Source organism: Mycobacterium sp. IDUB_21 (genome assembly GCF_055419425.1).
Genome location: NZ_JBVAXQ010000018.1, coordinates 1 through 55,477, shown reverse-complemented (window position 1 = coordinate 55,477; position 55,477 = coordinate 1). Strand labels below are relative to the sequence as shown.

Below are 55,477 nucleotides of genomic sequence, written 5' to 3'. Positions count from 1 at the left end.
GCGACGATCGTGGCGGCCTCGCCACGGGCCAGCGCCGCCGTCGCAATGACGATCAGCACGACCCCGATGACCACCGCGACGTCCTCGGTCCCGCCGGCCTGAATGGTCTCGTTGAGCAGCAGCACACCCAGCGCACTGGCCACCAGAGGTTTGGCCACGACCATCGTCGGCATCGAGGCGGTCAGCGCGCCGGCCCGAAATGCCGACTGCTGGAAGATCATCCCGGCCAGCGTCGCCACCAGCCAGGGCTCCAGCGCGGGCGAGGCCAGCACCGCGTCGAAACCGTCGGCCTTGAGCACCTCGACGAGCACCTTGGTCAGCAACGCGAACACCGCCAGCGAAGTACCGGCCACCACCGCCAGCAGCACCGCGGCCGCCGGCCGGCCCTTGAACCGCCGGGCCATCAGCACGCAGCCCACCAGCGCCGCCGACAACACCACCGACACCGTGATCCAGATGCCGGCCGGCGCGTGCTGTTTGCCCTCGGTCGGGTCGCCGACGATCACCACCACCGCCAGCGCCGCGGCCAGCAGGACGGCCCACATCCACTCCCAGTTGGTCACCCGGCGGTGGGTCAACCAGGCATACATCGGCAGTGCGAACAGCAGCGCGGTCACCTGCAAGCCGGTCACCAGCATCACCGAGCCCACCGCCAGCGCCACCGCCTGTAGGGCGTAGTTGGCCACCGCCGCGGCGCCGCCGCCCCACCACCGCGGGTCACGCAGCGACAGCCAGAACAACTGCAGGTGGCCGACCTGCTGGTCGGTGATCTCCTGGGCGGACCGCTGGCGGATCACGTCACCGATCGCGGACGCCAGCGCAGCACATAGCGCGAGCAGCGCCGCGATGACATTCCCTGTCGACATGTCCCTCCCTCAACCGGCGCAAGACTACCCGCCGACGGTGTGGCAACCGATCGCCGCTACACCGTGGTGGCAGCCGGATCGTCTTCGACGACCGCCTCGCCACGCGACAGCACCGCGACGGCGACGACCAACACGACCAGCGACAAGGCCAGGACAAACCCACCACTGCGGCCGGGCCGCACCATCTCACCGAGCAGCACCATTCCCAGCGCCGCAGCCACCGTCGGCTCCAGCACCGTCATCGTCGGCAATGAGGCGGTCAGTGCCCCGGCGCGAAACGACGACTGCTGGAACACGGTACCGGCCAGTGCCAGCGCCGCCCACGCGTACAGCTCCGGGGAGGCCAGCAGCGGCCGCAGTCCGTGGCCGATCAACTCGACGACGCCCTTGGTCAGAACCGCGACGACCCCCCAAGAGACCGCCGAAGCCGCCGCGAGCAGCACCGCCTCAGCCCGCCCCGTCCAGACACGTGCCCCTACCACGCACAGCAATACCGCCGGCCCCAGTACTGCGATCACCCAGATCCAGGTGTCGAACGAGGCGCGGGCATGCCCTGCGGTGGGATTACCGACGGTGATTATCACCGTCTGGGCGGCGACCAGCAGTGCCGCCCACAACCAGACCGACCGGCCCAGCCTCCGGCCGGCCTGCCGCGCGCTGATCGGCAAGGCGAACAGCAACGAGGTCACCAGCAGCGACTCGACCAGCAGCACCGAGCCCAGGCCGAGCGCGGCAGCCTGCAGAACGAAACCCACCGCGGCCACCAGGCTGCCCATCCACCAGCGCCGGTCGGCCAGCAATCGGGCGAACAGCGCGAGGTGACCGATCGACTCGTCGGCGACCCGGTGCGCAATGCGCTGGTGAATCACGTCACTGATCGCGATGAACAGCGCGGCGCCGATTGCGAGCAAGACGACGACGGTCTCTTTCGCCACTGGCAGTCTCCTCCAAGCCTGCGGTATCCCAGTAACACCCACCGGCGATCGAACAGGCTACCGCCGAGCTCATGCGGCGGTCCCAGTTTCGCCTCTCCTCCGTCGAGCCTCGCTGAACCGCCGAGTCGGCGGCACAGCGTGGCGGGTACCTGCTTGAATACGCTTGGATACTTCTAGGCAGATCGAAGGCGCCGCGGTGCGCGGCAGATGCGCGGGTTGACCGCGAAGGGTTAGGTGACGACAGGGATGACCATCGACAGCGGTTCCTCCGCCCCCTCTCCACGCCCGGGTCCGCGACCGGGGCCCCGTCCCGGTCCTAAACCGGGCGCCCGACCCGGCCCGTTGATCGCCGGGCCCCCGACCGTCGATCCGCATCGCTTCGGGCGGGTCGACGACGACGGGACGGTGTGGCTGGTCACTTCGGCCGGCGAGCGGCAGATCGGCTCTTGGCAGGCCGGGGACCCCGAGGCCGCGTTCGCGCACTTCGGGCGGCGGTTCGACGACCTGAGCACCGAAGTCACCCTGCTCGAGGAGCGGCTGGCCTCCGGAAGCGGCGACGCGCGCAAGATCAAGTCGTCCGCGGCGGCGTTGGCCGAGTCGTTGCCGACGGCGAATGTGCTCGGTGATCTCGATGCGCTGGCGGCACGCATCGCCGCGGTCAGCGAGCGTGCCGGCGCCGTCGCTGCGGAGAATCGGGCACAGCGCGATGAGCAGCGGGCCGCTGCGACCGCCCGCAAGGAGGCGCTGGCCGCGGAGGCCGAAGAGTTGGCCACGAACTCGACGCAGTGGAAGACCGCCGGCGACCGGTTGCGCGCCATCCTCGAGGAGTGGCGCACGATCACCGGCCTGGACCGCAAGGCCGACGACGCGCTGTGGAAGCGCTACGCCGCGGCCCGGGACGGCTTCAACCGGCGGCGCGGGTCGCACTTCGCCGACCTGGACCGAGGCCGGGCTGGGGCGCGCGAAGACAAGGAACGGTTGTGCAAACGGGCTGAAGAGCTGGCCGGCTCCACCGACTGGGCCGCCACCAGTGCCGCTTTCCGGGAGTTGCTCACCACGTGGAAGGCCGCCGGGCGGGCGACCAAGGATGTCGACGAGGCACTGTGGCAGCGGTTCAAAGCCGCCCAGGACAAGTTCTTCAGCGCCCGCAACGCCGTCAACGCCGAACGCGACGCCGAGCTGGTGGCCAATGCCACGGCGAAGGAGGCACTACTCGCCGAGGCGGAGCGGATCGATCCGGCCAACCAGAATGCCGCGCGCGCCGCGCTGCGGTCGATCGTCACCAAGTGGGACGCCCTCGGCAAGGCGCCGCGGGAGCGCTCCGCCGACCTTGAGCGGCGGCTGCGGGCGGTGGAGAAGAAGGTGCGTGACGCCGGCGCCGCCGCCGACGCGGCCGGAGTGGACCCGGAAGCCGAGGCCCGCGCCGCCCAGTTCCGCACTCGCGCCGAGCAATTCGAACGCCAGGCACAGAAGGCGGAGACTGCCGGGCGGGAAAAGGACGCCGCTGAGGCCCGCGCCAGCGCCGAACAGTGGCGGCAATGGGCCCAAGCCGCCGAGCAGGCGCTCAACAGGCGCTGACTCAGGCCGTCGGCGGGTCTTTCGGGGCTTCCGGGTTCTCGGGATCGTCCAGTAGGCCCAGGGTCTGACGCTGCGCGGTGCTGCGGCGGCGCTGCTCTTCGGCGGCCAACTGCACCGCGGTGCGCGACCACACCAGCCGCGCCCAATGAAACGTCAGCACCATCACGGTGATCCAGGCCAGGATCAGCCCGATGCCCGGACCCGGCAGCCCCAGCGCCACGGTCTGCCGGGACCACACGGCCAACAAACCGGCCGCACTGGCCACCGCCGAACCCGCCAGCGCCACCCAGGCGACCGCCCAGCGTCGGGTCAGCAGGGCCAGCATCGAGAACCCGACCGCGAACACCAACGCCAGCCACATGAACAGCCGCGAAGGCAGTGTCACGAGCGCTTCGTCGGCGCCGTTTGCGGCGAACAGCACATCCCAGCCGCGCACGGCTCCGGTATGCGGCAGCAGAAACGACGCCAGCAGCACGAAGACACCGATCGAGACGACCAAACCCCTACCGCCGGGGTCGATTTCACTGGCAACGCGCCGCTCCGCAGCTTCGATATCGGCCCGGTAGGCCTCGAAGTCGCCCTGATTGCCCGCGTGACCGCTCACCGCGCCGCCCCCGGCATCTTCGGCATACCCAGCCCGACACCGGGCCCCGGGCCGGCGTGGATGTCACCAGCCCTGGTGCGCCGATGACTCAGCAGGGCCCCGTCGGCCAGCAGGTGGTGCGGCGCCGCGCCGGTCACCGTCGTGGTCACCACGTCACCAGGACGCACCTGCGCCGGCCCCGGAGCGAAATGCACCAGCCGGCCGTCGCGGGCCCGACCGCTCATCCGTGCGGTCTGTGCGTCCTTGCGACCCTCCCCGACCGCGACGAGCAACTCGACGGTACGGCCGATCTGCGCCCGGTTCTCTTCCCATGAGATCTCCTCCTGGAGGTCCACCAGGCGGTCGTAGCGTTCCTGGACAACCGCTTTGGGCAGCTGGTCGGGCAACTCTGCGGCCGGCGTGCCGGGACGCTTGGAGTATTGGAAGGTGAACGCAGCGGAGAATCGCGACGCGGCCACCACATCGAGGGTGTCTTGGAAGTCGCGTTCGGTCTCGCCCGGGAATCCGACGATCAGGTCGGTGGTGATCGCCGCGTCCGGGATGGCCGTCCGGACCCGGTCGAGGATGCCCAGGTAGCGCTCGGCCCGGTAGGAGCGGCGCATCGCCCGCAGGACTACGTCCGACCCGGATTGCAGCGGCATGTGCAGTGTGGGACAGACGTTCGGGGTCTGCGCCATCGCCTCGATGACGTCGTCGGTGAACTCGGCCGGGTGTGGGGAGGTGAATCGGACCCGCTCCAGACCGTCGATCTCCCCGCAGGCCCGCAGCAGCGAGGCGAAGGCGCCGCGGTCACGCGGCACCGCCGGGTCGGCGAACGAGACGCCGTAGGCGTTGACATTCTGGCCCAACAGCGTCACCTCGAGAACGCCCTGGCCGGCCAGTGCGGCGACTTCGGCGAGGATGTCGTCGGGGCTGCGGTCGACCTCGCGGCCCCGCAGCGACGGGACGATGCAGAAGGTGCAGCTGTTGTTGCAGCCAACCGAGATGGAAACCCAGGCCGCATAGGCCGATTCCCGCGCGGCCGGCAACGACGACGGGAACTCCCGCAGCGACTCGACGATCTCGACCTGGGCTTGCCGGTTGTGCCGGGCCCGCTCGAGCAGCACCGGCAGCGAGCCCAGGTTGTGGGTGCCGAACACGACGTCCACCCACGGCGCCCGGCTCAGCACGCCGTCCTTGTCCTTTTGGGCCAGGCAGCCGCCGACGGCGATCTGCATGTCCGGGTTGCTGCGCTTGTTGGGCGCCAGGTGGCTCAGGTTGCCGTACAGCTTGTTGTCGGCGTTCTCCCGCACCGCGCAGGTGTTGAACACCACCAGGTCGGCGTCGGCGCCCGCGGTGGCGCGGCGGTAACCGGCCTGTTCCAACATGCCGGCGATGCGTTCGGAGTCGTGAACATTCATCTGGCACCCGTAGGTGCGCACCTCGTAGGTACGGACCTGGTCGGAAATCACCGGCGAACTCACCCGGACTATGGTACGGCGACCTGCGACGGTGAGATCGATCGGATTGACCGACGCTTATGGTGCCACCACTGTTCGGTCCTGGGTAGGGTCGGATGCCATGACCAGCGGCGGGCCGGATCCCGTGCCGATGATCGCCATCCGGGCCGTCAACAAGTACTTCGGCGACCTGCATGTGCTCTGCGATATCAATCTCGATGTCGCCCGTGGCGAGGTGGTGGCGATCCTCGGGCCGTCGGGCTCCGGCAAGTCCACCCTGTGCCGGACCATCAACCGACTCGAAACCGTCGACTCGGGCACCATCACCGTCGACGGCGAGCCGCTGCCGGCCGAGGGCGCGTCGCTTGCCCGGCTGCGGGCACAGGTCGGAATGGTGTTCCAGGCGTTCAACCTGTTTCCGCACAAGACCATCCTCGACAACGTCACACTGGCACCGATGAAGGTGCACAAGACCCCGCGGGCGCAGGCGCAGCGGACGGCGATGGCACTGTTGGAACGGGTCGGGGTGGCCGATCAGGCCGGCAAACACCCCGCCCAGTTGTCCGGCGGGCAGCAGCAACGGGTGGCGATCGCCCGCTCGCTGGCGATGAACCCCAAGGTGATGCTGTTCGATGAGCCGACCAGTGCGCTGGACCCGGAGATGATCAGCGAAGTGCTGGCGGTGATGAGTTCGCTGGCCGACGACGGGATGACCATGGTGGTGGTGACCCATGAGATGGGTTTCGCCCGTCGCGCTGCCGATCGGGTGGTGTTCATGGCCGATGGGGCGATCGTGGAGGTTGCCCCGCCGGCGGACTTCTTCGGCGACCCGAAGTCCGCGCGGGCCAAAGACTTCCTCGCCAAGGTCCTCGACCACTGAACGGCCGGTAGATGGGGAGCCACCGCATGGCGATGACGACCGCGCTGCCGCTGCAGGTGCGCGGTCGGGTGCGCGCCGTGTTCGCGCTGGCGGTGTTGCTGGCACTATCGGCATGCACCCCCGATGACACCGGCAAGATCACCATCGGTGTCAAGTTCGACCAGCCCGGGTTGAGTGTCAAAAGACCCGACGGCACTTTCGGCGGGTTCGATGTCGACGTGGCCCGCTACGTCGCTGCGCGGCTGGGCTATCCGGCTGCGCGCATCGCCTGGCTCGAAGCCCCGTCCGGCCAACGCGAGATGCTGCTGCGCAACGGCCAGGTCGATTACGTGGTCGCCACCTATTCGATCACCGATTCTCGGCGGGAAAAGGTCGACTTCGCCGGCCCCTACCTGCTTGCCGGCCAATCCCTGCTGGTGCGGGCCGACAACAGCGACATCACCGGCACGGCGTCGCTGCAGCATCACAAGAAGCTGTGTTCGGTGTCCGGATCCACTCCCGCCCAACGGATCAAAGACCGCTATCCGGGGGTGCAGCTGCAGCGCTACGACACCTACTCCGCGTGCGTGGAGGCGCTGCGCAACAGTGCGATCGACGCCGTGACCACCGATGACGTGATCCTGGCCGGGTATGCCGCTCAAAGCCCCGGTGCCTTCAAGCTGGTCGGTGAGCCGTTCTCCACCGAGAAGTACGGAATCGGAGTCCGCAAGGGCAACGACGGTCTGCGAAGGCGGATCAACGACGCGATCGAGCAGATGGAACGCGACGGCTCCTGGCGGGCGGCGTTCGTCAACAACTTCGGCGCCGCCGGATTCGCGGTACCCGACCCGCCGCCGATCGAACAATGATGTTCACCGAGTATCGGGGCCAGATCGTCGAGGCGTTCACCGTCACAGTCGAGTTGGCGGTGCTGTCGGGGGCTATCGCACTGATGCTGGGCACCGGCCTGGCCGCGATGCGGCTTTCTCCGGTTCCGGCGCTGCGATGGCTCGGCGCCGGCTACGTCCACCTGGTGCGCAACACCCCGCTGACTTTGCTGTTGCTGCTGTGCTCGTTCGGCCTGGCCCAGACGATGGGGGTGACACTGTCCGACCCGCATTCGCCGACGTCCATTGACGACAGCAACTTCCGGCTCGCGGTACTCGGATTGAGCGCGTACACCGCGTCGTTCGTGTGCGAGGCGGTGCGTTCCGGGGTCAACACGGTGGGAATCGGGCAGGCCGAGGCCGCCCGGTCACTTGGGTTGAGCTTCGTTCAGAATCTGCGGATCGTGTTGCTGCCGCAGGCTTTTCGGGCGGTGATCATTCCGCTGGGTTCGGTGCTGATCGCGCTGACGAAGAACACCACGCTGGCCTCAGCGATCGGAGTCGCCGAAGCGGCGCTGCTGATGAAGTCGATGACCGAGAACACCGCGGCACTGATTGCGGTCGGCGCTGTCTTCGCGGCCGGTTTCGTCGTGCTCACCCTGCCGTTGGGCCTGCTGTTCGGGTATCTGGGTCGACGCTGGACGGTGGCGCGATGACGCCGGCGACGGTGGTCTTCGATGCACCCGGCCCGCGAGCCCGCGCGCGGCACCGCGCGATGTCGGTGGCGACTGTGCTGGCCGCGGCGTTGCTGGGCTGGGTGGTGTATTCGCGGCTGTCCGCCAAGGGTCAGCTGGTCGCGGAGAAGTGGACACCGTTTCTGACCGCCGACCTGTGGCGGACCTACGTGCTGCCCGGGGTGGCGGGCACCCTGACCGCAGCTGCCTGGTCTATCGGGCTTGCGCTGATCCTGGGGGTCGGCCTGGGTGTCGGCCGGCTGTCGGGGATCAGGCCGCTGCGCTGGAGTTGTGCGGTGGCGGTGGAGTTCTTCCGGGCGATCCCGGTGCTGATCATGATGATCTTCGCCTACTTCGTCTACGGCGTGCTCAACGCGTTCCCGCCGCAGCAGATCGCCCTGGCCGGGGTGGTCACCGGTCTGACGCTCTACAACGGCGCCGTCATCGCCGAGATCGTGCGGGCCGGCGTACACGCCCTGCCCGGTGGGCAGTCCGAGGCGGCCGCCGCGCTGGGGTTGAGCTGGGGCAGCTCGATGCGGTTGGTGCTGCTGCCGCAGGCCGTCACCGCCATGTTGCCGGTGCTGGTGTCGCAGCTGGTGGTGGTGCTCAAGGACACCGCGATCGGCTATCAGATCACCTTTGTGGAGATGGTGCGCCAGGGCACGGTGGTGGGCTCGCAATACAGCAATTACGTGCCCGCGCTGTTGGTGATCGCGGCGCTGATGATCACCGGAAACCTGGTGCTGTCGTCCGGCGCCATCGCGTTGGAGCGCCGACTGCGCAAGTCCCGTCAGACCCCGCTGGAGGCGGCCACGATCGAACCGGAGGGCACCCCGGGAGCCCGGGTCGTTTAGGCACTGCGCAGGCGTGGTCCGGCGTCTAGAGTCGGACTCGACAGCCAGCGACAGGAGACTCCCATGGCCATCACTCCCCGGGACGCGTTCAACGCAGCCCGCGATATCGCCACCCACGCCGTCGAAAAGGCTTCCGACATCGTCGAGGACGCCGGCGACATCATCCGCGGCGACGTCTCCGGCGGCGTCAGCGCCATCGTCCAGGACTCCATGGAGATCGCCACCCACGCCGTCGAGCGGACCAAGGAAGTCTTCACCGACAAGGACGAGGTCGACGAGATCGAGGACGTCTGAGCCTCAGACCCGGCGGCGCTCCCGTTCGGCGGCCAACTCGGTGCTGACCACGTCGTAGGCCATCGACGGGCTGTAGCCGCGCCGCGCCAGCATCGCCACCAGCCGGCGGGTGACCCGTAGATCGTCCTCGCCGAGGGTTTCCCGCCGCAGTTTGCCCTGGACCAGCTGTTCAGCCCGGACGCGCTCGGCGCCCGCATCGATACCGGCCAGCGCCCCGGCGATCACGTCGTCGGCGACGCCCTTGGTGCGCAGCTCGGCGGCCAGCACCTTGCGGCCCTTGCCCGCGCGTTCCCGCCGGGACCGCACCCACTGCTCGGCGAAATCGGCGTCGTCGATCAGGCCGGCGGTGGCCAGCCGGTCGAGCACCCGGTCACTGACGTCGTCGGGGTAACCCCGCTTGGTCAGCTGATCGGCGAGCTCGGCGCGGGTGCGGGCCCGCGCGGTGAGCAGGCGAAGGCACAGTGACTTCGCCTGCTCCTCGCGTTTGGCTGGATCAACCTCGGCGGGCTCAGAAGTCGACGGGAGCGGGCAGGACGTCATCAGCCAAGCCATCGGTCAGCACGGCGCCGATGCCGAGCTTCTCTTTGATCTTCTTCTCGATCTCGTTGGCCACGTCGGCGTTCTCCAGCAGGTAGTTACGGGCGTTCTCCTTGCCCTGCCCGAGCTGCTCACCGTCGTAGGTGAACCAGGAGCCGGACTTGCGGATGAAGCCCTGGTCCACACCCATGTCGATCAGCGAGCCCTCGCGGCTGATGCCCCGGCCATACAGGATGTCGAACTCAGCCTGTTTGAACGGTGGGCTGACCTTGTTCTTGACCACCTTGACCCGGGTACGGTTACCGACCGCGTCGGTGCCGTCCTTGAGTGTCTCGATCCGACGAACGTCCAGACGAACCGACGAGTAGAACTTCAAAGCCTTTCCGCCCGTGGTCGTTTCGGGAGAACCGAACATCACACCGATTTTCTCCCGCAACTGGTTGATGAAGATCGCGGTGGTGCCCGAATTGCTCAGCGCGCCGGTCATCTTCCGCAGCGCCTGGCTCATCAACCGGGCCTGCAGACCGACGTGGCTGTCCCCCATCTCGCCCTCGATCTCGGCGCGCGGCACCAGCGCGGCCACCGAGTCGATGACCAGGATGTCCAGCGCGCCGGAGCGGATCAGCGTGTCGGCGATCTCCAGCGCCTGCTCACCGGTGTCGGGCTGGGACACCAGTAGCGCATCGGTGTCCACGCCGAGTTTCTGGGCGTAGTCGGGGTCCAGCGCGTGTTCGGCGTCGATGAACGCCGCAATCCCGCCGGCGGCCTGGGCGTTGGCCACCGCGTGCAGCGCCACGGTGGTCTTACCCGAGGATTCCGGGCCGTAGATCTCCACGACCCGGCCCCGGGGCAGGCCGCCGATGCCCAGCGCCACATCGAGGGCGATCGAGCCGGTCGGGATGACAGAGATCGGCTGGCGCACCTCGTCCCCGAGGCGCATCACCGAGCCTTTGCCGTAATTCTTGTCGATCTGGGCCATCGCCAGTTCGAGTGCTTTCTCGCGATCGGGGGCTTGCGCCATGATGCCTCTCCTGTGGTTCGGTGTTCGGTTGACCGGTTCTCGGTCGGTTGGCCGTCACGCTAGCGACGGGCTCCGACAAACCGGCGAACTCTCACCACAGTAGGCGAACGGGTGTTCGAATCAAGTCAGCCACGCGGCGTGTCGGCGTGTGGAGACTTTCGGCGGCGTACAGGCCCCGGCTAGGCCACCCGAATCACGTGCGCGGAAGCCCCGATGGTGGTGTCGTCGCCGCCCATCATGGTGCGCATGAACTCCTCCTGCTCGCGACGCCCGCGCATCGCGGCATGGTCCAGTCCACCGGGCAGGACCAGCGCCGCAAGGCTGCGGGCGAGGTTCACCGGCATCCGCAGCAGCGGATACCACGGCAGCACGAATGCCGGCAGGCCCAACTTGCGCATCGTGCGCGGCCCCAAGAAGCCGGCGGTCACCGACAGGTGCTGAGACCGGGCGATACGACGCCGCACGCCGGTCATGGCGGAGTAGTGCCATTCCAGCGGATCATCGGCCATCGGGGCGGCCAGCTGCTTGGTCGACTCGTCGGGCTCGGAGAGCGCACCGAGGGTTTGGTAGAGGATGCGGACGCCGTCGCGGAAGCTGCGCGGCAGCCAATCCTCGCGGATGCCCATCAGCCAGCCGACGTAGCGGGTCATGTGCGCGATGTCGTCGAGTTCGCTCGGAGACAGCACGATTCCCAGTCCCAACCCGGCGGCCGGTGGCGCGATCAGCGCTCCCACCAGGGTGGCGGCCATGTCGGTCTGATTGACCGGCAAGCCCCATTCGTCGCCGCGCCAGTCCGGCAGGGCGGCCACGTGCCGACGCACGTACTCATGGATCAGCCGGACCCGGATGGTGGCCTGATAGCCGGCGCCGAGCGGTTCCAATCCCCCCTCACCGTTGACGTCCAGCGCCCATTGCAGCGTCTCGGCGAACCGCTTGTTCGAGCCCTTCTCCAGCACACCGGTGCGCAGCAGGGTCTTGTTGAACGAGGAGAACTGGTAGCCGCCCAGAAAGGACACGTCACGGGCGATGTAGGTGCCATCGGCACCGCCTCGGCGCAACGCCCGCTGGCCCCGGCGCACCCGGTCCATCTCGACCCAGTCCGGGATCGGCTCGACCTCACCGAAGAACTCGCGCAGCGGTTCCGGCGCGTCCGGCACCGCGGCCAGCCCCTCGGTGAGTATCCGTTCGAAGATCGCCCGCGGCTCCTTGGTCCCGGTACTCGACATCCACTCGACCAGGCGCCGCATCGGCTCGTCACCGACGGTCAGATCCTCGCCGATCTGACGCCACCGCTCCGGTGTGGGCTTGGCGATCGCCATCGCCCCGGCCAGCATCCGGATGCTGGCCGGAATCGTGCCGGGCGAATCCGGATGGCGGGTCGGAATGTCGGCTACGGGCGAAGTCATCGATAAGCCTCCGGCATTGCTTTGGATAACATCTGTGTTCCAAATGTAGGTCGCGCGTAGGGTGATGTCAATGAAACGCCCGGGTGTGGTGCGCGACTACGGCGGAATCAGCGCGGTCGACCGCCGCGCCGACCGCCGTGGCAAGCTGCTGGCCGCCGGCCGCGGGATCTGGGGCGAATCGGGAATCGGCGAGGTCACCGTCCGCGGCGTCTGCGCGGCCGCGGGGTTGATCCCGCGCTACTTCTACGAGCAGTTTCCAAACCGTGACGCGCTGCTGTTCGCCGTCTCCGACGACGTCCGCGACCAGCTTCTCGAGGCGATGATCACCGCCGGCGTCGGTGACCCAGGCACGCTCACCGACAAACTGCGGTCCGCGTTGACGGCCTTCCTGGACCTGATCGCCGTCGACCCGTACATCCATCGCATCGCCACCAGCGACCTGTCCGCCGTCCCCGGGCTCAGCGAGCACCGCGCTCGCATCCTGGACCTGATCACCGACGCGATCGTCGAGCACGCACCCGGTGTCCTCGACGGCGAAATTCCCGCGCCTGCCGATTTACGCCGCGGCGCCTTGTTCATCGTCGGCGGCGTCAACCAGATCATCGAAGCCTGGCTCGACAACCCCACCGAGACCCCGGCCGAGTTGGCCGCCAGCTGCTCGGACCTCTCCGTCGCCCTGGTCCGCAGCATCGTGGGACCGCGCGATCACTCTCACCACTGATCGCGCGGCACGTCGAAGTCCGCGCACAGCGCCCACCACACATCGCGGGGGTCCACCCCGTCCTCGATCGCCTGTTCAGCGGTGCGCCCGCCCACCGCGGCCAGCACGTGATCGGCCAGCACCGTGGCACCGTAGGCCGCACCGAAACGCAGCGCGACCCGCTCGCGAAATTCGGTCAGGCGCACGCGTCCCAACCTACTCAGCGCACGACAGTGCCTCGCGACACACCTGCACCGGATCGGCCACGTCGGCGGCCCCGTCGGCGGCCCGTCGGGCGGCGTCGCGGTAGCCCGGCGACGCCAGCACGGCGCTCACCGCCTCGGTCAGCGCCGCCGGAGTCAGCGGTCGGATCAGCCGTCCACTGCCTTGGCGCACAATGCGGTTGGCGATCTCCCATTGGTCGCCACCGCCGGGCACCACCACCAGCGGCAGCCCGGCCAGCAGGGATTTGGCCACCATGCCGTGCCCGCCGCCGCAGATGACCAGATCGGCGCGGGTCAGCAGTTCGTCCTGGCGGCCCAGCCCGGCAACGGCCCACGCCGGCAGCGTCAACTCGGGGCCGTTCAGCCGCGACACCGCGACCCGAGCGCCCGCCGGCAGCCCCACGCCGGGAACCAGGTGCTCCAATACCAGCTCGGCCAGCCCGGCAGCCCCGGTCGACGCCGTGGACGGAGCCACCACCACCAGTGGCCCGGAGCCCGGCGGCACCGCCAGCAGCTCCTCGGTGGGCTCGAAGTGCAACGGCCCGACGACGACCGCCTCCGCGGGCCAGTCCGGCCGCGGCACCTCGAGAGCCGGAAGCGTGGCGATCAGGCGCCGCAGCGGCCCGGGGTCGCGGTCCGGCAGACCGATGCCCGCCCGGGCCTCGGCGCGCTGCCGCAGACCGGACCGCACCGACCGTGCGGTCAGGGACCGCATCACCGTGTCCCGCAACCGGCCCCGCACCCCGGCGCCGGGCGCCAACCCGCTGCCGATCGGCGGCAGTCCCTTCGAAGGCAGGTACAGCGGATGCGGGCTGAGTTCGACCCACGGGATGCCGAGCAGTTCGGCGGCCATTCCCCCGCAGGCGGTGATGACATCGGAGACCACCAGGTCCGGCGCCAGCGCCCGCAGCTGGTCGCGGTTCTGCCGCGCCATGCGCGCCGCCCGCTGGTGCAGCTTGGTTCCGGCGTCCCCGTCGTCGTCGGTGGCGGTGGGATCCAGTCCGATCAACTCCGCGGCGTCGACCCCGGCGGCGCGCGCGGTGTCCAGCCACTGCACCCCGGTCAACAGTGTCGGTGTGTCCCCGGCCGCGACGAAGCGTCGGCACAACGCGATCGCAGGGAAAGCGTGACCGGGGTCGGGCCCGGCGACCACCACGATGCGCATCGGCCTACCGTGCCACAGCGCTGCGGGCCTAGGCTGACAGGTATGACCGAACCGAGTGTCCAGCAGACCGCCGTCGACAACATCCGAGCCGTGGAGTCCTTCCTCGACGCCCTCGCCGACGACGATCTCGACACGGCGGCCGCGGTCCTCGCCGAGGACGTGGTGTACCAGAACGTCGGGCTGCCGACCATCTACGGCCGCAGCGCCACCATCGGGGTGTTCCGCCGGATGGCCGGCCGGATGGCCTTCGATGTGAAGATCCACCGCATCGCCGCCGACGGGGCGGCGGTGCTCACCGAGCGCACCGATGTGCTGACCTTTGGCCCGCTGCGACTGCAGTTCTGGGTGTGCGGAGTGTTCGAGGTGCACAACGGGCGTATCACGTTGTGGCGCGACTACTTCGACTTCCTGGACATGTTCAAGGCGACACTGCGGGCGGTGGCGGCGACCGTCTTCCCCGCGCTGCGCCCGACGTTGTAGACCGCTTGCAGACCACGATGAACGCGCGCCGTCGCCCCAACCCGATCCAATACATCCGGTACTGCTACGGACGCCCCCTGCCCCCTTCGCTGCGGGATTGGGTGCGCAACGACATGGCTGGACCCGGTGCAACCGTTCGGATAATCATGCGCGCCGTCGTGCCGACGACGTTGATCCTGATCCCGTTCTGGTTTCTGCCGACAGACTTCATGACTCATGTGTCGATGACGTTTCCGATCTGGTTCATGGCGATCCTGTTCTCGCACGCCCTCAACAAGGTATGGCGCAAACACATGCTGCGCATGCACGGTCTCGACCCGGAACTCGCCGACGAGCTCACCCGAGCGCGCGACGCCCACATTCACCGGGACTACATCGAACGCTACGGACCGCGGCCCGAGTCGGTCGATCAGCGCAGCGACGACATCTAGGCCCGGGGCAGTTGGGCGAGTTCGTCGAACGCCTGCGCCCAACCCAGCATGCGGTCGGTCGCGTCGGTCAGTTCCTCGCGGTAGCGCTGCTGGGACATCGGCGAGTTCATCGGATCACCGGAACGTGTCGACGTCCCATCGTTCGCCGAAGCCACCAGTTGCGCTGCGGCGGTAACCATTTCGTTGTATTGACGAACACCGGCACTCAACTGGGCGGTGAACGCGTTGATCGTCGGCACCAGGTACTCCCGAGACTGCGCGCTGTGTTGCACGGCGCGCTCCATCGACACCACCTCGGCGGCGGTGGCCGCCATCGTCGACGCCGCACCGTTGATCGCCGCAGTCAGTTCGGTGATCTCGCCGGTGGGCAGCAGCCGGCCGCGTTCCAGCACGCCCAGCAGTGACAACATGCCGCGCTCGGAGGCGCCCAGCGCATACATCGCCGGTCGCGCCGCCGAGCCGGGCGGCGGCAGGCGACGGGCGGTGACGGTCCGCGCGGCGGGCAGCGGAACCGAACGCAACCAGCGGAACCGCAGCAGCAACAACGTCGCCGGGGCGGCCGCTCCGGCGGCGATCAGCCCGGTGATCAGTAGCACCCACACGGGTGTGGCCCACGATGCCAGTAAGGCCGTCACCAGCATCCAGAACCCGCATGCGGCACCGAAGAACAGGCCCAGACGCAGCGCCCACCGGCGCTTGCGCAGCAGCCTGGCCCGTGGGTCGGCGATCGCACCCAGCTTGTCGGCGAGGATGTCGACAGCCTCGCTGGCACGGTCGACGCCGCGCTGAAGCAGGGCGCGCCGGGTGCGGCCTCCGACTCTCACGGCCACCTGCTACCGGCCCAGCGGATTCTCGGGGTTGGGGTCGGCACCCGACTGCGGCGCCGCCGGGGTGACCGGCGCCGTCGCACCTCCGGCCGGCAGGGACTCGCCGCGCATCGACGCACGGATCTGCTCCAACCGGGAGTGGCCGGCCATCTGCACGCCGGCCTGTTCCACTTCGATCATCCGGCCCTGCACCGAGCCCTGCGCCAGCTCGGCGGCGCCGATCGCATTGGCGTAGCGCCGTTCGATCTTGTCGCGCACCTCGTCGAGGCTGGGGGTGGTACCGGGCGCGGCGATCTCACTCATCGACCGCAGCGACGCGCTCACCTGCTCCTGCATCTTGGCCTGTTCGAGCTGGCTGAGCAGCTTGGTGCGCTCGGCGACCTTCTGCTGCAACATCATCGCGTTCTGCTCGACGGCCTTCTTGGCCTGCACCGCCGCCGACAGCGCCTGGTCATGCAGGGTCTTGAGGTCTTCCACGTTCTGTTCGGCGGTGACCAGTTGAGCCGCGAACGCCTCGGCGGCGTTGTTGTACTCGGTGGCTTTGGCGCTGTCGCCGGCCGCAGTGGCCTGGTCGGCCAGGGTCAGTGCCTGGCGCACGTTGACCTGAAGCTTCTCGATGTCGGCCAGCTGCCGGTTCAGCCGCATCTCGAGCTGACGCTGGTTGCCGATCACCTGGGCGGCCTGCTGGGTCAGTGCCTGGTGCTGACGCTGCGCCTCTTCGATCGCCTGCTGGATCTGCACCTTGGGATCGGCGTGCTCATCGATTTTCGCGTTGAACAGCGCCATCACGTACTTCCACGCCTTGACGAACGGGTTGGCCATCAGTCAGCTCCGTCTGGTTGTTTCGATGTTGTCAGCTCTGCCGCTTACCGCTGATCAACTTATCGGTTCGGCGGTTGGCGGGTGCGGCTTCAGCCTGCGTTTCGCCCCATCATGCCGAACCGGGCTGTCACGCCGAGGCCATCGCCCGCGGCGGCGGGATGACGACCTTGGTTCCGGCATCGATGCGGGTGAGTCCCCGGTTCCGGGCGGTCCGCTCGCGCTCGATCCGCTCGGCCCGCGCCAGCCGGCTGCCGGCATCGAAGAGCACCGCAGACAACGGGACCTGCAACGCCACGCAGATCGCGTTGAGCAACTCGCTGGAGGCCTCCTTGCGGCCCCGCTCGACCTCCGAGAGGTAGCCCAGGCTGACCCGCGCCGAGTCCGACACCTCACGCAGCGTGCGACCCTGCGCCGTCCGGGCCTGGCGCAACACCTCGCCGACCGACTCCCGCAGCAATGCCGTCATCGTGTACTCCCCCTTAGGGCCAACCTGGAAAACCGACAGTCACCAAGGTCAACGCGCACGACGCCCATTCGGGTTCCCGGATCGGCGGTTTCATTCAACTCCGGTCGCGAAGGTCGGCGACCGCCGACCGCACGTAATCCACGCCGGTCACCACCGTCAACACCACCGCGACGGCCATCACCACCCAGGCCGTCACCAGCCAAGGACCGTTCAGCGGCAGAACGAGTAGCCCGATGCCGACCGCCTGCACCAGCGTCTTGAGTTTTCCGCCGCGGCTGGCCGGGATCACGCCTCGGTGCAGCACCGCGAACCGCAGCACGGTGATCCCGATCTCGCGGGCCAGGACCAGCACCGTGACCCACCACCACAGGTCGCCCAGCATCGACAGCCCGATCAGCGCGGCGCCGATCAGCGCCTTGTCGGCGATCGGGTCGGCCAGGGTGCCGAACTCGGTCACCAAGCCGTAGTTGCGCGCCAGCGTGCCGTCCAGCCGGTCGGTGATGATGGCGATCGCAAAAATGACGAACGCCGCGATGCGGGTCTTGGGATCGTGGCCGTTCTCGGCGAACAACGCCAGCAAAAAAACCGGAACGAGCGCCATCCGCACGATGGTCAACGCGTTGGCGATATTGACCACCGGGACGTGCGTCACCGCTGGACCGATTTGAGGCTGCCCCGACACGGCAGTCAGAATATCTGTTGCACAGCCGGAAATGAGAAACCGATACTGTGCAGCTGTGAATCTTGCGGCGGATCGACCGGCGGGACGGCCCCTGATCCGGCGCGCGCGCACCTCCGACGTCCCGGCGATCAAGCAGCTGGTGGACACCTACGCCGGCAGGATCCTGCTGGAGAAGAACCTGGTGACGCTGTACGAGGCGGTCCAGGAGTTCTGGGTGGCCGAGGACTCTGACCAGCAGGTGGTGGGCTGCGGCGCGCTGCACGTGCTGTGGTCGGATCTGGGCGAGGTGCGCACCATCGCGGTGGATCCGACACTGACCGGTCGCGGCATCGGGCATGCGCTCGTCGACCGGCTGCTGCAGGTCGCCCGCGAACTGCAGCTGCAGCGGCTGTTCGTGCTGACCTTCGAGACCGCCTTCTTCGCCCGGCACGGTTTCACCGAGATCGACGGGACTCCGGTCAGCGCCGAGGTGTTCACCGAGATGCAACGGTCCTACGACGTCGGGGTGGCCGAGTTCCTGGATCTGAGCTACGCCAAGCCGAACACTCTGGGCAACACCCGGATGCTGCTGGTGCTCTGACCGCATCAACCCAGCGGTTAAGCGGTCGACGCGAGGAAGCCCGGCGCCGCCCCGATGATGAAGCTGAACTGACCGTCAGATTCCATGCGACCCTCGCGGACCACGCTGAGATCGGCGATGCCCTGCTTGCGTCCCTGTTCGCGCAGTTGATTCTCGGTGATCATCTCTTTGCGCATGTTGTGGTGCAGTAACTCACCGTCGCGAATCAGCAACAACGAACCCGGCCGGATGACCCGCGCCGCCCACGTCCAGCGGTGCGCCGCCCAGTTCAACAGGAACGACCAGCCGATGATCACGCTGACCAGCAAGACGCCGTCACTGATCGATTTATAGCCGCCCGCCATACCGTTCTGGGCCGCGTCTGCGATCAGTACCACCACGATGAGATCCGTTATGCCGTTGGTGCCGGCCTCCCGCTTCAGCACCACCCGCAACAGGGCGTAAATGGTGATGTAGATGACCGTTCCGCGTATCAGAATCTCGGCTGGCGGCGTATCAAAACTGAATAATCTCGCCCAATCCACGTGGAGATTATCCCTACCGTTCAGCCCGTTGTCATCTACCGTTCGCCCCCGCGCGCCACCGGCGGCGATGACCGAGTCGGCCATTCGGGACTTCTGGCCCTGCCCATCACGCGACTGAAGCGAGATGGTGGTACTAGCAGTTGCAGATAACCGGAGGTCCCCATGGCCGAGCACCTGACGCCCGTGCACACAAGTTTGCTGCATCTAGAGGACGCCGACCAGCACACGCATCTGGGCATGGGCGCGCTGGCAGTGCTGGACGGCCCGATCCCCGACCACCAGTCACTGACGTCGACGCTGGGCGAGCGGATCGCGGCCTGCCCCCGGTTCGCCCAGCGGCTGCGTCGGCGGGTCTTCGATCTGAGTGCACCGCAGTGGGTCGAAGACACCGGCTTCGACCTGGCACGCCATGTCTGCCGCATCGCGGTGCCCAGTCCAGGCACCGACGCAGAGTTGTTCTCCGTAGTCGCCGAGGTGATGTCCTGGCGGCTGGACCGGGACCGGCCGCTCTGGGAGATCTGGGTGATCGACGGCCTGTCCGACGGGCGATGGGCGATGCTGGTCAAGGTCCATCCCTGCATCGCCGACGCGGTCGCCACCGTGCACATCCTGGCGGGCTTGTCCGACGAGGGGATCTCCCACGGCGCCGGGCATGCCCGCGCGGGACACGCCGAGATCTTCCGGCGCCCGTCCGCGCGCACCAGCGCACTGCGGACGGCGGCCTCGATCGCGGTCGACGCGATGATCGGGGTCACGCAGGCTGATCGGCTGTTGCGGGGCGTCACAGAGTTCGCGATCGGCCTGTCACGGCCGGCGACCCCGCTCAACGGCCCGCTGACGAGCCGGCGGCGTTACACCGCAGCCCGGGTCAGCGCCGCTGACGTCGACCAGATCTGTCAGACCTTCGACGTCACCGTCGACGATGTCGCGCTGGCCGCCCTCACCGAGAGCTACCGCGACATGCTGGTTCGCCGCGGCGGCCAACCGCTGCCGGACTCGCTGCGCACCCTGGTGCCGAGCGGCCCGTCGGTGCTGCTGCCCCGGCTGCCGGTCGACGAGGAGAACTCGGTGGTGCGGCTACGGCTGGTGCATGCCCGGCTGGCCGAGGCTGAGGCGATGGCGACCGCCGAACGCGGACTGGGCGACATCATGGCGGCGGTGACCCGGGCGATTCCTACCCCGATCACCGCGTGGGCGGCGCACCTGGCGTCCCGGCTGCCGCAGCGCAGTGTGGTCGCGCTGGCGGCCACTGTGCCCGGCCCCACCCGCCCGCTGCAGATCATGGGATGCAAGGTGTCCGCGGTATGGCCGGTCCCGCCGATCGCGCTGCAATTGCGCACCGGCGCAGCGATCCTGCGCTATGCCGACAGTCTGTTCTTCGGCATCCTGACCGACTACAGCACCATCGCCGACGTCAACGAACTCGCGCGTGGCATCGAAGCGGCGGTGTCTCGGTTGGTGATTCGCAGCAAGCGGCGACGGGTGGGCCGGGATCGGCACGGGTTGTCGCTGGTGGTCACCGCCTAGTCGCCGTCGTCGCCGTCGTCGTCGGAGTCATCGGGATCGCCGCCGCCGCGGATGGCCATCATCGTCGCGGCCAGCTCGTCCGGCTTGACCAGCACCTGCCGGGCCTTGGAGCCTTCGGACGGGCCGACGATGCTGCGGGTCTCCATCAGATCCATCAGCCGGCCGGCCTTGGCGAACCCGACCCGCAGCTTGCGCTGCAGCATCGAGGTGGAGCCGAACTGGCTGGACACCACCAATTCGACGGCCTGCAGGAAGACCTCCATGTCGTCGCCGATGTCGGGGTCGGCGTCGGTGCGTTCGCCGGTCGGTTTGGCGGCGGTGACGCCGTCGGTGTACTCGGGTTCGGCCTGGTCCTTGGCCGCGGAGACGACGGCGTGAATCTCCTCGTCGGAGATGAACGCGCCCTGCAACCGGATCGGCTTGTTCGCGCCCATCGGCAGGAACAGGCCATCCCCCATACCGATCAGCTTCTCGGCGCCGGCCTGGTCCAGGATCACCCGGGAGTCGGTCAGCGACGAGGTGGCGAATGCCAGCCGGGACGGCACATTGGTCTTGATCAGGCCGGTGACGACGTCGACTGACGGCCGCTGCGTGGCCAGCACGAGGTGGATGCCGGCGGCCCGGGCCTTCTGGGTGATTCGCACGATCGCGTCCTCGACGTCGCGCGGGGCGGTCATCATCAGGTCGGCGAGTTCGTCGACGATCGCCACGATGTAGGGGTAGGGCCGGTACACCCGTTCGCTGCCCAGCGGCGTGGTGATGGCGCCGGATCGCACCTTCTCGTTGAAGTCGTCGATGTGGCGCACCCGGGACGCCTGCATGTCCTGATAGCGCTGCTCCATCTCCTCGACCAGCCAGGCCAGCGCGGCCGCGGCCTTCTTGGGCGCGGTGATGATCGGGGTGATCAGGTGCGGAATGCCCTCGTACGGGGTGAGTTCCACCATCTTCGGGTCGATCAGGATCATCCTGACCTCTTCGGGGGTGGCGCGCGCCAGCAGCGAGACCAGCATCGAGTTGACGAAGCTGGACTTACCCGAGCCGGTGGAGCCGGCCACCAGCAGGTGCGGCATCTTGGCCAGGTTGGCGCTGATGAAGTCGCCCTCGATGTCCTTGCCCAGCCCGATCACCAGCGGGTGGTGGTCACGCCGGGTGGACGGCGCGGTCAGCACATCGGCCAGCCGCACCAGCTCGCGGTCGGTGTTGGGCACCTCGATGCCCACCGCGGACTTGCCCGGGATGGGCGCCAGCATCCGCACGCTTTCGGTGGCCACCGCATAGGCGATGTTGCGCTGCAGGGCGGTGATCTTCTCGACCTTGACCCCGGGGCCCAGTTCCACCTCGTAGCGGGTGACGGTGGGCCCGCGCGTGCAGCCGGTGACCGCGGCGTCGACCTTGAACTGCTGCAGCACCGAGGTGATCTGATCGGCCATCTGGTCGTTGGCGGCGGTCCGCTGCTTCGGCGGGTCGCCGGCCAGCAGCAGGGTCAGCGGCGGCAGCGTGTAGGGACCCTCCACCACCCGGTCCAGTACCACGGTGGCGTCTGTGGGCTTGGCCTTGGCCGCCTTGGGTTGCTTGCGACGGGCGGGCTTGGCCGGTGGTGGTGCCTCGGCGGGCGCCTCGTCGACCGGATAGTTGTCCAGCGGGGTGCGCGACTGCCAGTCCGGGGTGTCGTCGGCCTCGCCCGGTCCCGGACCGTCCTCGAAGTCGCCGTCGGCATCGTCGTAGTAGCTGTCGTCGTCGTAGTAGCCGTCGTCGTCGTAGCCATCGTCGTAGTCCCGCGTGACGAACATGGCCCGCAGCGCTTCGGGCGCCTCACGCAGGGTCGTCCCGGTCAACAGCAGCACCCCGAACAGCACCCCGATGCACAACAGCGGCGCGGCGATCCACGCGGTGAGCCCGTCGGCGAGCGGCCCACCCATCGCGAAGCCGACGAACCCGGCGCCGTGCAGGCGGCCCTCCGGAGCCTGCGGGGAGCCGGCCCACAGATGCCACAGGCCCAGAATCGGCAGCGCGACCATGGCCGAGCCGAGGATCAGGCGGGGTCGGTTCTCCGGGTCGGGTTCGGTGCGCATCAGCAGGACGGCGCCGACACCGGCCAATACCGGAAGCAGCACCACCGCCCCGCCGATCACGCTGCGCAGGCCGGTGTCGATCCACGCCCCGACCGGCCGCGCGGCGTCCAGCCAGCAACTGGCAGCGGTCACCACGGCCAAGCCCAACAGGGCCAGCGCGATACCGTCCCGCCGATGTCCGGGATCGATGTCGTGGGCGCGGCCGACAGACCGTGCGGTTCCGCCGGCCGCCTTGGCGACCATCAACCACCCCGCTCTGGCTGCCCGGCCGCAGGCCATCCCCGCCCCGGCCAGCCCCGAGTGTTGCCGACGCGGTGCCGGTTTGCGGCGCGCCGCAGCCGGCCGGCGGGCGTTGCCCCGCGAACCGGCCTTTGACCTGGCGGTTCCGGTTCGGGATCGGGCGACGGTCTTGCTAGCCATGGAGGCAAGCCTAGTCGCAATCACCTCATACACAACAGCTGCCACACTGGTCACAGGCTGGTTTCACGCTTGTCCCACACCGACGTCGGCCAAGATCCCTGCTCAGCCTCTAATGGGGCACCACAGGACGGCGTATTACAGTTTGGTACCGGTCGGGGCCGTCGTCAGCCGAGATCGGCGGCAGCGGCGTGTAACTCCCGCAGAACGGCGCATGCGACGGTGCCCAGATCCTGTTCTTCGGCCGGCTCGGCCCAACGGGCATAGGCTGTTTTGAACGCCAGCCCACCAAGCTCCGCGGCCAATTCGGCGGTCGGCGTGGGCACACCGCGCGCCTGGAGCGCGCCGGCCATTGCTGCGGCCAGCCCAATCTGTTTGAGCGCGTTGCGTTCTTGAAGCTCGGCGCTTGCAGCGATCGCCACCTTGAGTCGGGGCGCGAGTTCCCGGTTGAACGGCGTGAACGCGGCCGCCGCCGACTTCAGGCCCGAACACACGGCGGCCAGCGGTGTCGCGTCGGCAGGCGCTGCGGCGATGCCCTCGCGGAGGAGTTGCGCGATCGCGTCCTGGCCGGCGGCCAGCACGTCGCGCTTGTCCGGGAAATGCCGAAAGAACGTGCTCCTGGTCAGCCCGGACCGCTCGGCGATCTGCGCAACCGTCGTCTCGTCGTATCCGCGTTCGTTGAACAAATCCAGTGCCGCCGCGACCATGCGTTCGCGCGCATCGGGTTGCCAACGGGCCATGACGCCCATCATAACGTGACGAGACTATAGTCCCATCACGGTGATAGAGTGATGGGACTGTAGTCTCATCGCTTGGAGGGAAGCCCGTTATGCGTGTATTCATCACCGGCGGCAGCGGAGGAATCGGCTCGGCAGTCGTCGCAGAACTGCGTGCCGCCGGCCATCAGGTCGTGGGTCTCGCGCGATCGAACGCCTCAGCCGCGGCCATCAGCCGGCTCGGCGGCGAACCGCTGCGCGGCGACATCGCCGACCTCGACGGCCTGAAGGAGGCGGCCCGCGACGCCGACGGCGTCATCTACCTGGCGTTCAACCACGACTTCAGCGGGGTTGGAGACTCCATCGGCGCCGAAGCCCGCGCGGTCGGTGCGCTCGGCGACGCGCTCGTCGACACCGGCAAACCACTGGTACTGGCTGGTGGAACCCCGCCGGCACCGGGGCGTCCGAGCACCGAACACGATCCCTCCCCCACCGAGGGTCCGATGGCGGGACGCGGTCGCACCGGCCAGGGTGTCATCGGTCTGGCCGAGCGTGGTGTTCGATCCTCGGTCGTGCGGTTACCGCGGTCCGTGCACGACGCCGGCGGGCGATACGGTTTCGCCGGCGTGCTCATCCAGGCCGCACAACGCAGCGGCGTGTCGGCATACGTCGGCGACGGTGACCAGCGCTGGCCCGCCGTACACACCGACGATGCGGCGCGGTTGTTCCGGCTCGCGCTCGAAGCAGCCCCACCGGGCTCGGTGCTGCACGCGGTGGGTGACGAGGCAGATCCCATGCGGGCGATCGCCGAGACGATCGGTCGACGGCTCAGCGTTCCCGTCGAGTCCGCGCCTGCCGAGAACTTCGGCGTGCTCGGCACCATCTTCGCCGTCGACCAGCCATCGTCGAGCGCCCTGACCCGGAAGCAGTTCGGCTGGAACCCCACTGGGCCAAGCCTGCTCGAGGACCTGCGAACGGGCGACTACCCCGAGTGATCGTGCAGCTTGGCCACCCGCGCGATCCCGGCCCGGAATCGATCTGGGTAGGGTGACTGACGTCACGCCACCCACCGAGGAGTTCACGCCCATGCCCGTGGTCGTCGTTGCCACCTTCACCGTCAAGCCGGAATCGGTCGAGACCGTCCGCGAGATCTGCACCAAGGCGGTGGCACAGGTGCATGAAGAACCGGGCTGCCAGCTGTACTCGGTGCACGAATCCGACGGCGCCTTCGTGTTCATCGAGCAGTGGGCCGACGCCGACGCTTTGAAGGCCCACTCGACGGCCCCTGCGGTCGGCGAGATGTTCGGCGACCTCACCGAGCACCTGGCCGGCGCACCCGACATCAAGATGCTGCAGCCGGTCCCGGCCGGCGACCCGGCCAAGGGCCAGTTGCGGGCCTAGCGATGGGGTCGCTGGACGGCAAAGTCGCATTCATCACCGGCGCCGCCCGCGGCCAGGGCCGGGCCCACGCCCTGCGACTGGCCGCCGACGGCGCCGACATCATCGCCGTCGACCTGTGCGACCAGATCGCCAGCGTGCCCTATCCGCTGGCGGATGCCGAGGATTTGGCGGCCACGGTCAAGCTGGTCGAGGAGAGCGGTGCGCGCATCGTTGCCCGCCAAGCCGATGTGCGTGACCAGGCGGCGCTGAGCACCGCGCTGCAGGCCGGTCTCGACGAGCTGGGCCGGCTCGACATCGTGGTGGCCAACGCCGGTATCGCTCCGATGGCCGCCGCCGACGGCTGGCGCGACGTCATCGACGTCAACCTGACCGGCGTCTACCACACCATCGAGGCCGCGATCCCGGCGATCACGGCGCACGGTGAGGGCGGCTCGATCGTGCTGATCAGTTCGGCTGCCGGCCTGGCCGGCATCGGCAGCCACGACGCCGGGGCCATCGGTTACACCGCGGCCAAGCACGGACTGGTCGGATTGATGCGGGTATACGCGAATCTGCTGGCGCCGCAGAGCATTCGGGTCAACTCGGTGCACCCGGCCGGCGTCGACACCCCGATGATCAACAACGAATACATCCGAGGGTGGCTGGCCGACCTCATCGCCCAGACGGGTTCGCCACCCGACATGGGCAATGCGCTGCCGGTACAGGTGCTGCAAGTCGAGGACGTCGCCAATGCGGTGGCCTGGCTGGTATCGGATGCGGCCCGCTACATCACCGGCATCACGTTGCCCGTCGACGCCGGTTTCATCAACAAGCGCTAAGCCGGTGCCGGCTAGACCTCGATCACCGTCGGCACGATCATCGGCTGACGCCGGTAGACCTCGCCCACCCACTTGCCCACGGTTCGGCGCACCGCCTGGGCGATCCGGGCCGGATCGGTAACCCGCTCGGCGGCAAGGGATTCCAGCTCCGCCTCGACCTTTCGGGCCGCCGGCTCCAGCGCCTTGGGATCTTCGGAGAAGCCCCGCGAATGCAGATGCGGCGGTGCCACCGGCTTACCGGTGCCGCGGCGCACCACCACCGTGATCGCGACGAATCCGGACGACAGGGTCAACCGCTCCCCCAGCGTCGCGTCCCCTACGTCGCCGTCCACCAGCCCATCGACGAACATCTTGCCGACCGGGACGGCCCCGGCGATACTCGCCTGTCCGGCAACCAGATCGACACTGACGCCGTTCTCGGCCAACAGGATCGACTCCGGCGGCACCCCGGTGCGCGCGGCCAGTGCGGCATTGGCGCGCATCATCCGCCAGGTGCCGTGCACCGGCATCACGTTGCGGGGCCGGATCCCGTTGTAGAGGAACAGCAGCTCGCCGGCGTAGGCGTGCCCGGAGACGTGGACCCGCGCCGCGGCGTTGGTCACCACCCGGGCGCCGATCTTGGCCAGCGCATCCATCACGCCGTAGACCGCTTCCTCGTTGCCGGGAATCAGCGACGATGACAGCACCACCAGATCGCCGGCGGTCAGTGTGATGGACCGGTGCTCACCGCGCGACATCCGCGACAGGGCCGACAGTGGCTCGCCCTGAGTTCCGGTGGTGACCAGCAACACCTTCTCCGGCGCCATCATCTCGGCGGCCCCGATGTCGACCAGGTCGGAGTCCGCCACCCGCAAAAAGCCCAGGTCCTTGGCGATGCCCATGTTGCGGACCATCGATCGCCCGACGAACGACACCCGGCGACCGAGTGCGACCGCGGCGTCGACGATCTGCTGCACCCGATCCACATTCGAGGCGAAGCAAGCCACGATCACCCGCCCCTCGGCGCCCCGGATCAGCCGGTGCAGAGTCGGACCGACCTCGCTCTCACTGGGCCCGACCCCGGGAATCTCGGCGTTGGTCGAGTCGCACAGGAACAGGTCCACGCCCTTGTCGCCCAGGCGTGACATGCCGGGCAGGTCGGTGGGACGCCCATCCGGCGGCAGCTGGTCGAGCTTGATGTCGCCGGTGTGCAGGACGGTGCCGGCGCTGGTGTGCACCGCGATCGCCAGCGCATCCGGGATGGAGTGGTTGACCGCGAAGTATTCGCATTCGAAGACCCCGTGGGTGCTGCGCTGGCCTTCGGCGACCTGGACGAACACCGGCTTGATGCGGTGTTCGCGGCACTTGGCGGCGACCAGGGCCAGGGTGAACTTGGAACCGACCACCGGGATGTCGGGCCGTAGTTTGAGCAGGAACGGGATGGCACCGATGTGATCCTCGTGGGCGTGGGTCAACACCAGCGCCTCGACGTCGTCGAGACGGTCTTGGATGTGCCGGATGTCGGGCAGGATCAGGTCGACGCCGGGTTCGTCGTGACCCGGGAACAAAACCCCGCAGTCGATGATCAGCAGCCGGCCGAGATGCTCGAAAACAGTCATGTTGCGGCCGATTTCACTGATGCCGCCCAAGGCGGTGACGCGTAGGCCGCCGGCAGGCAGCGGGCCCGGCGGTTTGGGGTCCGCGGTCACCCGAGGACCGACGCGGTGCGCATGTCGATGGCCAGTTCGTCGGATTCGGCTCCGGTGGCGGGCACCATCGGCAATCGGGGGTCGCCGACGTCGAAACCCTGCAACCGCAGACCGGCCTTGACGAAGGTCACCCCACCGGTACGTGCCATCGCGTTGGACAGCGGCGCGATCGAGATGTTGATCTTGCGTGCGGTGTCGACGTCGCCGGATTCGTAGGCGGCCAGCATGTCGCGCAGTTGGCCGGCCGCGAAGTGGCCTATCACGCTGACGAACCCGGTGGCGCCCATCGCCAGCCAGGGCAGGTTGAGGGCGTCGTCGCCGGAGTAGTAGGCCAGCCCGGTTTCGGCCATGATCTGCGCGCCGGCGTGCAGATCGCCCTTGGCGTCCTTGATCGCGACGATGTTCGGGTGCTCGGCGAGCTCGAAGATGGTGTCCGGCGCGATCGGGACCACCGAGCGGGCCGGGATGTCATAGAGCATCACCGGTAGCGCGCTGGCATCGGCCACGGCGGTGAAGTGCGACAGCAGCCCGGCCTGCGACGGCCGCGAGTAGTAGGGCGTGACCACCAGCAGGCCGTGGGCGCCGACCCCGGCGCAGGCCTCGGCCAGCCGCACACTGTGCTCGGTGTCGTTGCTGCCGGCGCCGGCGATGATGCGGGCACGGTCACCGACCGCCTCGACCACGGCACGAAGCAGGGTGAGCTTCTCGTAGTCCGCCGTGGTCGGCGACTCCCCGGTGGTCCCGGAGAGCACCAGACCGTCACAACCGGCGTCGACGAGGCGGTTCGCCAGGCGTACCGCGGCGTCGGTGTCCACCGAGCCGTCGGCGCTGAACGGGGTCACCATCGCGGTCAAAACGGTGCCCAACTGCGCCTTGGCATCGAATCCGCTGCTGCTCACGGCTCCAAGATTACCTGGCGCAGTCGAGTTGCTCAGACTTCGGTGGCGAGCGGACTGGTCGCGACTTCGGTGCCGTCGGCCAGGGCGGTGATCTGGAAGTCGCCGAACGCCGCCGGGGCGACGTCCACGAGCTGTCGCAGGCACTCGACGGCCAGCCTGCGGATCTCCACATCGGCGTGCTCGCTGGCCCGCATCGCGATGAAGTGCCGCCACGCCCGATAATTGCCGGTCACCACGATGCGGGTCTCGGTGGCGTTGGGCAGCACGGCACGGGCGGCTTGCCGGGCCTGCTTGCGCCGCAGCACGGCCATCTTTTCGCCGGGCTGATCTGCTAAGAATTTGGCTTCCAAGCGGGTCAGGAGCTCGGCGTATGCGGCGCGGCTGGCGTCGGCGGCCTCAGCCAGGATCTGCTGCAACTCCGGGTCGTCTTCCATTCCCGGGGGCACCACTATCCGCGAGTCCGGTTCCGGGACGTAGCGCTGCGATAGCTGCGAGAACGAGAAGTGCCGGTGCCGGATCAGCTCGTGGGTGGCCGCCCGGGAGATTCCGGTGATGTAGAAGCTCACGCCGGCGTGCTCGAGTACCGAGAAGTGCCCGACGTCGATGATGTGCTGCAGGTAGGCGGCGTTGGTGGCGGTTTTGGGGTTCGGCTTGGACCAGCTCTGGTAGCAGGCCCGCCCGGCGAACTCGACCAGCGCCGCTCCGCCGTCCGCATCGGTGCTCCACGACACGTCGGGCGGCGGAACGAACTCGGTCTTGGCAATCAGTTGCACGCGCAGCGGCGCCGTCTCGGCCACGGCACTCACCTTAAGGCGTGCCGGTCCGGTGTCAGCGCCACCGCGCCCACACATACGGCACCAGCGAGCGCAGGAACTCCAGGTCCGGGCCGGGCCGGGCGTCGGCGAACGCATGCTCGAAGTACTCCTCGGCCGCCAGCAGAATGCCCTCGGCGTACTGACGCGTGAACGCGATGCTGCCGTAGTCGTCCATCAGGGTGCGCACCCGCTGTACCAGCGCGGCCGACCGCTGCGATCGACTGCGGTTCAGATAGTCCTGCAACAGGCTCCGGTCCGGCCCCTGCGCCACGGACAACAGGTGGATCAGGGGCAGCGTCCGCTTGCCTTCGTAGAGGTCGCCCAGGATCTCCTTGCCGTAGATCCGTTCGTCGCCGACCAGGTTCAGCAGATCATCGCGGATCTGGAACGCGGCGCCGAAGTGAAACCCGAATCGCACCAACGTCCCGAGCTCCGCGGTGCCGCGTGATCCCACGATCGCCCCGACCCGCAGCGGATGGATCGTGGTGTACCAGCAGGTCTTGTGCAGGATCAGGTTCAGATAGTCGTCGGGCCGCAGATCATCGGTGTTGTCGGCCTGCCAGCCCACTTCGATCGCCTGCCCCTCCAGGGTCCGCAGCGCCATCGTGTCGAACTCGGCCCACACCAGTTCGGCCAGGTCTCGGTCGAGTTGCCGGGTCGCCCGCCGCAGCACCTGCCCGGCGACCAACGCCAACGCATCACCGGCGTTGATCGCGGTAGCCATGCCGTACATGGCGCCCAATGTCGGTCGGCCCCGGCGCATTTCGCTACCGTCGGTGACATCGTCGTGCACCAGAAAAGCGTTGTGCAGCAGTTCGATCGCCACGGCGATACCGAGCAACGCGTCGGAATCCGCCCCGAAGGCCCGACCGGCCGACACGCACAGTGCGGGCCGCAACGCCTTACCCGGCCGCTGCGGGTAGGACCGCATCGGGGCATAGAGCCATTTGCCGGGCTCGCCGTCGGGCAGCGCGTCGAGCATGGACCGACGAACGGCCCTGGCGACCTCATCCAGACGCTCATCGACGACCGCCACCGATTCGCGGCCGGCGGTGTCGGTCACGGTTCCTGCGCCACGACACTGAGCACTACAGGCAGCCACAGATCCGGGCACCCGACGGCCAGCAGGGTGCCGCGATAAATGCCCGGGCGCACCTCGGTGCCGACGTCGACGGTGATCTGCACACCGCGGCTGGACCGTCGCGGCATCGGCACCACGGCGGGGTCCACCCGTACCGCGTCGCCGCCGATCATGTCACCACCGTGACCGAGCAACTCACTGCATCGCAACCGGATCTCCGCGCCGTCATCGCTCTCCCGGTTGTGCAACCAAACCTCGCCGGTGGCCGAACCCGGGCTGGTGAGGCGAAGCATCAGGGCATCCTTCGACTCGGGATTGTTGACGTCCAGCGTGACGGGCCCGTCGCTGCGGTGCGGATCCGCCGGCAGCGAGGAAAGCAGGAATTGCCCAGCCCTCGACCACCAGGCCCGGGTGAACCGCTCCCATTCCGGCAGACCGGTGGAATCCGTGCCGCCGGTGGCGGCATCCCCAGGCGGCGCCGCGACGGCTTGGGCGAATTCATCGATGATCCGGCGAGCCGCACGGAAGCCCTCGGCTTGGATCGCGCTGAGTGCACGCGCATTGGCGGCCGGATCAAAAATTGACGCCCACGGTAATTCGTCGACGGTGCCGTCGCCGGAATTATCATTCACCAATTCCCTCCTGTGGAAATCAGCCGTTTTCTGCAGAAAAAATATTCGCGCGAGACCGTCGAGGATCGTCCCGAACGCCGTATACTACCTGGCTACGGGGGTGATCGGAGGCGCAATGGCGGCGACCGATACGGCAACAGCGGCGCAATCTCTGTTGGCACTTTACGGCGCTCTCGATCAAGCAGTTACCAGCACCGGTGACCCGGAAATCGAAGCGACCGTCGAACGTTATCTTCCGGGTAGCACCGGAGTGAATGCCGGATGGTATGAAGAATTGCTCGGCTTCCTGAACCGGTCGAATGAGCACGGCGCCGGCGGACCGAATTCCCCGGCCGTGCCCGATCTGGGCGAGGCGTTGACCGTCCTGCGGAACCAGGCGACGACGTCGGCTGCGCTGTCCCAGCGGATGACCGACGCCGGCCAAGCCGCTGCCGCCCCCGCCCCGGGGACCGCGCAGCTGACGCCGGTTCAGTTGTCCCGCATGGTTTATGCGATCGGCGCGTTGAGTCACCTGCCCGGGTGTTACCCGCCGAACGACTGGGATACAGCGTTCGCCGAGACCCTCGCGTTGGCCGGGACCGGCAGCGGCGAGCACCTGCTCGACCTGCTGCGGGACGACTTCGCCGGCCGCGGTGACTGGCCGCAGGTGATGCTGTCCGGTTCTCTGGATGCCGACGTCGCCGCGGTGCCGCAGTGCTGCGCCAAACCCAAGTGGGTACGTGGCCAGCTGTGCGTCGTACTGACCACCGACTTCACCAGGTCGACGGTGTCGCTGAACGACCTGTTGGGCGTCATCGACCCGAAGAACTGGGCACGCTGCCTACCGTTTTTCTGCGCTATGGACGAGTGGGCGATCCGGCCCGACGGCTGGAGCCGGGTGCTCGAACACTTCTCCACCGCGTGCGGGATCACCGGGATGCCACAGATGCGGACGCCGCTGAAGTACTGGAAAGGGCCGCAGGCCGGCGAGCCGGTATCCGAACCCATGGCGTGGGTCGACTACATGCTGGACGACGCCCCGGCGCCGGGCGAGCAGGGCGACGGCGCCATGGTGGTCGACGAGGGCTTCATCAAGATGACGTCGACGGTGGGCGATGCGGCGCTGCCGGGCGCGCGGGTGCGCACCAGGAAAGTCGTCGGCTTCCGCGACCTGGGCTGGTTCCCCACCGCGTTGTTCGCCTGCGCGCTGGGATACGGCAATGAGGGTCTCACGATGCTGCTGGGCGGGGTAGCCAAGCGGGCCAAGGAGGGCCCGGCGGGCTGGACACCGTGGCAACCGTCCATACCGGCCGCCGGCCAGCCGACCCAGCCGGACAAGCCGGCCCCGCCGTCTTCGCCCTCGAAGCCGGACCCGACCCAGCATGCCGTCACTGTTGCGGTCGAGATGCTCAACGAATGCATCGACGAGATGTCGAAGCGCAGTGCCGCGTTGGCCGCAAAATGGGCGGGCGGCGTGCCACCGGTTGAGGAATCGATCGCCTTCGCCGCGGACCTGACCGCCCGGCTGGCGACCGACCCCTGGCGCTACCTGCAGCGGATGCGCACCCCACCCCGAGGCGGCGGCACGTGAAGGATGTCAACGACGCCGTGCACCAGTACGCCGAGACGTCACGGCAGCTGGTCAATGAAGTCGGTGCCATCCTGCTCGACGCGGACCACCGGATCGGCGAAGGCACGTTCGGCTCAGCACAGTGGGCGCAGTCGGCCCGCCGGATGGTCAACCTCGTGGCCACCGCCGGTTACGGCTTGCCCGCGGCCTTGATGTCGCAGTGCGCCGGCGATGTCGAGCTGTCCGAATTCCTCGAGGCCCCACCGGGCACCGGGTCCGAGCGGACGCTTTCGGTCGTCGCCCCGTTCGTCGCCGAGGGAACCTCGTATGCGATCCCGCCGCAGTCGCTGGTGTTGGTGCCGGGCGTGCTGCGGGCCTATGCCACCCGATTCCGGGTGGGGGTCAGCGGGCCGGATTATGTGAGCGGCACCTACCGCGGCCGGATTCGGTTCACCAGCCTGACCGCCGGCACCGCGCAGCGCACCGAGATGGACGTCATCGTCGGCCTATGAGCATCACCGAGGACCCCGACGAAATCGACGACTTGCTGGATCAAGCGATTCGAGCGGCCAACAACGGCGACCGCGCCACCGCAAGTGCGCTCGCCGAGCAGGTGCTCACCGTCGACACCGGCAATCAGGACGCCGAAGACCTGCTCTGTGCGCCGCTTGCCGGCTCTGGCGAACTACGTCGGCTGACAATACTTTTCGCCGACGTGGTGAACTCGACTGCGTTGTCGACCCGTATCGAGCCGGAGATCTACCGTACGGTGATCGGTCGCTACCGCCAGCAGGTCGACGAGATCGTCAACCGCTACGAAGGCCACGTCTTCTCCACCAAGGGCGACGGGCTGCTCGCGGTCTTCGGCCACCCCAGCGCCCACGAGAACGACGTGCGGCGAGCGGTGCAGGCCGGCCTGGAGATCACCCGCGAAGTGGACCGGCTCAGCGAACGCGTGCGGGCGCGGTTCGGCTTCGACATCTCGGTACGGGTGGGCGTGCATCGGGGCATGGTGTATCTCGATGTGGCACAGGACGACGTGTACGGGCTGGGCGCCAACCTGGCCTCCCGGGTGTCGGGCCTGGCGCCGCCGGGGGGCGTCGTCGTGTCCGCGGCCGTGGCACCGCTGGTGGCCGGCTACTTCGAGCTCGAGGCCCGGGCGGCGCAACCGGTCAAAGGCATCGACGAGCCGGTCGAACACTACCGAGTCGTCGAGGAGCACATCGGCCGGACACGGATTCCGCTGGGGCCGCTGGTGGGCCGCGATCGCGAGCTGACATACCTGCAGGACGCCTGGAACCGCGCCCGACGCGGCGCGCTGCGCGTTCCGGGGGTCTGCTTCAGTGGCGAGGCGGGTATGGGCAAGAGCCGACTGGCCACCGCCGCAGCAGATCTGGCCGAGCAGGCCGGCAGACCGGTGCTCGCCCTGATCGGATCACCGTTTCACGCCGACGCCGGCCTCTACCCCGTCCGCACCCTGCTGGAGCAGCGCGCCGGGATCGAGCGGACAACCGAGCAGTCCGATCGCCTGCGGCTGCTCGAAGACGAGGTCGCCGCCCGCGGACTCGATCCGGTCGCCGCGGTGCCGTTGCTGGCGGCCGCGTTGGAGATCCCGGCCGAAGGCGGTTATCAGCCCACGCGCGCCGAGGGCGCCAAGCTCTACCAGCAGATCATCGACGCCATCGTCGACTACCTGCTCGCCTGCGCCGGCCGGGGCCCCGCGGTCCTGCTGGCCGAGGACCTGCAGTGGTTCGATGCATCGACGCGCGACGTGGTCGCCTCGCTGCTCGCGGCCGACACCGGCACGCTGCTGCTGGTGCTGACCGCCCGCGAGCTCAGCTCGCTGCCGGATCTGCCCGGGCTCAAGGTGTTCGAGCTCGCCCCGTTGACCACGGCCCAGACCGACGAATTGATCACCGCGCTGGATCCCGCCATGTCCGGTGCCGAGCGCGCCGAGCTCCACCGGCGCTGCGACGGCGTGCCCCTGTACATCGAAGAAGTGGCCGCGAAGCTGCACGAGCACGCCGACGACGCCGCGGAGTGGGCCAGGGTACCCGACGCCCTCTATGAGCCGTTGTTCTCCCGGCTTCGCGCCAGCAGCAACACGATTCAGGTCGTCGAGGTCGCTGCCACCATCGGCCGAGACTTCGATCGCGCTATGTTGACCGGCGTCCTGGACATACCCGAGCCCGATCTCGACAACGCCATTCGCGCCCTGGTGGCCGTGCGGGTCTTCCAGCCGACGTCGAAGGACCGCTGGCGCTTCCGGCATGAGCTGCTTCGCGAGGTCGCCTACGAGCTGCCGCCGCCCAGCGTCCGGCACCAACTGCACGGCCGGGTTGCCGACACCCTCGTCGGCGACTCCGACAATCCGGACTGGCACCTGGTCGCCCTGCACTACCGGGTGGCCGAACGATTCGAGTCCGCCGCCGACGCCCACCAGCGGGCGGCCTACGACGCCCGGCGGCGCGGCGCCCTCGACGAGGCCCGAGGCTGCCTCACCCAGGCCATCGAACAGCTCCGGCGAGCCGCACCCGGACCGTCGCGCGATCGCACCGAAGTCCTGTTCCGGCTTCGGCGTGGCTTCCTCACCGCGGCGGCCGAGGGGACTGCCAGCCCGAAGGCCGCCAAAGACTTCGAATGCTGCCTGAAACTCGGTGCCACCGATCCACGCCAGGACCGCTTCCTGTCGACGATGACGGCGCTGTGGGCCTACTACCTACCGCGTGGCGACCTGCGCCGTGCCCTGCGAGTCACCGAGTACGCCAGAGCGAAGCGTCCCGACGATAAGAAGTGGTTCGGACCGACGAACGCTGCCGCGTTCGGCATGGTCGCCTGGTTCCTGGGCGACTTCAGCAAAGCCCGGGCGCTGCTCGAGCAGGCCGTGGCGGCCATGGAGGCGGCACATCTGCCCGATTTCGAAGCCCTGTGGTTCATCCCCAGCGATCCACTCGCCTCGATGCACCTGCACCTGGCGATGGCGCGGTTCATCCAGGGCGACCTCGCCGGTGCCGACGACCAGTTCGCCGAAACCGTCCGGCGGACAACCGATATCGGATTCCCGCAGGGGCCGTTCAGTCACTGCTACCAGCGCTTCACCGAGGTCTTCATGTGCATGGAGGCCGGCCTGCTCGATCGCGCCGGCGAGGTGGTCGCAGCACTGGGTGCGCAAGCCGAGCGGCACGGCTTCGAGTACTGGACGATGATCGCCACCACTTCGCGCGGTGCCATCGACGCGCTGTCGGCGCTGTCCGGCGAGGACACCGGGGCAGACGAATTGGCGCGGCACATCGCGACGATGACCGCGATCGGGACCGCGCTGCGGGCGGCCGAGGTGAAACTGTTCTCCACCTACTACGACGGGATTCTCGCGCGGCTGCTGATGGCAGCCGGCAACGCCGGGCAGGCCCGCGAATGCCTCGACGGCGCACTGGCATTGGCCGACGAGACCGCGGTGAACTTCTACCGCGCGGAGTTGCTGCGATTGCGTTCGGCCACCACCGATGACGCCGAAGTACGCGACGCCGGCCTGCGCTGCGCCATCGACACGGCGCGCCGGCAGGCAGCGCACGTCTACGAACTGCGGGCGGCCATGGATGCCGTCGAGCTGCAGGGCGAATCCGCACGAGGACTGTTGGCCGAAGCGGTGGCCCGATTCCCCGCCGGCAGCGACTGGCCGCAGCTGGATCGAGCCTGGACGCTGCTCGGGTGAACCGGCCGGGTGGCAAGGTTGCTGTTCTCGGCGGCGGCATGGCCGGGCTGAGCGCCGCCTGGCGGCTGAGCGAGCCGGGTTGGCGCGACCGCTTCGACTCCATCACCGTCTATCAACGCGGTTGGCGCCTCGGCGGGAAGGGCGCTTCCAGCCGTGGCCGGCACGGACGCATCGAAGAACACGGCCTGCACCTCTGGCTGGGCTCCTACCAGAATGCCTTCGCCCTGCTTCGTGAGTGCTACACCGAACTCGACAGAGCCACAACCGATCCGGTGGCACCGATCATTACCTGGGACCAGGCGCTGATTCCGGCGGACAACGTGGGACTGGCCGACCGGCTCGGCAGCGACTGGTTGATCTGGCTTGGCACTTTCACCCGTACCGACGATGGGCTGCCCGGCGATCCGGGCGACGCCGGCCTGGAGATGACGGTGGTGGAATTCACCGTGCGGGCACTGCGGCTGGTCCGCGATTTCGCCGACTCCCTGCGCGGCACAGTCCGAGCCGGAATCACGTTGTCCAGCCAACCGGACCCACCGCCTACCGAGCGATGGGTCGGCGCGGTCGCCGATGCGGCGGTGGCAGCACTGCTCGCGCTGGCGGATCCGCAGGCGGCCCGCGCCGGGCTGCCCACAGTGGTCGACGGCGCACTGCAGGCGGTGCGTTCCGCGCTGGACTACGAGCGACGGCCCGATCACCGGCGGTCATGGCTGCTGCTCTCACTGATGACCGCGGTGATCCGGGGAATCCTCGCCGACCACCTGGTCACCGATCCACGCGGCATGCGGGCGATCAACGACGAGGATTTCAACGCCTGGATCCTGCGCCACGGCGCGCACCCGGACGTCACCGAATTCGCTCTGGTGCGCGGCATGTACGACCTGGTCTTCGGATACCGCGATGCCGACCCCGACCAGCCGGCGTTCGCCGCCGGCCTGGCGGTCTTCCTGACCGGCCAGGTGCTGTTCGGCTACCAGGGGGCGATCTTCTGGAAGATGACCGCCGGGATGGGCGACGTCGTCATCGCTCCGCTGTACCAGGCGTTGCGGCGCCGCGGTGTCACGTTCGAGTTCTTCCACCGACTCGACTCCCTGCACCTGGATGCCCGCGGCCTGGCGGTCGACACGATCACCCTGGGCCGCCAAGTGCACCTTGCCGCCGATCGCACCCACTATGAGCCGTTGACCGCGGTGCACTCCTTGCCGGTGTTCCCCAGCACACCGCTGACCGCCCAACTCGCCGCGCCCGATCGGATCCCGCACGGCGGTTGGCATGCCCTGGAAACACATTGGTCGGACCACGCCGACGCCGAGTCCCGGGTGCTGCGCCGTGGTGTCGATTTCGACCACGTCGTGCTGGCCGTCTCTCTGGGCATGCTGCCACTGGTCGCCGCGGACCTGATCGAAGACCGGCCGGAGTGGCGGCGGATGACCACGGAGGTGCGCACCGTGGCCACCCAGGCCTTCCAGATCTGGTTGCGCCCTGACGAACCGGCGCTGGGCTGGAACGATCCGGGCGTGACGCTCAGCGCGTACCTGCCGCCGTTCGAGACCTGGGCATCCATGCCGCAGACATTGTGGGCCGAGGACTGGCCAGCGCAGGATCGCCCCGGAACGGTGGCCTACTTCTGCGGCACCCTGGACGCGGTGTGGCCCACCGACGAAGTCGGCCAGGATTATCTGCATCGACACCAGCAGCAGGTCCGCCGCCAGATCGCCGACCACCTCGACCATCACCTGTACCGGTTGCTTCCCGGCGCAGCCGGCGAACACGGGTTCGACTGGCAGCTGCTCAGCGGTGCCGACGGCGAAAACGGTTGCGCCGCACTGGGTAGCCAGCATGTCAGTGTCAATGTCGATCCCTCGGACCGGTATGTGCAGTCGATACCCGGTACCGACCGCTACCGGTTGCGCGCCGACGAGAGCGGCTACGACAACCTGGTTCTGGCCGGGGACTGGACCGACTCGGGAATGAACGCCGGGTGCATCGAGGCGGCCGTGATGTCCGGATTGCAGGCCGCGAATTTCCTGTTGGGCCGGCACCGTTTCCACCGTATTCGCGGCTGGTACCTGCCCTGAGCCTCAGCCGTTCGGCACCTTCGCGGCGATCTGCCGGGCGATGACGACCGCGGAGTCCTTGGGGTCGGCGCTACAGGTGTTGACGTCGACGACGACGTTGTTGACCACGGCCAGCGCCCGCCCGCAGGCCTGCCACGCCGATTCACCGGCGTTCTGCTGGGTCGCAACGGTGCTCAGCACGCCCTCCGCGTTCGAGATGCGCCCGGCGGTCCACTCCGAACCGCTCTGCGTGTGGGTGTACTCGTGACATTCCGGCCACTGCTTGGCGGACGTCTCGAAAAATGCCTCGGCTTGCTTGGCGGTGGTGAACAACACCACCGCCTGATCGACATAGTGGGCGTTGTCTTCGCCATCGCTGACACTCTGCTGACGCACCGCACTGAAACCGCTGCGCGCATAGACCTGTTCCTGCGCGACTCCGTCGATGGCCAGGCACTCCCTGGGCTGCATTGTGGTGCTGTCGTCGGGCAGCACATCGTGGGGAGCCTGCGCCTTCATGTCGGTCACCCCCATGATCGGGTTGATCTCGTCAGCGACGAGCAGCAGTGGCCGTAGCGCGTCCTCGGCGACCGGCGCGACGGCGACGGTCGTGGTGGTCGGCGTCGGCGGTCCGGCGGTCGGCTTTGCCGTACCTCCACTGTTGCCGCATCCGGCGACCAGAACACAGCCGACGACAACGAAACCCCATGAAACCGAACCCTGCACGCGATCACATCCCGTGTTTCCGACCAGGCTTTCAGATCAGCGCGCCAGTCCGCGGCGTCGCCGATCAGTTGTCGGCAAGGTTAGCGAAATCCCGAGGTTTACGTTGTAATCCCGCCGGGTATTCCGTCGTTTGACCGATGACCGATTTGAGAGAGGACACCGAATGAGTGACCAGGACAGCGGGCTCGAGGCTGGTATCAAAGGCGTCGTCGAAGACGTCAAGGGCAAGGCCAAGGAGGCCGCCGGCACGGTGACCGGTAACGACTCGCTCAAGCGGGAAGGTCAAGCGCAGCAGGACAAGGCCGAGGCTCAACGCGAGGTTGCGGCCAAAGAAGCAGAGGCCGAGAAGGCCCGCGCCAAGGCCGCCGCGGATGAGGCCCGCGAGCGCGCCGAACAGTAGGGGGACCGCGTGTTGATCCGCAGAATCGCACGTCCGCTGCTCGCGGCAGCGTTTGTCGGCCAGGGTGTGGAGGCGTTGCGTCGGCCGCAGCAAGCCGGGCAGACAGCCCGCCCGGCCTTTGACAGCCTCAAACAGTTACCGGACGAGATAGCGGCGAAGGTTCCGTCCAACGTCGAAACGTTCGCCAGAGCCAACGCGCTGGTGCAGATCAGCGGTGGTCTTCTGCTGGCCAGCGGCAGACTGCCGCGGGCCGCGGCGGCGGTGCTGGCATGCACGGTGATTCCGGGCAGCGCAGGGGGGCACATGTTCTGGACAGAGCCCGACGCGCAGCGCAGGGTTCAACAGCGCCAAGCGTTCTTGACCGACGTCAGCCTGATCGGCGGATTGATGATCGCGGCCTCTGACACCGAAGGTAAGCCGTCGCTGGGCTGGCGGGCCCGGCGCACCGCACGTCGTGCCTACCAGCGCGCGGCCACGGCCTTGCCGACCGGGTCCGGTGATGCGGTGCTCGAGACAGTCGGCGAGAAGGTGAGTGCGGGCTTGCTGGCCGGCGCCGAACATGGCCGCGAACTCGCCGAGATGGCAAGTGAGAAGGCCGCACCGCTATTGGAGGCTGCCGGCGAGCGGGGAGCTCAGCTCGCCGAAGTGGCTGCCGAACGCGGAACGGAGCTGGCACATGCGGCGAAGGAACGCGCCACTGTGCTCGCGGAGGGCGCCCGCCGACACATTCACTGGGACGCCAAGCCCGACCGCCGGTGATGCGGCCGGCGCAACTCATCCACCAGATCCCCCCGCTCCCCCACGCTCACCGCACTCAACCCCAGCCAGCCCGCCATCGACTCCAGTTCACCGGCCAGCGCGGCGGCCACCCGCGGCCGGTCCCGGCCCGCTTCGGCGAACGCCCCGACGACGTGCAGGGCACCTCCCTGCCGGTCGGCCTTGAGGTCGACCCGGCCGACCAGCTCTCCATCCAGCAGGAACGGCCACACGTAGTAGCCGTGCCGACGCTTCGCCGCCGGGGTGTAGATCTCGATCCGGTAGTGGAAATCGAACAATCGCTGCACCCGCGGCCGGAAGAAGATCAGCGGGTCGAAAGGGCACAGCAGCGCGGTACCCCGATCGGCCCGCGGGATCGGCTGCCCGGCACGCAGATACCCCGGAGCGTCCCAGCCGCTCACCGCTACCGGCTCCAGCTCGCCGGCGGCCACCAGCTTTGCGATCGCCGGTTTGGCCTGGCCGGCCGACAGGCGAAAGTAGTCACGCAGATCGGCCTCGGTGCCCACCCCCAGGGCGCCGGCCGCCCGCAACACCAGTTCCTGGACCGCCTCGACGTCGTCGACCTCGGCGGCCAGGACCTGCGGCGGGAGTACGTTGCCAACCAGGTCGTAGTGCCGGGCGAACCCGACCCGGGTGGCGGTGGTCAGCACCCCCGCGGCGAACAGCGCCTCGGCAACCCACTTGGTGTCACTGCGATTCCACCAGGCGCCTTTGCCGCGTTTGGGGGCGGCGGTCAGGTGTTCCTCGAGCTGCCCTGCGGTGGCCGGACCGAGTTCGGCCACCGCGGCGACGATCTCATCGGCCAGCTTCGGGTCGGCCCGCACATTGCCCCACCTGCCGTGGGTGTACTGGCGCATCCGCCAGCGCATCAGCGGCCAGTCCTCGACGGCCATCAGCGCCGCCTCGTGCGCCCAGTACTCGACCAGCAGCCGCGGCGAGCGGGCACTGTGGCTCCACGCGGCGCGATCGAGAACGGTGCGGTCATACGGCCCCAACCGGCTGAACACCGGGGCGTAGTGGGCGCGCACCGCCACCGACACCGAGTCCAGTTGCAGCACCTGGATGCGCTCGATCAGCCGTTTCAACTGCGCCCGGGTGAGCGCTCCGGTCGGCTTAGCGGTCCCGAATCCCTGTGCGGCAACGGCAATCCGGCGCGCCTGCGCCGAGGTCAACGTCACCATCAGCGATGGTAGCTACAGAACCGGTACCGTAAACCGCTGGCACTGGTGAGCCAAGGTCCCGACGTGCCACGCCAGGACTCGTCAAGCACCGGTGCGATCGCGTCCGCGTCGTCGCGGGGCAGGTCGATGTCGACCTCGGTGACTTCACACCGGTCGGCCTTCGGCAGCGCCAGCGCGTAGATCTGCGCGCCGCCGATCACCCAGGTTTCGGCATCGGTCAGAGCCGCATCCAGTGTCCGCACCACCTGCGCGCCGTCGGCCCGGTAGTCACCTCGGCGGGTCACCACCACATTGGCCCGCCCGGGCAGCGGGCGCAAGCCGGCAGGCAATGACTCCCAGGTCAGCCGGCCCATCACCACCCGATGTCCCAGCGTGAGTTCTTTGAAACGTGCCTGGTCTTCGGGCAGCCGCCAAGGAATGCCGCCGTCACGCCCGATCACCCCGGACAGCGACTGCGCCCAGATCAGCCCCACCGTGGTCGGGCCGCTCATACCGCGACGGGCGCCTTGATCGCCGGGTGCGGGTCGTAGTCGACGATCCCGACGTCGTCGAAGGTGTAGTCGAAGATCGAATCCTTGTGTGCCAGAGTCAGTTTCGGGTAGGCGCGGGGTTCCCGGGACAGCTGCTGGCGCACCTGCTCGACGTGGTTGTCGTAGATGTGGCAATCTCCGCCGGTCCAGACGAACTCTCCGACGGCGAGCCCGGCCTGCGCGGCCATCATGTGGGTGAGCAGTGCATAGCTGGCGATGTTGAACGGCACCCCGAGGAACAGGTCGGCGCTGCGCTGATACAGCTGACACGAGAGTCGCCCGTCTGCGACGTAGAACTGGAACAGGGCGTGACACGGCGCCAGCGCCATCTTGTCCAGTTCACCGACGTTCCACGCGGAGACGATGATGCGGCGCGAATCCGGGTTGGTGCGCAACAACTCCACCGCACCGGCGATCTGGTCGATGTGTTCCCCACTCGCAGTCGGCCAAGAACGCCACTGCACTCCGTACACCGGCCCGAGATCCCCGGCCTCGGAAGCCCATTCGTCCCAGATGCTGACGCCGTGCTCCTTCAGCCAGGCGATGTTGGAGTCGCCACGAAGAAACCACAGCAGCTCGTAGACCACCGAGCGCACATGCACCTTCTTGGTGGTGATCAGCGGGAAACCGGCGGACAGGTCGTAGCGCAACTGGTGGCCGAACAGGCTGCGGGTCCCGGTGCCGGTCCGGTCGGCCTTGGGGGTTCCGCGCTCGAGCACCAGGGCCAGCAGATCCTCGTAGGGTGTGGCGATCGGCACGCCGCCCAGCTTACGTCGCGGGCCACGGAGTACAACGGTAGCCATGCCGACCATCACCGACACCATCACCACCACCGACGGCGATTGCCCCGTCACCCTGCACACCCCCGAGGGAGCGGGCCCGTGGCCGGGCGTCGTCATGTACGTCGACGCCGGGGGCGTCCGCGACACCTTTCACGACATGGCCGCCACGCTGGCCGCCGACGGCTACGCGGTGCTGTTGCCCGACGTGTACTACCGAAACCCGGGCTGGGAGCCGTTCGACATGGCGACGGTGTTCAGCGACGCCAAGGAGCGCGGGCGGCTGTTCTCGATGATCGGCAAGGTGACACCGGAGATGATGACCAGTGACGCCGGGGCGTTCTTCGACTACCTGGCCGGGCGCCCGGAGGTCAGCGGGGACCGGTTCGGGGTCTGCGGTTACTGCATGGGCGGGCGCACGTCGGTGGTGGTCGCCGGGCAGCACGGCGATCGGGTGGCGGCCGCGGCGTCGTTTCACGGGGGCGGGCTGGTCACCGACGCGCCCGACAGTCCGCACCTGCGGGCAGCGCAGATCCGCGCCGCCGTGTATGTGGCCGGCGCCAAAGGTGACGCCTCGTTCACTCCCGCGCAGGCCCAAACCCTCGAAGAGGCGCTGACCTCGGCCGGTGTCGAGCACACCGTCGAAATCTATCCGGCCGGGCACGGGTTCGCCGTCCCCGACAACGCGCCCTACGACGCCGACGCCGCGGACCGGCACTGGGCTGCGATGCGGACGCTGTTCGGCGGCGCACTGGCTGGGTAGCCCAGCTCAATTCTTGCCTTATAGGCATTTTTGCCTACTAGGCATATTTTCTGTACGGTAGCGGCATGACCGGGTTGCGAGAGCGCAAGAAGGCCGACACCCGCCGCGCGCTGTCGGACGCCGCTCTGCAACTGACCTTCGAACGCGGCCTGGACGACGTCACCCGAGAAGACATCGCCGACCTCGCGGGGGTGTCGCTGCGAACCTTCAGCAACTACTTCTCCACCAAGTACGAGGCGTTGGCGTACCGGCAGACCGAACGCCTGCGCCGGGGTGTCGCCTTACTACGTGAGCGCCCCGACGACGAGTCGCTGTGGACGTCGATCACCGAGGCGATACTCGCGCCGATCGAAGACGGCTTCGCCGCATCGAACCGACCGCCGACTCGCGCTGAACTCACCGAGATTCGCAAAGCGTTGAGCAACAGCGCCGTCCGCAATACCGTTCCCCGCTCCTTGTTCGACGAGTTCGTCTCGGCGATCGCCGAACGCACCGGCACCGATCCACGACGCGACACCTATCCGCGGCTGACGGCAGCCGTCATCCACGCGGTTGTCGAGGCCACGATGGACACCTACGCGACCCTCGATCCACCCGCCGCCTACCCGGCACTGCTCCGCGCGGCCTTCGCCGACGTCGCCACCGGGCTCCCGGCGCCCACCGGCCGAAAGGCGTGAGCATGGCAGCTGTCGCCGATTATCCCGTCGTCATCGCGGGTGCCGGGCCAAACGGGCTGATGCTGGCGTGCGAGCTGGCGCTGGCCGGCATCCGACCCGTCGTGCTCGAATCACTACCCGCCCCCAGCCTCGAGCCGAAGGCCAATGGCCTTGTCGGGCAGGTGGTCCGGATGCTCGACTTGCGCGGGCTGTACAACAGATTCAGCGGTGACGACAGCCCGCCACACCCCGTCCCGATGTGGATGTTCTCCGGGATGACGCTGGACCTGTCGCTGAGTTTCACCGGCACGCGGGCTAATCCGATGTACGCGATGCCGGTACCCCAGCCGCAACTGGTGCGGCTGCTGCTGGATCGGGCCGATGAACTCGGCGTGGAAGTGCGCTGGGCACACGAACTCACCGGGCTCGAGGCCCGCGACGACGCTGTGAGAGCGACGGTCAGCTCCCCCGACGGCGACTACGCCCTGGCGACCGACTACCTGGTGGGCGCCGACGGCGGCCGCAGCGTGGTGCGCAAAACCGCAGGGATCGACTTTCCCGGTACCACTGCACCGACGGTCGCCCGGCTGGCCCACGTGCGGATTCCGGAGAGCCTACGTGCCGCCGATCGCAGCCTGCAGATACCGGGGTTCGGCCGGATTTCGCATGGCCACAACAGGTTCGATCGCGGAATGGTGCTGTTCGGTGAACTCGAGACCGACCGGGCGCTGTTGGGCACCCTGGAATTCGGCCGGTCGGCCGAAAGCGGCCCGATGACGATCGCCGAGCTACGACAGAGCGTGCAGCGCATTCTCGGCGCCGACATCGCATTCGACGAACCTTCGGGGCCGGGTCCGCACGCGCTGCGCCGGATCGACGGGCAGAACAGCCGACAGGCCGAACGCTACCGCGCCGGGCGGGTGTTGCTGCTGGGCGACGCGGCCCACGTGCACAGCGCAATGGGCGGGCCGGGACTCAACCTGGGGCTGCAGGACACCATCAACCTCGGGTGGAAACTGGCCGCCGAGATCAACGGCTGGGCGCCCGACGGACTGCTGGACAGTTATGAGGCCGAGCGCATGCCGCTGGGACAGCGGGTGATGATGCACTCGATGGCCCAGACCGCGCTGATGTCGCCGGGACCCCACGTCGCCGCACTGCGAGAGCTTTTCGGTGAGCTGAACGCTATTCCGCAGGTCTCGGCGCACATCGCCGAACTGCTTGCCGGCACCGATGTCCGCTATGACGTCGGCGACGACCACCGGTTGTCCGGGTGGCAAGTTCCAGATCTCACATTCGACGACGGCGGCCGGCGGGTCGCCGCACTATTGCACAGTGGACGCCCCGTGCTGCTCGACCTGGCCGACGGCGCCGTGGCATCCGCCGCACGGCGGTGGGCCGACCGGGTCGACGCCGTCGCCGCTGCGGCACCGGAGCCACCGGCTGCAGCCATACTGATCCGACCCGACGGCTACGTTGCTTGGGCAACAGACGGTTTCGACGACCGGCAGCAGCCGCTGCTGGAGGCCGCGTTGACGAGATGGTTCGGCGCGCCGGGCGCCTGACCCCGATCAGCCGGGATGCAGAGCGTCACCGACGTGGTCGGCGAGCGTGACGTCATACAGCTCGCTGTCCCGGGTCTCGCGCATCACCAACAGCGCAGCGAAAGACAGGGCGGCCGCAGCCGACAGGTAGACACCGACCCAGCCCACACCGTGATCGGTGGCCAGCCAGGTGGCGATGAACGGCGCCACCGCCGCTCCCAGGATGCTCGCCGCGTTGTAGGAGACACCCGAACCGGTGTAGCGGACATTGGTCGGGAACAGTTCGGGCAGGACCGCACTCATCGGTCCGAACGCCAAGCCCATCAACGTCATCCCGATGATCAGGAAGGCCAGTATCGCGCCCGCGGATCTGTTCGGGTTCAAGAAGGTGCCGAAGGTGCTCCCGTACACCATGATTCCGGCGGTGAACACCAGCAGCACCGGGCGTCGGCCGAATCGGTCGGCCAGCACCCCCGCCAGTGGCACCACGGCCACGAAGAATGGCACCGCAATCAGCTGCAGTCCAAGGAACTCGGCATAGCTGTACCCCAGCCCGGTGCCGTCGGGCGGACGCTTGGCGGTGCCGTAGCTCAGCGTCCACGTCGTCACGGTGTAGAACAGCGTGTAGGTCGCCACCATCACCAGCGTGCCGATGATCAGCTGACGCCAGCTGCCTCGGAACACCTCGGCGATCGGCGCGCTGACCCGCTCACCGCTCTCGATCGCCTGCGCGAAGACCGGGGTCTCGGTAAGCCGCAACCGGACATACAGTCCGATGCCCACCATCACGGCGCTGCCCAGAAACGGGATCCGCCAGCCCCAGGTGAGAAACGCCCCGTACCCGTCCGGGCCGGCGGTGGCCGGACCCAGCCACTTGAGCAGGATCAGAAACATCGCGGTGGCGAGCAGAAAGCCCAAGGGCGCACCCAACTGCGGCCAAATTCCCGCCGACGCCCGCCGACCGGGCTTGGCGGTCTCGGTGGCCAGCAGCGCCGCGCCACTCCATTCACCACCCAGTGCCAGACCTTGGCTGAACCGCAGGACGGCCAGCAATACCGGCGCGACCAGGCCGATCTGATGGTAGGTGGGCAGCACCCCGATCAGGAACGTCGCGACGCCCATGACCAGCAACGAGGCGACCAGGGTGCTTTTGCGGCCCATTCGATCACCGAAGTGGCCGAACAGGATCGACCCCAACGGTCGGGCCACGAACGCCAGGCCGAACGTCGCCAACGACGCCAACAGCGCCGCATTGGGGTTTCCCGGCGGGAAGAACAGGTGCGGGAAGACGGTGACCGCCGCGGCGGCATAGACGTAGAAGTCGTAGAACTCGACGATGGTGCCGATCATCGACGCCACCGCTATTCTCCGGCGCGGAACCCCGTCGACGAGGTCGAGCTCTCGGGTGCGGGCCACCAGCTCCTCTCAGATACCCGCGTCGTCGGCGACCTGCCGGGCCTTGTGCACGAGCACGTCGATCCAGGCGGTGATCGGCGTTCCCGCGGCGGCCTTGTTCGCCGGGTTCTCCAGCACCCGCCGGACGATCCCCTCGGCGATGATCGCGAGCTTCCACAGCCCCAGCGCGTGCCAGTACTGCAGCGTCGCCGCATCACGTCCGGTCTGCTCCAGATACACCCGGGCCAGCTCGTCCCGGTCGGGGAAGCCGTCCAGCGTGCTGATCACGAACTCACCGGCGATGTCCTCCTCGCCGGGTCGCGGCCAGTACCCCAGCAGACTGCCCATGTCGGCCAGCGGGTCGCCGAGGGTGGACAGCTCCCAGTCCAGCACGCTGATCACCTCCCCGTTCTCCGGTGAGGTGATCACGTTGCGCAGGTGAAAGTCGCCGTGCACCAGTGTGAGTTCCTGCTGCGGCGGCGCCGCGGCAACGAGGCGCCGGGTCAGGTCGTCGAGTGCGGGTAGCTCCCGCGTCTTGGATTTCTCCCACTGCCCGGTCCAGCGTTTGAGCTGGCGCTGGGCATACGGCTTGTGGCTGGCCAGATCGTCGAGGCCGACGGCTTTGATGTCGACAGCGTGGATCTTGGCCAGTGTCTTGGGCATTGACAGCCCGATCTGCCGGCGCCGCTCCCTAGACAGCTTCTCGGCCACCGGCATCCGGTCCACCACCACCCCGTCGACGAATTCCATCAACAGCAGTGGCGTGTTGTCGGGATCTCTAGTCAGCCCGTACACCCGCGGTGTGGGCACCTCGGTGTCGCCCAGGGCGGAGAGGATCCGCGCTTCCCGGGCTACGTCGTGCGCCGAGGCCAGCAGCGTTCCCAGCGGGGGCCGGCGCAGCACCCAGCTGTGGCCGGCGGCGTCGGCTACCCGGTAGGTCAGGTTGGACTGGCCGATCCCGATCCGTTCGAAGCTCAACGGCCCGCCGGGGCGCAGACCCAGCTCGGTGAGCCAGCTCGCCACAGCCGCCGGGTCGATACCCAGCGGTTGGTCAGCCACCAGACGTCCCCCGGAATCCGGTTGCGTCACCCAGGATTTGGCCGCCGTCGATCACCATGACCTCTCCGGTGATCCAACTTGCGGCATCCGACACCAGGAACGCGACCGCGTCGGCCACGTCGACGGGCTCGCCGATCCGGCCCAGCGGCATCATCGTCGCCAGTGCCTGCTCGTGTTCCTTCCAGAGCACCTCGGCCAGCTTGGTGCGCACCACACCGGGGCAGATGGCGTTGACCCGCACCCGGGGTGAGAGTTCCAGCGCCAGTTGCTTGGTGACGTGGATCAGTGCGGCCTTGGTGGCGTTGTACATGCCCATCCCCGGCCCGAAACTCAGCCCCCCGATCGAGGCGGTGTTCACCACCGAACCACCGTGCTCACCCATCCACGCCTTGACCGCGCACGACGTCCACAGCAGCGGGCCCCAGAGGTTGACCTCGAAGATCTTGGCGAACTGGGCGTGGTCCTGGTCGATCAGCGGGCCGAACGCCGGATTGGTGCCGGCGTTGTTGACCAGGATGTCGATGCTGCCGAACCGGTCCAGGGTCTTCTCGATGCAGCGCTGGGCGGCGTCGTCCTGGGCGACGTGCGCTGCCACACCGAGGGCGTTGCCGTTGATCTGGGCGGCCGCGGCGTCGGCGCTGTCCTGATCGCGCGAGGTGAGTACCACGTTGGCGCCCGCGTCGGCCAGTCGCTGCGCGATGGCAAGACCGATACCCCGGGACGCGCCGGTGATGATCGCGGTGCGCCCGGTCAAATCCGTCGTCGTCACTGCGAGACCTCCCGGTGCTTCTTCAGTTCCTGGCGGGCGATGGCGCGCTTGTGCACCTCATCGGGACCGTCGGCGAGCCGCAGGGTGCGCAGGTGCGCCCAGAAGCCCGCCAGCGGGAAGTCGTCGGTGACCCCACCGGCACCGTGCACCTGGATTGCCCGGTCGACGATCCTCAGCGCGATGTCGGGTGCGGCGACCTTGATCGCCGCGATCTCGACCTGTGCCGCCTTGTTGCCGACGGTGTCCATCAGGTAGGCGGTCTTGAGGGTGAGCAGCCGGATCATCTCGATATCGATGCGCGCCTCGGCAATCCAGTCGCGGATGTTGGCGTTGTCGGAGACCGGTTTACCGAAGGTGACCCGCGACTGTGCGCGCCTGCACAGCAACTCCAATGCTCGCTCGGCCATGCCGATGCAGCGCATGCAGTGGTGGATACGACCCGGGCCCAGCCGAGCCTGGGCGATCGCGAAGCCCTCCCCCTCGCCTTTGAGCACATCCTTGACCGGCACCCGGACGTCATGGAAGTCGATCTCGGCGTGGCCTTCACGGTCCTGGTAGCCGAAGACCGGTACACCGCGCAAGATGGTGACGCCCGGCGCGTCGATGGGGACCACCATCATCGACTGCTGCCGATGGGTGGCGGCTTCCGGATCGGTCTTGCCCATCACGATCATCACCTTACAATTTTGATGTAAGGCGTTGGACGCGAACCATTTCCGGCCGTTGAGGATATAGCTGTCGCCGTCGCGAACCATCGACAGCTGCACGTTGGTGGCATCGGAGCTGGCCACCGCCGGCTCGGTCATCGCGAACGCCGAGCGGATCTTCCCCTCGAGCAGCGGCTTGAGGTATTTCTCCTTGTGCTCATCGCTGCCGAACAGCGCGAACACCTCCATGTTGCCGGTGTCCGGTGCGCTGCAGTTGGTCGCCTCCGGCGCCAGCTGCGGGCTGCGGCCCATGATCTCGGCCAGCGGCGCGTATTCCAGGTTGGTCAGGCCCGGACCGACGTCCGGGTGGGGGTGAAACAGGTTCCACAGACCGCGTTTACGCGCCTCGGCTTTGAGTTCCTCCAAGATCGGGGGCTGAAAATGCGGGTTGTCGGATTCGGCCATCTGTGTCTCATAGACCGCCTCCGCCGGGTACACGCAGCTGTCCATGAACTCCAGCAGGTCGGACCGGTATTTCGTTGCGCGCTCCGACATTTCAAACAGTGACATGCAGGCTCCTCAGCTAGACACTTCGGGATTGATCAGGGCGCGCTGGTAGCGGCGCATTCCGCGCAGCCAGCGGTCGTAGTCGGTGGCTTTGTGGCGGTACATCTCCAGCACGGCCGGGTGCGGCAGGATCAGGAAGCGTTCGTCATCGATGGCCGCGAGCACCTCGTCGGCTACGGCGGCCGGTTCGAGCACCTCGCCGGCCGTGGTGACCGCCCGGGTGGCGAGATCCCCCAGCGGATCACCGGATTCTTCACCGGCATAGAGCAGCTTGGTATTGACGCCCATCGGGCACAGGCAGCTGACCCGCACGCCCTGATCGCCGTAGGTGATGTTGAGCCATTCGGCGAATCCGACGACAGCATGTTTGGTGACCGCGTAGGTGGCACCACCCAGTTGGGTGAGCAGACCGGCTGCTGACGCGGTGGAGACGAAATATCCCTCACCGCGGTCGATCCAGCCGGGAACCAGCAGCTGCGCGGCGCGGATGTGGGCGCGCAGGTTGACGTCGATCGCCTGGTCCCAATCGGCTTCGCCGGCATCGAGGCCGGGGGCACCGGTGATTCCGGCGTTGGCGAAGTACATGTCGACGGGTCCGTAGTGGCGCTCGGCGAGCGCGATCAGCTCCCGGATCACCTCGGTGTCGGAGACGTCGCCGCCGCAACCTACCGCCGCGCCCGGTTGCTCGGTGTTGACCGCGTCGGCTACCGCCGTGGCGGCGCCGGCATCGAGGTCGGCCACCACCACCTTTGCCCCGGCCCGGGCAAGCGCCGCCGCCAGCGCCCCGCCGATACCGCCTCCGCCACCGGTGACGATGACGACTCGCTCGGCAACCTTCATGGGCAACTTCCTCGCTGTCGGTAGTTCGTCACGGTAATTGAATCCGGTGTCAACTTCAATAATTGACGGCCGGGAAGCGCAGTGCATTGGCCCACAGCCGTGTCACCGTGTCCACCAGTTCGTCGAAGTCGACGTCGGTGGCCTCTTCGAGCGCGAAGATGCTGTACGCCAGTCGGCTGACCATCCCCGAGAGCGCCCGCGATGCCAGCAGTGGATCGACGTCGGCACCGGCGATCCCGCGCGCCTGCAGGTCGGCGATTCCGGCGGCATTGCGTTGGATGAACGCATCCGCCCGCCGGGACCGGAAGACCCGGAATTTGGGATCGACCTGGGCTACCTGTTCAAGCAGTCCCATCAACTTCGCATTGCGCCGATACGCTTCCAGATAGGCACGATTGCTCGCCTCGAGCACCGCGTACGGGTCGTCGGTGCCGCTTACCCGGCCCATGCCCGGATGCATCATGTCCTGCTGCGCCTGCTCGAGCACGCCGGCGAAGATCTCTTCTTTGTTCGCGAAGTAGGTGTAGAACGACCCGGTGGCGCAGCCGGCCGCCTTGGTGATGTCCGTCAGCTTGGCGTCGAGATAGCCGTCCCGCTCGAACACCTTGCGCGCCGCCGAGACCAGCGCGGCCCGGGTCCGCGCTCCGCGCACCGTCGCCGGTCGTTGACGGGCCGGCGCGGCCGAAACGGCATCCATCCGGGCATATTAACTGAATCCGATGTCAAGTTCACCCGCTTCGTCACCGTCGGCCAGTTCAGCCAGCATGGCTTCGGCTTCCGGTTCGGGCAGTGATTCCACCGCGCGCAGCCTGCGTTCGATGGCCCGGGTCCGCACGCCCGCGGTGTCGATGGTGTTGCGGGCGGTGTCGAGTTGCTTGCGGGTCTTCTCCAGCACGGCCGCGAACTTTCCGAACTCGGTCTTGACCGCGCCGAGCACCTGCCAGACCTCGCTGCTGCGCTTCTCGATCGCCAGTGTGCGAAAGCCCATCCGCAGGCTGTTGAGCAGGGCGGACAACGTCGTCGGGCCGGCCAGGGTGATCTTGTACTTGGCCTGAATCTGCTCGAACAGCCCGGGTTGGCGCAGCACCTCGGCGTAGAGACTCTCGGTGGCCAGGAACAGGATCGCGAAGTCGGTGGTGTGCGGCGGCGCGAGGTACTTGTCGCAGATGTCGCCGGCTTCGGCTTCGATCCGCCGGACCAACGCCTGTCGCGCAGCGGCCTCCCCCGCCGCGTCGGCGTTCTCCTGCGCGTCGAGCAGACGCTCGAAGTCCTCGCGCGGAAACTTGGCGTCGATCGGCAACAGCACTTCTCCGGTATCGGTGCCGCCGGGTAGCCGGATCGCGAACTCCACCCGCGCAGCCGATCCCGGCACGGTGCTGACGTTGGTGAGGTACTGCTCGGGCGTCAGCGTCTCCGCCAACAGCGCGGCCAGTTGCGCCTCACCGAAGATGCCGCGGGTCTTGACGTTGGTCAGAACGCGCTTCAGGTCGCCCACTCCGGTGGCCAGCGTCTGCATCTCGCCGAGTCCCCGCTGCACGGCTTCCAGGCGCTCGGAGATCTGCGTGAAAGATTGGGCCAGCCGGGTTTCCAGGGTGGCCTGCAGCTTCTCGTCGACCGTCGCGCGCATCTTCTCCAGTTGCGCGGTGTTCTCGGTCTGCAGGCTCCCCAGCTGCCGATCCAGTGTGGAGCCCAGTTTCTCCAGCGAGCCCTGCTGCGTCGAGCCGAACCGATGCAACATCGTCTGCCAGTGGTGGAACGCCTGGGCCAGTTCGGCTCGCCCGGCATGTTGCTCTTCGCGCAGCGTTCGTTCCACCCTCTCACTGTCGCCGCGCAGCGCGGTGAGCTGCTCAGGTGAGATCGCCCCGCCGCCCGGACGCAGTAGCGCAACGACCTGGAGGATCACCGCCAGCAGCGCGAGTGACGTAAGGAGGATCAGCAGGGCTGTGTCCATACCGGCAAGGTAGCGCGGGGCACCGACAAGTCGGCTTTCACCGCAGGGGCGGGCCCCACTGGACCTGCTCACGCAGCTGCCCTTTGAGCAGCTTGCCGCTGGCGGTGCGCGGCAGTTCCTCGGCGACGACGGTGATGTACTGCGGCACCTTGAAGTCCGCCAGCTGACCGCGGCAGTAGTCGAGCACCGCGGCCACGTCTAGGTCCTGCCGGCCTTCGCCGAGCAACACCGCGCCGACCTTCTCGCCCATCACGTCGTCGGGCACCGCCAGCACACAGGCGTCGGCAACCCCGGGCGCCGACAACAGCGCGGCCTCCACCTCGACACTGGAGACGTTCTCGCCGCCACGGATGATGATGTCTTTGAGCCGGTCGATGATGTGCACCCGGCCGGCGTCGTCGACGCGGACCACATCGCCGGTGTGCAGCCAGCCGTCGACGATGGTGGCAGCCGTGGCATCGGGCCGATTCCAGTAGCCACCCATCACATTCGCGCCGCGCACCACCAGCTCGCCGACGGTGAGATCGCCGGGGCTACTGTCGAGCGGGGCTACACCGATGTCACCCGAGGGCACCACGTAGCCGACCGAGTCGGCGTGTTCGACCGCGTCGGAGTCCGGCAGCACCGTCATCAGCGAGGCCGTCTCGGTCATGCCGTAGCCGTTGAAAACCGTTGCCGCACCGAACGCGTCGCGCAGCGCGCGCACCAGGGCCGGCGCCGTCGGCGCGCCGCCGTAGCCGACCCAGCGCACCCCGGTCACGTCGACGCCGGCGAAATCGGGGTGCCGCAACAGCAGCGCGTAGACCGCAGGCACCGTCACCATCGAGGAAATCCGTTGCGCGGGAAGCGTGGTGATCAACTCGGGAAGGCTCAGCGCCGGCATGATCACCGCCGTTCCCCCGGCGTAAGCGGCGGCCAACAGCTGCGAGTTGCAACCGGTCACGTGAAACAGCGGGACCGAGATCAAGGTACGCAGTTCCTCGCCCAGCGCCCGGGACTGGCCCATGGATCGCATCATGTTCTCGGCGTTGGTCAAGAACGCCTCGTGGGTGGTGGGCACTCCTTTGGGGCGCCCGGTGGTGCCGGAGGTGTAGAACAGCGCCGCGATGTCGCTCGGTTCAAGTCCGTCCACCACATACGGTTGGCCGTCGGGCAGCGCGGTACCGGGCGCCAAGTCCATGCGCGCTCCGGCATCGGTGAGCACGAAGTCGACCTCCGGTGCGGCCGAACGGGTGTTGACGGCCACCGGTATGCCACCGGCCATCAGCGCCCCCCAGAACGCCAGCACCCAGTCGAGCCCCGCGGGGTAGCGCACCCCGACCCGGTCGCCGCGCTCCAGCCCGTCGGCGCGCAGCCCGCCGGCCACCCGTGCCGCGCGCTGCCACAACTGCCGGTAGGTCACCGCCTCACCTCCGAGCTCGATGACTGCCTCGCTGTTCGGCCGGGACTCGGCCTGCTCCGCCAGCAAGTCGAGCAGGGTGGCGGGCAACTGCTCGTAGTGTGGGACGCCGTTGCGGTCGCGGACCACCCCGGTCGCCGGAAAAGGGTTGTGCCGGCGTGGAATCTCGATGATGTCGGTCATGTCCGGCGCCGCCTGCCAGCCGTAAAGCCCCGTAACATCCCGCGCACCGCATAGATCGCGGTCATGACGCACGCCAGGACCAGCACGACGAACATCGGCAACCAATTGCCGCGCTCATGGTTGACATGCCACCAGACATAGGCGAACAGCACCGAGCACACGAACAGCACCGCGTCGCGCCAGTTGCCCTGATAGGAGATCGCCGCGGCCCGCAACGCCCTGCTCCGGTCGGACGCGGCGACCAGGTCGTCGATGCGCTCGTCGATGGTGCGTTGCAGGTCGGCCCGCCGTTTCGTCTGCTCCGCCGGCAGCCGGTCGAGCAGGTCGAGGTCCGCTTTGATCAGGCCGCGCGGATCCGGGCCCTTCAGCTGCCCGGCCGTCGCGGCCAGCAGGGCTCCACCGAAGATCGGGGCCGCACCCAACGCCATGCTCAGCAGAGTTGGCATCGTCGTGGTGTTCCTTTCGCGCTGTCTCCCCGCGTCACCCTACGACGTTGAGCCGAGGCGCACGGTGCCGTCGGGCTCGATTCGCCAGCCGGGGTTGTGGGCGATTTCCCAGATCAGTCCATTGGGGTCTTGGACATGGGCGTGGAACACGCCGCCGAACTGGCCCGGTTGCGGAGCTTTGAGGACCGCGCCACCCGCACCGGCCATGGCATGGGCGAGCGCGGTCACTTCGTCGGGGCTGTCGACGTTATGGGCCATGGTGACGCCGGATACCCGGGAATGGTCGCCGGGCAGTGCCAGATCCTGGTTGAACTTGTCCGCCAGGAAGAAACCCAACAGCTGTCCCGGCGCCGTCTGATAGAAGATGATCTCGCCCTCGACATCCAGCAGCGGGCTCCAGCCCAGTGCAGCGTAGAAACCTCGGGTGGCGGCCAGATCGGTTGCGGCGATGGTGACGAAGTGCAATTGCTGCTCCATGGCGCCAGCGTAAAGCGGGTCGGCACGATGTCAGTGGAACGGTGTCTTGAGTCAAGAAGTTGGCAGGGTTTCGTGGTGAGTTGTGGTCAGGTAGGCCTGTTTGGGGGTGCGGTCGTCGAGGGCCTGGTGGGGTCGGATGGTGTTGTAGA

At 68.1% G+C, this 55,477-nt stretch carries 58 protein-coding genes (1 of these 58 cut by a window edge); 23 read left to right on the top strand and 35 right to left on the bottom strand.

The window, feature by feature from the left end; genetic code table 11:
* Together ACZYY4_RS21320 and ACZYY4_RS21315 are read right to left on the bottom strand one after the other, a co-directional pair.
* Window positions 1-866, bottom strand: partial view of a DMT family transporter gene (locus ACZYY4_RS21320; protein WP_463812045.1) — the 5' portion only. It extends 55 nt beyond the left edge of the window; only the first 866 of its 921 coding nucleotides appear in the window; the start codon lies at window positions 864-866; its stop codon lies beyond the left edge, outside the window.
* A 56-nt stretch (window positions 867-922) separates the two neighbouring features.
* A complete protein-coding gene (locus tag ACZYY4_RS21315; RefSeq protein ID WP_463812044.1) occupies window positions 923-1,801 on the bottom strand; it encodes a DMT family transporter in 879 nt (292 codons plus the stop codon).
* A 246-nt stretch (window positions 1,802-2,047) separates the two neighbouring features.
* Between ACZYY4_RS21315 and ACZYY4_RS21310 the strand changes: the two genes are divergently transcribed.
* The gene (locus tag ACZYY4_RS21310; protein WP_463812043.1) at window positions 2,048-3,379 is read left to right on the top strand and encodes a DUF349 domain-containing protein; all 1,332 of its coding nucleotides are present in this window, start codon (window positions 2,048-2,050) and stop codon (window positions 3,377-3,379) included.
* Between the two features lies 1 nt (window position 3,380).
* Here ACZYY4_RS21310 and ACZYY4_RS21305 read toward each other — a convergent pair whose 3' ends face one another.
* Both ACZYY4_RS21305 and miaB read right to left on the bottom strand, forming a co-directional pair.
* Window positions 3,381-3,983: an Rv2732c family membrane protein gene (locus tag ACZYY4_RS21305; RefSeq protein ID WP_463812042.1), complete on the bottom strand. Its 603-nt coding sequence runs from the start codon at window positions 3,981-3,983 to the stop codon at window positions 3,381-3,383.
* On the bottom strand, window positions 3,980-5,455 hold the full coding sequence (gene miaB, locus ACZYY4_RS21300) for a tRNA (N6-isopentenyl adenosine(37)-C2)-methylthiotransferase MiaB (protein ID WP_463812087.1): 1,476 nt from the start codon (window positions 5,453-5,455) through the stop codon (window positions 3,980-3,982). Before miaB ends, ACZYY4_RS21305 begins: the two co-directional genes overlap by 4 nt.
* Window positions 5,456-5,543: 88 nt before the next feature.
* Here miaB and ACZYY4_RS21295 point away from each other — a divergent pair, with 88 nt between their 5' ends.
* From ACZYY4_RS21295 to ACZYY4_RS21275, 5 genes are all read left to right on the top strand, one after another.
* A complete protein-coding gene (locus ACZYY4_RS21295) occupies window positions 5,544-6,302 on the top strand; it encodes an amino acid ABC transporter ATP-binding protein (protein WP_463812041.1) in 759 nt (252 codons plus the stop codon).
* 26 nt (window positions 6,303-6,328) lie between these two features.
* On the top strand, window positions 6,329-7,150 hold the full coding sequence (locus ACZYY4_RS21290) for a glutamate ABC transporter substrate-binding protein (protein WP_463812040.1): 822 nt from the start codon (window positions 6,329-6,331) through the stop codon (window positions 7,148-7,150).
* The gene (locus ACZYY4_RS21285) at window positions 7,147-7,824 is read left to right on the top strand and encodes an amino acid ABC transporter permease (RefSeq protein ID WP_463812039.1); all 678 of its coding nucleotides are present in this window, start codon (window positions 7,147-7,149) and stop codon (window positions 7,822-7,824) included. The genes ACZYY4_RS21290 and ACZYY4_RS21285 overlap by 4 nt, the downstream gene beginning before the upstream one ends.
* Window positions 7,821-8,696, top strand: coding sequence for an amino acid ABC transporter permease (locus tag ACZYY4_RS21280; RefSeq protein WP_463812038.1), 876 nt, complete (start codon window positions 7,821-7,823; stop codon window positions 8,694-8,696). The genes ACZYY4_RS21285 and ACZYY4_RS21280 overlap by 4 nt, the downstream gene beginning before the upstream one ends.
* A 63-nt stretch (window positions 8,697-8,759) precedes the next feature.
* A complete protein-coding gene (locus ACZYY4_RS21275; RefSeq protein ID WP_463812037.1) occupies window positions 8,760-8,990 on the top strand; it encodes an Rv1893 family protein in 231 nt (76 codons plus the stop codon).
* 3 nt (window positions 8,991-8,993) lie between these two features.
* Here the strand turns inward: ACZYY4_RS21275 and recX are convergent, their stop codons facing one another.
* From recX to ACZYY4_RS21260, 3 genes are all read right to left on the bottom strand, one after another.
* The gene (gene recX / locus ACZYY4_RS21270; RefSeq protein ID WP_463812086.1) at window positions 8,994-9,533 is read right to left on the bottom strand and encodes a recombination regulator RecX; all 540 of its coding nucleotides are present in this window, start codon (window positions 9,531-9,533) and stop codon (window positions 8,994-8,996) included.
* A complete protein-coding gene (recA, locus tag ACZYY4_RS21265; protein ID WP_463812036.1) occupies window positions 9,499-10,548 on the bottom strand; it encodes a recombinase RecA in 1,050 nt (349 codons plus the stop codon). The genes recX and recA overlap by 35 nt, the downstream gene beginning before the upstream one ends.
* A 179-nt stretch (window positions 10,549-10,727) precedes the next feature.
* On the bottom strand, window positions 10,728-11,954 hold the full coding sequence (locus ACZYY4_RS21260) for an oxygenase MpaB family protein (protein WP_463812035.1): 1,227 nt from the start codon (window positions 11,952-11,954) through the stop codon (window positions 10,728-10,730).
* Between the two features lie 70 nt (window positions 11,955-12,024).
* Between ACZYY4_RS21260 and ACZYY4_RS21255 the strand changes: the two genes are divergently transcribed.
* The gene (locus tag ACZYY4_RS21255) at window positions 12,025-12,675 is read left to right on the top strand and encodes a TetR/AcrR family transcriptional regulator (RefSeq protein WP_463812034.1); all 651 of its coding nucleotides are present in this window, start codon (window positions 12,025-12,027) and stop codon (window positions 12,673-12,675) included.
* Here ACZYY4_RS21255 and ACZYY4_RS21250 read toward each other — a convergent pair.
* Both ACZYY4_RS21250 and ACZYY4_RS21245 read right to left on the bottom strand, forming a co-directional pair.
* The gene (locus ACZYY4_RS21250) at window positions 12,666-12,860 is read right to left on the bottom strand and encodes a DUF3046 domain-containing protein (protein ID WP_463812033.1); all 195 of its coding nucleotides are present in this window, start codon (window positions 12,858-12,860) and stop codon (window positions 12,666-12,668) included. The two genes, ACZYY4_RS21255 and ACZYY4_RS21250, sit on opposite strands and share 10 nt — an antisense overlap.
* 10 nt (window positions 12,861-12,870) lie before the next feature.
* Window positions 12,871-14,043, bottom strand: coding sequence for a glycosyltransferase (locus ACZYY4_RS21245; protein WP_463812032.1), 1,173 nt, complete (start codon window positions 14,041-14,043; stop codon window positions 12,871-12,873).
* 42 nt (window positions 14,044-14,085) lie between these two features.
* On the opposite strand from ACZYY4_RS21245, the gene ACZYY4_RS21240 reads away from it, so the two are divergent.
* Window positions 14,086-14,523, top strand: a complete 438-nt coding sequence (locus ACZYY4_RS21240) for a limonene-1,2-epoxide hydrolase family protein (RefSeq protein ID WP_463812031.1) — start codon at window positions 14,086-14,088, stop codon at window positions 14,521-14,523.
* A 17-nt stretch (window positions 14,524-14,540) separates the two neighbouring features.
* Window positions 14,541-14,954 (top strand): DUF5313 domain-containing protein, encoded by a 414-nt coding sequence (locus ACZYY4_RS21235; protein ID WP_463812030.1) that lies wholly within the window; start codon window positions 14,541-14,543, stop codon window positions 14,952-14,954.
* Here ACZYY4_RS21235 and pspM read toward each other — a convergent pair.
* The 4 genes from pspM to pgsA all read right to left on the bottom strand — a co-directional run bounded on the left by pspM (window position 14,951) and on the right by pgsA (window position 17,721).
* On the bottom strand, window positions 14,951-15,784 hold the full coding sequence (pspM, locus tag ACZYY4_RS21230) for a phage shock envelope stress response protein PspM (protein WP_463812029.1): 834 nt from the start codon (window positions 15,782-15,784) through the stop codon (window positions 14,951-14,953). The genes ACZYY4_RS21235 and pspM overlap by 4 nt on opposite strands.
* A 3-nt stretch (window positions 15,785-15,787) precedes the next feature.
* The gene (gene pspA / locus ACZYY4_RS21225; RefSeq protein ID WP_463812028.1) at window positions 15,788-16,603 is read right to left on the bottom strand and encodes a phage shock protein PspA; all 816 of its coding nucleotides are present in this window, start codon (window positions 16,601-16,603) and stop codon (window positions 15,788-15,790) included.
* A gap of 127 nt (window positions 16,604-16,730) precedes the next feature.
* Window positions 16,731-17,069: a transcriptional regulator ClgR gene (clgR, locus tag ACZYY4_RS21220; RefSeq protein ID WP_463812027.1), complete on the bottom strand. Its 339-nt coding sequence runs from the start codon at window positions 17,067-17,069 to the stop codon at window positions 16,731-16,733.
* Window positions 17,070-17,163: 94 nt separating this feature from the next.
* Entirely contained in the window at window positions 17,164-17,721 is a 558-nt protein-coding gene (gene pgsA / locus ACZYY4_RS21215; RefSeq protein WP_463812026.1) for a CDP-diacylglycerol--glycerol-3-phosphate 3-phosphatidyltransferase, read from the bottom strand.
* Window positions 17,722-17,782: 61 nt separating this feature from the next.
* On the opposite strand from pgsA, the gene ACZYY4_RS21210 reads away from it, so the two are divergent.
* The gene (locus ACZYY4_RS21210; RefSeq protein WP_463812025.1) at window positions 17,783-18,331 is read left to right on the top strand and encodes an amino-acid N-acetyltransferase; all 549 of its coding nucleotides are present in this window, start codon (window positions 17,783-17,785) and stop codon (window positions 18,329-18,331) included.
* Between the two features lie 17 nt (window positions 18,332-18,348).
* On the opposite strand, the gene ACZYY4_RS21205 is transcribed toward ACZYY4_RS21210, so the two are convergent.
* Complete coding sequence (locus ACZYY4_RS21205) at window positions 18,349-18,939, bottom strand: DUF421 domain-containing protein (RefSeq protein WP_463812024.1); 591 nt, start codon at window positions 18,937-18,939, stop codon at window positions 18,349-18,351.
* Window positions 18,940-19,017: 78 nt separating this feature from the next.
* Here ACZYY4_RS21205 and ACZYY4_RS21200 point away from each other — a divergent pair, with 78 nt between their 5' ends.
* Window positions 19,018-20,382 carry a wax ester/triacylglycerol synthase family O-acyltransferase gene (locus tag ACZYY4_RS21200; RefSeq protein WP_463812023.1) on the top strand — a complete coding sequence of 455 codons (1,365 nt, stop codon included), beginning with the start codon at window positions 19,018-19,020 and terminating at the stop codon, window positions 20,380-20,382.
* Here the strand turns inward: ACZYY4_RS21200 and ACZYY4_RS21195 are convergent.
* Both ACZYY4_RS21195 and ACZYY4_RS21190 read right to left on the bottom strand, forming a co-directional pair.
* Window positions 20,379-22,874: an FtsK/SpoIIIE family DNA translocase gene (locus tag ACZYY4_RS21195; protein ID WP_463812022.1), complete on the bottom strand. Its 2,496-nt coding sequence runs from the start codon at window positions 22,872-22,874 to the stop codon at window positions 20,379-20,381. The two genes, ACZYY4_RS21200 and ACZYY4_RS21195, sit on opposite strands and share 4 nt — an antisense overlap.
* 164 nt (window positions 22,875-23,038) lie before the next feature.
* A complete protein-coding gene (locus tag ACZYY4_RS21190) occupies window positions 23,039-23,611 on the bottom strand; it encodes a TetR/AcrR family transcriptional regulator (RefSeq protein WP_463812021.1) in 573 nt (190 codons plus the stop codon).
* 89 nt (window positions 23,612-23,700) lie between these two features.
* On the opposite strand from ACZYY4_RS21190, the gene ACZYY4_RS21185 reads away from it, so the two are divergent.
* The 3 genes from ACZYY4_RS21185 to ACZYY4_RS21175 all read left to right on the top strand — a co-directional run bounded on the left by ACZYY4_RS21185 (window position 23,701) and on the right by ACZYY4_RS21175 (window position 25,806).
* Window positions 23,701-24,582 carry an SDR family oxidoreductase gene (locus ACZYY4_RS21185; protein WP_463812020.1) on the top strand — a complete coding sequence of 294 codons (882 nt, stop codon included), beginning with the start codon at window positions 23,701-23,703 and terminating at the stop codon, window positions 24,580-24,582.
* 91 nt (window positions 24,583-24,673) lie between these two features.
* Window positions 24,674-24,988, top strand: a complete 315-nt coding sequence (locus ACZYY4_RS21180; protein ID WP_463812085.1) for a putative quinol monooxygenase — start codon at window positions 24,674-24,676, stop codon at window positions 24,986-24,988.
* 2 nt (window positions 24,989-24,990) lie between these two features.
* Window positions 24,991-25,806, top strand: coding sequence for a mycofactocin-coupled SDR family oxidoreductase (locus tag ACZYY4_RS21175; RefSeq protein WP_463812019.1), 816 nt, complete (start codon window positions 24,991-24,993; stop codon window positions 25,804-25,806).
* 11 nt (window positions 25,807-25,817) lie between these two features.
* Here ACZYY4_RS21175 and ACZYY4_RS21170 read toward each other — a convergent pair whose 3' ends face one another.
* From ACZYY4_RS21170 to ACZYY4_RS21150, 5 genes are read right to left on the bottom strand one after another with little or no spacing between them, the layout of a single operon-like run.
* A complete protein-coding gene (locus tag ACZYY4_RS21170; protein WP_463812018.1) occupies window positions 25,818-27,494 on the bottom strand; it encodes a ribonuclease J in 1,677 nt (558 codons plus the stop codon).
* Window positions 27,491-28,393: a 4-hydroxy-tetrahydrodipicolinate synthase gene (dapA, locus tag ACZYY4_RS21165; RefSeq protein WP_463812017.1), complete on the bottom strand. Its 903-nt coding sequence runs from the start codon at window positions 28,391-28,393 to the stop codon at window positions 27,491-27,493. The genes ACZYY4_RS21170 and dapA overlap by 4 nt, the downstream gene beginning before the upstream one ends.
* Window positions 28,394-28,425: 32 nt before the next feature.
* The gene (gene thyX / locus ACZYY4_RS21160; protein ID WP_463812016.1) at window positions 28,426-29,190 is read right to left on the bottom strand and encodes an FAD-dependent thymidylate synthase; all 765 of its coding nucleotides are present in this window, start codon (window positions 29,188-29,190) and stop codon (window positions 28,426-28,428) included.
* A gap of 31 nt (window positions 29,191-29,221) precedes the next feature.
* On the bottom strand, window positions 29,222-30,271 hold the full coding sequence (locus ACZYY4_RS21155; RefSeq protein WP_463812015.1) for a polyprenyl synthetase family protein: 1,050 nt from the start codon (window positions 30,269-30,271) through the stop codon (window positions 29,222-29,224).
* Window positions 30,268-30,921, bottom strand: coding sequence for a hypothetical protein (locus ACZYY4_RS21150; protein ID WP_463812014.1), 654 nt, complete (start codon window positions 30,919-30,921; stop codon window positions 30,268-30,270). The genes ACZYY4_RS21155 and ACZYY4_RS21150 overlap by 4 nt, the downstream gene beginning before the upstream one ends.
* A gap of 115 nt (window positions 30,922-31,036) precedes the next feature.
* Between ACZYY4_RS21150 and ACZYY4_RS21145 the strand changes: the two genes are divergently transcribed.
* From ACZYY4_RS21145 to ACZYY4_RS21130, 4 genes are read left to right on the top strand one after another with little or no spacing between them, the layout of a single operon-like run.
* The gene (locus ACZYY4_RS21145) at window positions 31,037-32,491 is read left to right on the top strand and encodes a hypothetical protein (protein WP_463812013.1); all 1,455 of its coding nucleotides are present in this window, start codon (window positions 31,037-31,039) and stop codon (window positions 32,489-32,491) included.
* Window positions 32,488-32,982 carry a hypothetical protein gene (locus tag ACZYY4_RS21140; RefSeq protein WP_463812012.1) on the top strand — a complete coding sequence of 165 codons (495 nt, stop codon included), beginning with the start codon at window positions 32,488-32,490 and terminating at the stop codon, window positions 32,980-32,982. Before ACZYY4_RS21145 ends, ACZYY4_RS21140 begins: the two co-directional genes overlap by 4 nt.
* Window positions 32,979-36,182 carry an ATP-binding protein gene (locus ACZYY4_RS21135; RefSeq protein WP_463812011.1) on the top strand — a complete coding sequence of 1,068 codons (3,204 nt, stop codon included), beginning with the start codon at window positions 32,979-32,981 and terminating at the stop codon, window positions 36,180-36,182. The genes ACZYY4_RS21140 and ACZYY4_RS21135 overlap by 4 nt, the downstream gene beginning before the upstream one ends.
* Window positions 36,179-38,260, top strand: a complete 2,082-nt coding sequence (locus ACZYY4_RS21130) for an FAD-dependent oxidoreductase (protein WP_463812010.1) — start codon at window positions 36,179-36,181, stop codon at window positions 38,258-38,260. The genes ACZYY4_RS21135 and ACZYY4_RS21130 overlap by 4 nt, the downstream gene beginning before the upstream one ends.
* Before the next feature lie 3 nt (window positions 38,261-38,263).
* Here the strand turns inward: ACZYY4_RS21130 and ACZYY4_RS21125 are convergent, their stop codons facing one another.
* A complete protein-coding gene (locus ACZYY4_RS21125; RefSeq protein ID WP_463812009.1) occupies window positions 38,264-38,965 on the bottom strand; it encodes a sensor domain-containing protein in 702 nt (233 codons plus the stop codon).
* A 163-nt stretch (window positions 38,966-39,128) separates the two neighbouring features.
* Here ACZYY4_RS21125 and mbp1 point away from each other — a divergent pair, with 163 nt between their 5' ends.
* Entirely contained in the window at window positions 39,129-39,365 is a 237-nt protein-coding gene (gene mbp1 / locus ACZYY4_RS21120) for a microaggregate-binding protein 1 (protein WP_463812008.1), read from the top strand.
* Between the two features lie 9 nt (window positions 39,366-39,374).
* A complete protein-coding gene (locus tag ACZYY4_RS21115; protein ID WP_463812007.1) occupies window positions 39,375-40,124 on the top strand; it encodes a DoxX family protein in 750 nt (249 codons plus the stop codon).
* On the opposite strand, the gene ACZYY4_RS21110 is transcribed toward ACZYY4_RS21115, so the two are convergent.
* The 3 genes from ACZYY4_RS21110 to ACZYY4_RS21100 are packed head-to-tail and all read right to left on the bottom strand — an operon-like array spanning window position 40,094 to window position 42,611.
* A complete protein-coding gene (locus tag ACZYY4_RS21110; protein WP_463812006.1) occupies window positions 40,094-41,323 on the bottom strand; it encodes a winged helix-turn-helix domain-containing protein in 1,230 nt (409 codons plus the stop codon). The two genes, ACZYY4_RS21115 and ACZYY4_RS21110, sit on opposite strands and share 31 nt — an antisense overlap.
* Complete coding sequence (locus tag ACZYY4_RS21105; RefSeq protein WP_463812005.1) at window positions 41,323-41,814, bottom strand: dihydrofolate reductase; 492 nt, start codon at window positions 41,812-41,814, stop codon at window positions 41,323-41,325. Before ACZYY4_RS21105 ends, ACZYY4_RS21110 begins: the two co-directional genes overlap by 1 nt.
* Window positions 41,811-42,611: a thymidylate synthase gene (locus ACZYY4_RS21100; protein ID WP_463812004.1), complete on the bottom strand. Its 801-nt coding sequence runs from the start codon at window positions 42,609-42,611 to the stop codon at window positions 41,811-41,813. The genes ACZYY4_RS21105 and ACZYY4_RS21100 overlap by 4 nt, the downstream gene beginning before the upstream one ends.
* Window positions 42,612-42,654: 43 nt before the next feature.
* Here ACZYY4_RS21100 and ACZYY4_RS21095 point away from each other — a divergent pair, with 43 nt between their 5' ends.
* From ACZYY4_RS21095 to ACZYY4_RS21085, 3 genes are all read left to right on the top strand, one after another.
* Window positions 42,655-43,395, top strand: a complete 741-nt coding sequence (locus tag ACZYY4_RS21095) for a dienelactone hydrolase family protein (RefSeq protein ID WP_463812003.1) — start codon at window positions 42,655-42,657, stop codon at window positions 43,393-43,395.
* A gap of 65 nt (window positions 43,396-43,460) precedes the next feature.
* Window positions 43,461-44,072, top strand: coding sequence for a TetR/AcrR family transcriptional regulator (locus ACZYY4_RS21090; protein WP_463812002.1), 612 nt, complete (start codon window positions 43,461-43,463; stop codon window positions 44,070-44,072).
* A gap of 2 nt (window positions 44,073-44,074) precedes the next feature.
* Window positions 44,075-45,616 (top strand): FAD-dependent monooxygenase, encoded by a 1,542-nt coding sequence (locus ACZYY4_RS21085; RefSeq protein ID WP_463812001.1) that lies wholly within the window; start codon window positions 44,075-44,077, stop codon window positions 45,614-45,616.
* Window positions 45,617-45,622: 6 nt separating this feature from the next.
* Here ACZYY4_RS21085 and ACZYY4_RS21080 read toward each other — a convergent pair whose 3' ends face one another.
* The 10 genes from ACZYY4_RS21080 to ACZYY4_RS21035 form a co-directional block, all read right to left on the bottom strand.
* The gene (locus ACZYY4_RS21080; protein WP_463812084.1) at window positions 45,623-46,945 is read right to left on the bottom strand and encodes an MFS transporter; all 1,323 of its coding nucleotides are present in this window, start codon (window positions 46,943-46,945) and stop codon (window positions 45,623-45,625) included.
* A 75-nt stretch (window positions 46,946-47,020) separates the two neighbouring features.
* Window positions 47,021-48,049, bottom strand: coding sequence for a phosphotransferase family protein (locus ACZYY4_RS21075; RefSeq protein ID WP_463812000.1), 1,029 nt, complete (start codon window positions 48,047-48,049; stop codon window positions 47,021-47,023).
* A complete protein-coding gene (locus tag ACZYY4_RS21070) occupies window positions 48,042-48,818 on the bottom strand; it encodes an SDR family oxidoreductase (RefSeq protein ID WP_463811999.1) in 777 nt (258 codons plus the stop codon). The genes ACZYY4_RS21075 and ACZYY4_RS21070 overlap by 8 nt, the downstream gene beginning before the upstream one ends.
* Entirely contained in the window at window positions 48,815-50,035 is a 1,221-nt protein-coding gene (locus tag ACZYY4_RS21065; RefSeq protein WP_463811998.1) for an acyl-CoA dehydrogenase family protein, read from the bottom strand. The genes ACZYY4_RS21070 and ACZYY4_RS21065 overlap by 4 nt, the downstream gene beginning before the upstream one ends.
* A 9-nt stretch (window positions 50,036-50,044) precedes the next feature.
* Window positions 50,045-50,872, bottom strand: coding sequence for an SDR family oxidoreductase (locus ACZYY4_RS21060; RefSeq protein WP_463811997.1), 828 nt, complete (start codon window positions 50,870-50,872; stop codon window positions 50,045-50,047).
* A 55-nt stretch (window positions 50,873-50,927) separates the two neighbouring features.
* Window positions 50,928-51,569, bottom strand: a complete 642-nt coding sequence (locus tag ACZYY4_RS21055) for a TetR/AcrR family transcriptional regulator (protein ID WP_463811996.1) — start codon at window positions 51,567-51,569, stop codon at window positions 50,928-50,930.
* 9 nt (window positions 51,570-51,578) lie between these two features.
* Window positions 51,579-52,823, bottom strand: coding sequence for a DNA recombination protein RmuC (locus ACZYY4_RS21050; RefSeq protein WP_463811995.1), 1,245 nt, complete (start codon window positions 52,821-52,823; stop codon window positions 51,579-51,581).
* A 37-nt stretch (window positions 52,824-52,860) separates the two neighbouring features.
* Window positions 52,861-54,405, bottom strand: coding sequence for a class I adenylate-forming enzyme family protein (locus tag ACZYY4_RS21045; RefSeq protein WP_463811994.1), 1,545 nt, complete (start codon window positions 54,403-54,405; stop codon window positions 52,861-52,863).
* Complete coding sequence (locus ACZYY4_RS21040) at window positions 54,402-54,851, bottom strand: hypothetical protein (protein WP_463811993.1); 450 nt, start codon at window positions 54,849-54,851, stop codon at window positions 54,402-54,404. The genes ACZYY4_RS21045 and ACZYY4_RS21040 overlap by 4 nt, the downstream gene beginning before the upstream one ends.
* A gap of 39 nt (window positions 54,852-54,890) precedes the next feature.
* Entirely contained in the window at window positions 54,891-55,328 is a 438-nt protein-coding gene (locus ACZYY4_RS21035; protein WP_463811992.1) for a VOC family protein, read from the bottom strand.
* Window positions 55,329-55,477: the final 149 nt, after the last annotated feature.

Bases quoted from the DNA above. Each gene is read 5' to 3' on its own strand.
- ACZYY4_RS21310 (WP_463812043.1), top strand. From the start codon at position 2,048: ATGACCATCGACAGCGGTTCCTCCGCCCCCTCTCCACGCCCGGGTCCG.
- ACZYY4_RS21295 (WP_463812041.1), top strand. From the start codon at position 5,544: ATGACCAGCGGCGGGCCGGATCCCGTGCCGATGATCGCCATCCGGGCC.
- ACZYY4_RS21290 (WP_463812040.1), top strand. From the start codon at position 6,329: ATGGCGATGACGACCGCGCTGCCGCTGCAGGTGCGCGGTCGGGTGCGC.
- ACZYY4_RS21285 (WP_463812039.1), top strand. From the start codon at position 7,147: ATGATGTTCACCGAGTATCGGGGCCAGATCGTCGAGGCGTTCACCGTC.
- ACZYY4_RS21280 (WP_463812038.1), top strand. From the start codon at position 7,821: ATGACGCCGGCGACGGTGGTCTTCGATGCACCCGGCCCGCGAGCCCGC.
- ACZYY4_RS21275 (WP_463812037.1), top strand. From the start codon at position 8,760: ATGGCCATCACTCCCCGGGACGCGTTCAACGCAGCCCGCGATATCGCC.
- recA (WP_463812036.1), bottom strand. From the start codon at position 10,548: ATGGCGCAAGCCCCCGATCGCGAGAAAGCACTCGAACTGGCGATGGCC.
- ACZYY4_RS21260 (WP_463812035.1), bottom strand. From the start codon at position 11,954: ATGACTTCGCCCGTAGCCGACATTCCGACCCGCCATCCGGATTCGCCC.
- ACZYY4_RS21255 (WP_463812034.1), top strand. From the start codon at position 12,025: ATGAAACGCCCGGGTGTGGTGCGCGACTACGGCGGAATCAGCGCGGTC.
- ACZYY4_RS21245 (WP_463812032.1), bottom strand. From the start codon at position 14,043: ATGCGCATCGTGGTGGTCGCCGGGCCCGACCCCGGTCACGCTTTCCCT.
- ACZYY4_RS21240 (WP_463812031.1), top strand. From the start codon at position 14,086: ATGACCGAACCGAGTGTCCAGCAGACCGCCGTCGACAACATCCGAGCC.
- ACZYY4_RS21235 (WP_463812030.1), top strand. From the start codon at position 14,541: ATGAACGCGCGCCGTCGCCCCAACCCGATCCAATACATCCGGTACTGC.
- pspA (WP_463812028.1), bottom strand. From the start codon at position 16,603: ATGGCCAACCCGTTCGTCAAGGCGTGGAAGTACGTGATGGCGCTGTTC.
- clgR (WP_463812027.1), bottom strand. From the start codon at position 17,069: ATGACGGCATTGCTGCGGGAGTCGGTCGGCGAGGTGTTGCGCCAGGCC.
- ACZYY4_RS21210 (WP_463812025.1), top strand. From the start codon at position 17,783: ATGAGAAACCGATACTGTGCAGCTGTGAATCTTGCGGCGGATCGACCG.
- ACZYY4_RS21205 (WP_463812024.1), bottom strand. From the start codon at position 18,939: ATGGCCGACTCGGTCATCGCCGCCGGTGGCGCGCGGGGGCGAACGGTA.
- ACZYY4_RS21200 (WP_463812023.1), top strand. From the start codon at position 19,018: ATGGCCGAGCACCTGACGCCCGTGCACACAAGTTTGCTGCATCTAGAG.
- ACZYY4_RS21195 (WP_463812022.1), bottom strand. From the start codon at position 22,874: ATGGCTAGCAAGACCGTCGCCCGATCCCGAACCGGAACCGCCAGGTCA.
- ACZYY4_RS21190 (WP_463812021.1), bottom strand. From the start codon at position 23,611: ATGGCCCGTTGGCAACCCGATGCGCGCGAACGCATGGTCGCGGCGGCA.
- ACZYY4_RS21185 (WP_463812020.1), top strand. From the start codon at position 23,701: ATGCGTGTATTCATCACCGGCGGCAGCGGAGGAATCGGCTCGGCAGTC.
- ACZYY4_RS21180 (WP_463812085.1), top strand. From the start codon at position 24,674: ATGCCCGTGGTCGTCGTTGCCACCTTCACCGTCAAGCCGGAATCGGTC.
- ACZYY4_RS21175 (WP_463812019.1), top strand. From the start codon at position 24,991: ATGGGGTCGCTGGACGGCAAAGTCGCATTCATCACCGGCGCCGCCCGC.
- ACZYY4_RS21145 (WP_463812013.1), top strand. From the start codon at position 31,037: ATGGCGGCGACCGATACGGCAACAGCGGCGCAATCTCTGTTGGCACTT.
- ACZYY4_RS21135 (WP_463812011.1), top strand. From the start codon at position 32,979: ATGAGCATCACCGAGGACCCCGACGAAATCGACGACTTGCTGGATCAA.
- mbp1 (WP_463812008.1), top strand. From the start codon at position 39,129: ATGAGTGACCAGGACAGCGGGCTCGAGGCTGGTATCAAAGGCGTCGTC.
- ACZYY4_RS21110 (WP_463812006.1), bottom strand. From the start codon at position 41,323: ATGGTGACGTTGACCTCGGCGCAGGCGCGCCGGATTGCCGTTGCCGCA.
- ACZYY4_RS21105 (WP_463812005.1), bottom strand. From the start codon at position 41,814: ATGAGCGGCCCGACCACGGTGGGGCTGATCTGGGCGCAGTCGCTGTCC.
- ACZYY4_RS21095 (WP_463812003.1), top strand. From the start codon at position 42,655: ATGCCGACCATCACCGACACCATCACCACCACCGACGGCGATTGCCCC.
- ACZYY4_RS21090 (WP_463812002.1), top strand. From the start codon at position 43,461: ATGACCGGGTTGCGAGAGCGCAAGAAGGCCGACACCCGCCGCGCGCTG.
- ACZYY4_RS21085 (WP_463812001.1), top strand. From the start codon at position 44,075: ATGGCAGCTGTCGCCGATTATCCCGTCGTCATCGCGGGTGCCGGGCCA.
- ACZYY4_RS21080 (WP_463812084.1), bottom strand. From the start codon at position 46,945: ATGATCGGCACCATCGTCGAGTTCTACGACTTCTACGTCTATGCCGCC.
- ACZYY4_RS21065 (WP_463811998.1), bottom strand. From the start codon at position 50,035: ATGTCACTGTTTGAAATGTCGGAGCGCGCAACGAAATACCGGTCCGAC.
- ACZYY4_RS21060 (WP_463811997.1), bottom strand. From the start codon at position 50,872: ATGAAGGTTGCCGAGCGAGTCGTCATCGTCACCGGTGGCGGAGGCGGT.
- ACZYY4_RS21055 (WP_463811996.1), bottom strand. From the start codon at position 51,569: ATGGATGCCGTTTCGGCCGCGCCGGCCCGTCAACGACCGGCGACGGTG.
- ACZYY4_RS21050 (WP_463811995.1), bottom strand. From the start codon at position 52,823: ATGGACACAGCCCTGCTGATCCTCCTTACGTCACTCGCGCTGCTGGCG.
- ACZYY4_RS21045 (WP_463811994.1), bottom strand. From the start codon at position 54,405: ATGACCGACATCATCGAGATTCCACGCCGGCACAACCCTTTTCCGGCG.
- ACZYY4_RS21040 (WP_463811993.1), bottom strand. From the start codon at position 54,851: ATGCCAACTCTGCTGAGCATGGCGTTGGGTGCGGCCCCGATCTTCGGT.
- ACZYY4_RS21035 (WP_463811992.1), bottom strand. From the start codon at position 55,328: ATGGAGCAGCAATTGCACTTCGTCACCATCGCCGCAACCGATCTGGCC.